The 55,399-nt window shown below is 62.9% G+C and carries 56 protein-coding genes, 1 tRNA gene and 3 pseudogenes (1 of these 60 cut by a window edge); 35 read left to right on the top strand and 25 right to left on the bottom strand.

Going from position 1 to position 55,399, the window contains the following annotated elements; translation table 11 throughout:
* Positions 1-1,317 carry the end of a patatin-like phospholipase family protein gene (locus tag X743_RS1000000169915; protein WP_084555571.1) on the top strand. The gene continues 1,524 nt to the left of window position 1, outside the view, so 1,317 of the gene's 2,841 nt are visible here — the last part of the coding sequence; its start codon lies off the left edge, out of view; the stop codon is at positions 1,315-1,317.
* A 55-nt stretch (positions 1,318-1,372) separates the two neighbouring features.
* Here the strand turns inward: X743_RS1000000169915 and X743_RS148850 are convergent, their stop codons facing one another.
* Positions 1,373-2,323, bottom strand: a complete 951-nt coding sequence (locus X743_RS148850; protein ID WP_023767088.1) for a trypsin-like peptidase domain-containing protein — start codon at positions 2,321-2,323, stop codon at positions 1,373-1,375.
* Positions 2,324-2,549: 226 nt separating this feature from the next.
* Here X743_RS148850 and X743_RS148855 point away from each other — a divergent pair, with 226 nt between their 5' ends.
* Together X743_RS148855 and X743_RS148860 are read left to right on the top strand one after the other, a co-directional pair.
* Entirely contained in the window at positions 2,550-3,422 is an 873-nt protein-coding gene (locus tag X743_RS148855) for a S1C family serine protease (RefSeq protein ID WP_023767087.1), read from the top strand.
* Between the two features lie 8 nt (positions 3,423-3,430).
* Positions 3,431-4,063 (top strand): helix-turn-helix transcriptional regulator, encoded by a 633-nt coding sequence (locus X743_RS148860; RefSeq protein ID WP_023767086.1) that lies wholly within the window; start codon positions 3,431-3,433, stop codon positions 4,061-4,063.
* 118 nt (positions 4,064-4,181) lie between these two features.
* On the opposite strand, the gene X743_RS1000000173500 is transcribed toward X743_RS148860, so the two are convergent.
* The gene (locus X743_RS1000000173500; protein ID WP_245264267.1) at positions 4,182-4,634 is read right to left on the bottom strand and encodes a type II toxin-antitoxin system VapB family antitoxin; all 453 of its coding nucleotides are present in this window, start codon (positions 4,632-4,634) and stop codon (positions 4,182-4,184) included.
* Here X743_RS1000000173500 and X743_RS148870 point away from each other — a divergent pair.
* Positions 4,624-5,490, top strand: coding sequence for an NAD(P)-dependent oxidoreductase (locus X743_RS148870; RefSeq protein WP_023767084.1), 867 nt, complete (start codon positions 4,624-4,626; stop codon positions 5,488-5,490). The genes X743_RS1000000173500 and X743_RS148870 overlap by 11 nt on opposite strands.
* On the opposite strand, the gene X743_RS148875 is transcribed toward X743_RS148870, so the two are convergent.
* The 3 genes from X743_RS148875 to X743_RS0136515 form a co-directional block, all read right to left on the bottom strand.
* Positions 5,487-5,780, bottom strand: coding sequence for a type II toxin-antitoxin system RelE/ParE family toxin (locus X743_RS148875; RefSeq protein WP_023767083.1), 294 nt, complete (start codon positions 5,778-5,780; stop codon positions 5,487-5,489). The genes X743_RS148870 and X743_RS148875 overlap by 4 nt on opposite strands.
* The gene (locus X743_RS148880) at positions 5,777-6,013 is read right to left on the bottom strand and encodes a type II toxin-antitoxin system ParD family antitoxin (RefSeq protein WP_023767082.1); all 237 of its coding nucleotides are present in this window, start codon (positions 6,011-6,013) and stop codon (positions 5,777-5,779) included. The genes X743_RS148875 and X743_RS148880 overlap by 4 nt, the downstream gene beginning before the upstream one ends.
* 460 nt (positions 6,014-6,473) lie before the next feature.
* Positions 6,474-8,786 (bottom strand): OmpA family protein, encoded by a 2,313-nt coding sequence (locus tag X743_RS0136515; protein WP_031257959.1) that lies wholly within the window; start codon positions 8,784-8,786, stop codon positions 6,474-6,476.
* Positions 8,787-8,983: 197 nt separating this feature from the next.
* On the opposite strand from X743_RS0136515, the pseudogene X743_RS01000000169235 reads away from it, so the two are divergent.
* Together X743_RS01000000169235 and X743_RS01000000169230 are read left to right on the top strand one after the other, a co-directional pair.
* Positions 8,984-9,438: pseudogene (locus X743_RS01000000169235) on the top strand (YcgN family cysteine cluster protein).
* Positions 9,439-9,646: 208 nt separating this feature from the next.
* The gene (locus tag X743_RS01000000169230; protein ID WP_023767079.1) at positions 9,647-10,018 is read left to right on the top strand and encodes a hypothetical protein; all 372 of its coding nucleotides are present in this window, start codon (positions 9,647-9,649) and stop codon (positions 10,016-10,018) included.
* Positions 10,019-10,203: 185 nt separating this feature from the next.
* On the opposite strand, the gene X743_RS148885 is transcribed toward X743_RS01000000169230, so the two are convergent.
* Positions 10,204-10,917 (bottom strand): SIMPL domain-containing protein, encoded by a 714-nt coding sequence (locus X743_RS148885; RefSeq protein ID WP_023767078.1) that lies wholly within the window; start codon positions 10,915-10,917, stop codon positions 10,204-10,206.
* Between the two features lie 134 nt (positions 10,918-11,051).
* Between X743_RS148885 and X743_RS148890 the strand changes: the two genes are divergently transcribed.
* Positions 11,052-11,127: transfer RNA gene (locus tag X743_RS148890), tRNA-Ile, on the top strand.
* A 191-nt stretch (positions 11,128-11,318) separates the two neighbouring features.
* Here the strand turns inward: X743_RS148890 and X743_RS1000000173495 are convergent.
* Together X743_RS1000000173495 and X743_RS148895 are read right to left on the bottom strand one after the other, a co-directional pair.
* A pseudogene (locus X743_RS1000000173495) lies at positions 11,319-11,759 on the bottom strand (tyrosine-type recombinase/integrase); the annotation flags it as partial.
* A 564-nt stretch (positions 11,760-12,323) separates the two neighbouring features.
* Positions 12,324-12,572: a hypothetical protein gene (locus tag X743_RS148895; protein WP_023767076.1), complete on the bottom strand. Its 249-nt coding sequence runs from the start codon at positions 12,570-12,572 to the stop codon at positions 12,324-12,326.
* 365 nt (positions 12,573-12,937) lie between these two features.
* Between X743_RS148895 and X743_RS148900 the strand changes: the two genes are divergently transcribed.
* From X743_RS148900 to X743_RS148910, 3 genes are all read left to right on the top strand, one after another.
* Entirely contained in the window at positions 12,938-13,276 is a 339-nt protein-coding gene (locus X743_RS148900; protein ID WP_245264266.1) for a hypothetical protein, read from the top strand.
* A 128-nt stretch (positions 13,277-13,404) separates the two neighbouring features.
* Positions 13,405-13,599 carry a DUF6499 domain-containing protein gene (locus X743_RS148905; protein WP_023767074.1) on the top strand — a complete coding sequence of 65 codons (195 nt, stop codon included), beginning with the start codon at positions 13,405-13,407 and terminating at the stop codon, positions 13,597-13,599.
* A gap of 55 nt (positions 13,600-13,654) precedes the next feature.
* Positions 13,655-14,155, top strand: a complete 501-nt coding sequence (locus X743_RS148910) for a DUF2285 domain-containing protein (protein WP_023767073.1) — start codon at positions 13,655-13,657, stop codon at positions 14,153-14,155.
* A 324-nt stretch (positions 14,156-14,479) separates the two neighbouring features.
* On the opposite strand, the gene X743_RS148915 is transcribed toward X743_RS148910, so the two are convergent.
* The 6 genes from X743_RS148915 to X743_RS148940 form a co-directional block, all read right to left on the bottom strand.
* Positions 14,480-15,331 (bottom strand): sugar phosphate isomerase/epimerase family protein, encoded by an 852-nt coding sequence (locus X743_RS148915; protein WP_023767072.1) that lies wholly within the window; start codon positions 15,329-15,331, stop codon positions 14,480-14,482.
* On the bottom strand, positions 15,328-16,353 hold the full coding sequence (locus X743_RS148920; protein ID WP_023767071.1) for an ABC transporter permease: 1,026 nt from the start codon (positions 16,351-16,353) through the stop codon (positions 15,328-15,330). Before X743_RS148920 ends, X743_RS148915 begins: the two co-directional genes overlap by 4 nt.
* Positions 16,350-17,348: an ABC transporter permease gene (locus tag X743_RS148925; protein ID WP_023767070.1), complete on the bottom strand. Its 999-nt coding sequence runs from the start codon at positions 17,346-17,348 to the stop codon at positions 16,350-16,352. The genes X743_RS148920 and X743_RS148925 overlap by 4 nt, the downstream gene beginning before the upstream one ends.
* Before the next feature lie 7 nt (positions 17,349-17,355).
* Positions 17,356-18,870: a sugar ABC transporter ATP-binding protein gene (locus X743_RS148930; RefSeq protein ID WP_023767069.1), complete on the bottom strand. Its 1,515-nt coding sequence runs from the start codon at positions 18,868-18,870 to the stop codon at positions 17,356-17,358.
* Positions 18,871-18,941: 71 nt separating this feature from the next.
* Positions 18,942-19,931 (bottom strand): substrate-binding domain-containing protein, encoded by a 990-nt coding sequence (locus X743_RS148935; RefSeq protein ID WP_023767068.1) that lies wholly within the window; start codon positions 19,929-19,931, stop codon positions 18,942-18,944.
* A gap of 521 nt (positions 19,932-20,452) precedes the next feature.
* Complete coding sequence (locus X743_RS148940; protein WP_023767067.1) at positions 20,453-21,559, bottom strand: substrate-binding domain-containing protein; 1,107 nt, start codon at positions 21,557-21,559, stop codon at positions 20,453-20,455.
* A 766-nt stretch (positions 21,560-22,325) separates the two neighbouring features.
* On the opposite strand from X743_RS148940, the gene X743_RS148945 reads away from it, so the two are divergent.
* The 7 genes from X743_RS148945 to X743_RS148975 all read left to right on the top strand — a co-directional run bounded on the left by X743_RS148945 (position 22,326) and on the right by X743_RS148975 (position 26,462).
* A complete protein-coding gene (locus tag X743_RS148945) occupies positions 22,326-22,655 on the top strand; it encodes a DUF736 domain-containing protein (RefSeq protein ID WP_023767066.1) in 330 nt (109 codons plus the stop codon).
* 285 nt (positions 22,656-22,940) lie between these two features.
* The gene (locus tag X743_RS148950) at positions 22,941-23,222 is read left to right on the top strand and encodes a helix-turn-helix domain-containing protein (RefSeq protein ID WP_023767064.1); all 282 of its coding nucleotides are present in this window, start codon (positions 22,941-22,943) and stop codon (positions 23,220-23,222) included.
* Between the two features lie 17 nt (positions 23,223-23,239).
* Positions 23,240-24,295, top strand: a complete 1,056-nt coding sequence (locus X743_RS148955) for a replication initiator protein A (protein WP_023767063.1) — start codon at positions 23,240-23,242, stop codon at positions 24,293-24,295.
* The gene (locus tag X743_RS148960; RefSeq protein WP_023767062.1) at positions 24,292-24,783 is read left to right on the top strand and encodes a DUF2840 domain-containing protein; all 492 of its coding nucleotides are present in this window, start codon (positions 24,292-24,294) and stop codon (positions 24,781-24,783) included. Before X743_RS148955 ends, X743_RS148960 begins: the two co-directional genes overlap by 4 nt.
* Entirely contained in the window at positions 24,780-25,325 is a 546-nt protein-coding gene (locus X743_RS148965) for a S26 family signal peptidase (protein ID WP_023767061.1), read from the top strand. The genes X743_RS148960 and X743_RS148965 overlap by 4 nt, the downstream gene beginning before the upstream one ends.
* Positions 25,326-25,359: 34 nt before the next feature.
* On the top strand, positions 25,360-25,689 hold the full coding sequence (locus X743_RS148970; protein ID WP_023767060.1) for a DUF736 family protein: 330 nt from the start codon (positions 25,360-25,362) through the stop codon (positions 25,687-25,689).
* A 95-nt stretch (positions 25,690-25,784) separates the two neighbouring features.
* Complete coding sequence (locus X743_RS148975) at positions 25,785-26,462, top strand: lytic transglycosylase domain-containing protein (protein ID WP_348625904.1); 678 nt, start codon at positions 25,785-25,787, stop codon at positions 26,460-26,462.
* Positions 26,463-26,575: 113 nt separating this feature from the next.
* Here X743_RS148975 and X743_RS148980 read toward each other — a convergent pair whose 3' ends face one another.
* From X743_RS148980 to X743_RS1000000173490, 3 genes are all read right to left on the bottom strand, one after another.
* Positions 26,576-28,105 (bottom strand): IS66 family transposase, encoded by a 1,530-nt coding sequence (locus tag X743_RS148980; RefSeq protein WP_023767058.1) that lies wholly within the window; start codon positions 28,103-28,105, stop codon positions 26,576-26,578.
* Between the two features lie 72 nt (positions 28,106-28,177).
* A complete protein-coding gene (tnpB, locus tag X743_RS148985; protein ID WP_023767057.1) occupies positions 28,178-28,531 on the bottom strand; it encodes an IS66 family insertion sequence element accessory protein TnpB in 354 nt (117 codons plus the stop codon).
* The gene (locus tag X743_RS1000000173490; protein WP_023767056.1) at positions 28,528-29,433 is read right to left on the bottom strand and encodes a transposase; all 906 of its coding nucleotides are present in this window, start codon (positions 29,431-29,433) and stop codon (positions 28,528-28,530) included. The genes tnpB and X743_RS1000000173490 overlap by 4 nt, the downstream gene beginning before the upstream one ends.
* A gap of 256 nt (positions 29,434-29,689) precedes the next feature.
* Between X743_RS1000000173490 and X743_RS148990 the strand changes: the two genes are divergently transcribed.
* Genes X743_RS148990 through X743_RS149000 form a run of 3 tightly spaced genes read left to right on the top strand, consistent with a single transcriptional unit; the run spans position 29,690 to position 33,890 of the window.
* Positions 29,690-31,429, top strand: a complete 1,740-nt coding sequence (locus X743_RS148990) for a VirD2 family relaxase/mobilization nuclease (protein ID WP_023767055.1) — start codon at positions 29,690-29,692, stop codon at positions 31,427-31,429.
* Positions 31,430-31,452: 23 nt separating this feature from the next.
* Positions 31,453-33,441, top strand: coding sequence for a conjugal transfer protein TraG (locus tag X743_RS148995; RefSeq protein WP_023767054.1), 1,989 nt, complete (start codon positions 31,453-31,455; stop codon positions 33,439-33,441).
* Positions 33,442-33,446: 5 nt separating this feature from the next.
* On the top strand, positions 33,447-33,890 hold the full coding sequence (locus X743_RS149000) for a hypothetical protein (protein ID WP_023767053.1): 444 nt from the start codon (positions 33,447-33,449) through the stop codon (positions 33,888-33,890).
* 178 nt (positions 33,891-34,068) lie between these two features.
* Here X743_RS149000 and X743_RS149005 read toward each other — a convergent pair whose 3' ends face one another.
* The gene (locus X743_RS149005) at positions 34,069-35,394 is read right to left on the bottom strand and encodes a type II toxin-antitoxin system HipA family toxin (RefSeq protein WP_023767052.1); all 1,326 of its coding nucleotides are present in this window, start codon (positions 35,392-35,394) and stop codon (positions 34,069-34,071) included.
* A complete protein-coding gene (locus X743_RS149010; protein ID WP_023767051.1) occupies positions 35,394-35,648 on the bottom strand; it encodes a helix-turn-helix domain-containing protein in 255 nt (84 codons plus the stop codon). Before X743_RS149010 ends, X743_RS149005 begins: the two co-directional genes overlap by 1 nt.
* A gap of 359 nt (positions 35,649-36,007) precedes the next feature.
* Between X743_RS149010 and X743_RS1000000173485 the strand changes: the two are divergent.
* Positions 36,008-36,260, top strand: a pseudogene (locus X743_RS1000000173485) (type IV secretory system conjugative DNA transfer family protein); the annotation flags it as partial.
* A gap of 72 nt (positions 36,261-36,332) precedes the next feature.
* Here X743_RS1000000173485 and ehuB read toward each other — a convergent pair.
* On the bottom strand, positions 36,333-37,205 hold the full coding sequence (gene ehuB / locus X743_RS149020; protein WP_023767049.1) for an ectoine/hydroxyectoine ABC transporter substrate-binding protein EhuB: 873 nt from the start codon (positions 37,203-37,205) through the stop codon (positions 36,333-36,335).
* Positions 37,206-37,455: 250 nt separating this feature from the next.
* Entirely contained in the window at positions 37,456-37,923 is a 468-nt protein-coding gene (locus X743_RS149025; protein ID WP_023767048.1) for an Lrp/AsnC family transcriptional regulator, read from the bottom strand.
* Between the two features lie 126 nt (positions 37,924-38,049).
* Between X743_RS149025 and X743_RS149030 the strand changes: the two genes are divergently transcribed.
* From X743_RS149030 to X743_RS149040, 3 genes are all read left to right on the top strand, one after another.
* Entirely contained in the window at positions 38,050-40,431 is a 2,382-nt protein-coding gene (locus X743_RS149030; RefSeq protein WP_023767047.1) for a transketolase, read from the top strand.
* Between the two features lie 123 nt (positions 40,432-40,554).
* The gene (locus X743_RS149035) at positions 40,555-41,499 is read left to right on the top strand and encodes a kinase (RefSeq protein ID WP_031257952.1); all 945 of its coding nucleotides are present in this window, start codon (positions 40,555-40,557) and stop codon (positions 41,497-41,499) included.
* Positions 41,493-42,566 carry a PLP-dependent cysteine synthase family protein gene (locus X743_RS149040; protein ID WP_031257951.1) on the top strand — a complete coding sequence of 358 codons (1,074 nt, stop codon included), beginning with the start codon at positions 41,493-41,495 and terminating at the stop codon, positions 42,564-42,566. The genes X743_RS149035 and X743_RS149040 overlap by 7 nt, the downstream gene beginning before the upstream one ends.
* Here X743_RS149040 and X743_RS149045 read toward each other — a convergent pair.
* Positions 42,561-43,823 (bottom strand): threonine synthase, encoded by a 1,263-nt coding sequence (locus X743_RS149045; protein WP_023767044.1) that lies wholly within the window; start codon positions 43,821-43,823, stop codon positions 42,561-42,563. The two genes, X743_RS149040 and X743_RS149045, sit on opposite strands and share 6 nt — an antisense overlap.
* A gap of 201 nt (positions 43,824-44,024) precedes the next feature.
* Between X743_RS149045 and X743_RS149050 the strand changes: the two genes are divergently transcribed.
* From X743_RS149050 to X743_RS149065, 4 genes are all read left to right on the top strand, one after another.
* Positions 44,025-44,291 carry a helix-turn-helix transcriptional regulator gene (locus X743_RS149050; RefSeq protein ID WP_023767043.1) on the top strand — a complete coding sequence of 89 codons (267 nt, stop codon included), beginning with the start codon at positions 44,025-44,027 and terminating at the stop codon, positions 44,289-44,291.
* A 166-nt stretch (positions 44,292-44,457) separates the two neighbouring features.
* A complete protein-coding gene (locus X743_RS149055) occupies positions 44,458-45,186 on the top strand; it encodes a LuxR family transcriptional regulator (RefSeq protein ID WP_023767042.1) in 729 nt (242 codons plus the stop codon).
* Positions 45,187-45,252: 66 nt separating this feature from the next.
* Entirely contained in the window at positions 45,253-45,867 is a 615-nt protein-coding gene (locus X743_RS149060) for an acyl-homoserine-lactone synthase (protein ID WP_023767041.1), read from the top strand.
* 320 nt (positions 45,868-46,187) lie between these two features.
* On the top strand, positions 46,188-46,685 hold the full coding sequence (locus X743_RS149065; protein WP_245264265.1) for a response regulator transcription factor: 498 nt from the start codon (positions 46,188-46,190) through the stop codon (positions 46,683-46,685).
* A 63-nt stretch (positions 46,686-46,748) separates the two neighbouring features.
* Here the strand turns inward: X743_RS149065 and X743_RS149070 are convergent, their stop codons facing one another.
* Genes X743_RS149070 through X743_RS149080 form a run of 3 tightly spaced genes read right to left on the bottom strand, consistent with a single transcriptional unit; the run spans position 46,749 to position 48,827 of the window.
* Entirely contained in the window at positions 46,749-47,525 is a 777-nt protein-coding gene (locus X743_RS149070; protein ID WP_023767039.1) for an amino acid ABC transporter ATP-binding protein, read from the bottom strand.
* On the bottom strand, positions 47,525-48,184 hold the full coding sequence (locus tag X743_RS149075; RefSeq protein WP_023767038.1) for an ABC transporter permease subunit: 660 nt from the start codon (positions 48,182-48,184) through the stop codon (positions 47,525-47,527). The genes X743_RS149070 and X743_RS149075 overlap by 1 nt, the downstream gene beginning before the upstream one ends.
* Entirely contained in the window at positions 48,174-48,827 is a 654-nt protein-coding gene (locus tag X743_RS149080; RefSeq protein WP_031257949.1) for an amino acid ABC transporter permease, read from the bottom strand. The genes X743_RS149075 and X743_RS149080 overlap by 11 nt, the downstream gene beginning before the upstream one ends.
* 503 nt (positions 48,828-49,330) lie before the next feature.
* Between X743_RS149080 and trbB the strand changes: the two genes are divergently transcribed.
* From trbB to trbL, 7 genes are all read left to right on the top strand, one after another.
* Entirely contained in the window at positions 49,331-50,314 is a 984-nt protein-coding gene (trbB, locus tag X743_RS149085) for a P-type conjugative transfer ATPase TrbB (RefSeq protein WP_023767036.1), read from the top strand.
* Complete coding sequence (locus tag X743_RS149090) at positions 50,311-50,643, top strand: TrbC/VirB2 family protein (protein ID WP_023767035.1); 333 nt, start codon at positions 50,311-50,313, stop codon at positions 50,641-50,643. The genes trbB and X743_RS149090 overlap by 4 nt, the downstream gene beginning before the upstream one ends.
* Positions 50,643-50,924, top strand: a complete 282-nt coding sequence (locus tag X743_RS149095) for a VirB3 family type IV secretion system protein (protein WP_023767034.1) — start codon at positions 50,643-50,645, stop codon at positions 50,922-50,924. The genes X743_RS149090 and X743_RS149095 overlap by 1 nt, the downstream gene beginning before the upstream one ends.
* A gap of 10 nt (positions 50,925-50,934) precedes the next feature.
* Positions 50,935-53,385: a conjugal transfer protein TrbE gene (trbE, locus tag X743_RS149100; protein ID WP_023767033.1), complete on the top strand. Its 2,451-nt coding sequence runs from the start codon at positions 50,935-50,937 to the stop codon at positions 53,383-53,385.
* The gene (gene trbJ, locus X743_RS149105; protein ID WP_023767032.1) at positions 53,382-54,140 is read left to right on the top strand and encodes a P-type conjugative transfer protein TrbJ; all 759 of its coding nucleotides are present in this window, start codon (positions 53,382-53,384) and stop codon (positions 54,138-54,140) included. Before trbE ends, trbJ begins: the two co-directional genes overlap by 4 nt.
* 11 nt (positions 54,141-54,151) lie before the next feature.
* Positions 54,152-54,469, top strand: a complete 318-nt coding sequence (gene trbK-alt / locus X743_RS149110; protein ID WP_023767031.1) for a putative entry exclusion protein TrbK-alt — start codon at positions 54,152-54,154, stop codon at positions 54,467-54,469.
* A gap of 2 nt (positions 54,470-54,471) precedes the next feature.
* On the top strand, positions 54,472-55,399 hold a 928-nt coding region (gene trbL, locus X743_RS149115), incomplete at its 3' end, for a P-type conjugative transfer protein TrbL (protein ID WP_023767030.1).

The following is a 55,399-nucleotide window of genomic DNA, read 5'->3' as shown; positions in this document are numbered from 1 at the left end:
GCCTTCAATTTCACCGAGAACGCCAACGGCCTGCACCGCCTCTACCGCGACCGGCTCCGCTGGGCGTTCCGCCTTGGCGGCAGTGAAGATCAGGCTGACATCGCGTTGAAGGACCTCGGTGTGAAGGCGCCCTATCTGCTGATAAATGGCACATTGAACGTCCGCCGCGCCAGGCAGGCCGCCGATCCGCCGAGAAAGTCTTTTGTCGCCGGCGCGACCCGCTGGGTGGGAAGAAAGATCGCTGCTGCCATAAGGCTGCGAGCTTGGTGGGGCGGCCCGGACATCGTCCTAGCAGGCCGCCGTCCTCCAGCGCCGGCCACTGTCAGCCCGACAGCAGTCGACCCGAGCAAGCGAGGACGCAATGCCGAGTTCTTTCTGTTCTCAAAACATTTCGTCGGCAGTGAATCGACCGGCTATGCGACCTCCGCCGCGATGGCCAGGGAAGAGGGGCAGCTGGATCTCGCGGCGGCGGCAGCGATTTCGGGCGCCGCCATCTCCTCGAGCATGGGTCGCATCAGTCTCGGCCTGCTCGGACCAACCCTGGCCCTGCTCAACCTGCGGCTGGGGTTCTGGCTTCCTAATCCGAGTGGAACCGCGTTTGAGGACGAGCGCGAAAGACCGGTCTGGCGTGCGACCGAGGAGGATACTTCCCGGCGAAGCTGGGAGGACATATTGCGGCTGTATCTTCTCGCCGAGGCGACGGGGCAGCTGAGGTCGGACAGTTCGCGCGTCTACATCACCGATGGCGGCCATATCGACAATATCGGCCTCTACCAACTGCTCAAGCGCAAGTGCAAGCTGATCATCGTGGTCGATGCCGAAGCCGATGCCGGCATGAATTTTGGTGCGTTCACCGATGTCCAACGCTTCGCCAGGATCGATCTCGGCGTGCGCATCTCGCTCGACTGGCGGCCAGTCAGGGATGCGGCGCTGATGCGCGACGCCAACCGCAACACGATCATCCCGCCGGAATCGGAGCTGCATCTCAGGCATTTCGCGGTCGGCAAGATCCTCTACGAGAATGATCCTGTCGAAGGGATCCTTCTCTATGTCAAGGCGTCGGTGACCGGCGACGAACCCGACTATGTTCTCGACTACGAGCGCCGTTATCCGCTTTTCCCAAATGAGCCGACGAGCGATCAGTTCTTTTCGGAAGAGCAGATGGAAGCTTACCGCGCGCTTGGATTCCACGCCATGCGCGTGGCCCTTCGCGAACGGCCGCAAACCGCTTTCATCAAGAGCCTCGACAGCATGCAGGCAGGTCTGGTCACCCTGCTGAAGGCCCGTCTGGGCAATCAGGGGGAGGAAATCAAATAGCGACCGGTGGGCAGTTTCGGGGTCGTTTCCGTTAATGCTCCAGCGGCCCGCGTCGCTAGCCAGCCCGCGCCACCGGCGTCACCGTCACCTGGCTGACGCCGGTGCGGCGCACCACGGTGCATAGCGTCTCGCGGCCGATGCGCTCGGCGTCGAGCATGCGCACGAGATCATCGACACCGGTGACCGGGCGGCCGTCGATGGCGGCGATGATGTCGCCTTCCTTGAGGCCTGCCTTGGCCGCCGGGCCGTCCTTCTCGATGCTGCGCAGGCGCACCGCCGTCTTGCTCGACACTTGCGACAGCAGCGCCGCGCGGCGCGGCAGGTTGACGGTGTCGGCCGAGATGCCGATGAAGGCGCGGCGCACGCGGCCGAAGCGGATGATCTCCGAAATGACGAACCTGGCGGTGTTGGAGGCGACCGCGAAGGCGATGCCTTGCGCACCGTGGATCATGGCGGTGTTGACGCCGATGACCTCACCGGCCGACGACACCAGCGGCCCGCCGGAATTGCCGGGATTGAGTGCCGCGTCGGTCTGGATGACATCGTCGATCAGCCGGCCGGTCGAGGCCCGCATCGAGCGGCCGAGCGCGGAGACGACGCCCGAGGTGACGGTCCATTCGAAGCCCAGGGGGTTGCCGATGGCAACGGCGATCTGGCCGCGCCGCAGCCGCTTGGAATCGCCAAGCGGCGCGACATCGACGAAGCTGCCGTCGGCACGCACCAGCGCGATGTCGGTGTCGGGGTCGCGGCCAAGCACGCGGCCTTCGCTGGAGGCGCCGTCGGGCATCGAGACGCGCACCGTTCTGGCGTCGCCGACAACGTGGAAGTTGGTGACGACCAGCCCATCCGGCGCAATGACGAAGCCGGAGCCATGGCCGCCCTGGCCGCCCACCCGCTCGATGCGGCAGACGGCAGGACCGATGCGGTCGACGGCGTCCGCCACTGTCGTCGAATAGGCGTCGAGCAATGTATCGTCGGGTTCGAATTTGGCGGCGGCGAGGGCCATGGAAGGGCTCCGTGTTTTCAGGCGTGGCGATGCCTTTTTCCTGTAGGTGCCGTTCTCCCGAAACCGCTGAGCACTTTTGGGCGACACGCACTATATGTGCGGAGCGGCTGGAAGCGCCGCGACCTGACCAGATGGCCAGTCAAACCGGCAACTAGCCGTCAGGCGAGTACCTTCCAGCGTGCTGCCGCGCGATATCTGGGACATGCAAGAAACCCAGGAGACCCCTATGAGCGATTTCAATCTGAGTGCGTTTTCCCAAGCCATTGCCGATCTCGCCGCCAAGGCGGCGCCGGCAATGGCGAGCTTCGCCACGCATCATCACCGCACGGCAAGCGCCTTCCATTGGGGCGACGGCTATTTCGTCACCGCCGAGGAGGCCGTCGAGGCGGGCGAGGAGATCGAGCTGACGCTGGCCTCAGGCGGGACGGTGAAGGCCGAGCTGGTTGGCCGCGATCCTTCGACGGGCGTTGCGCTGCTGAAGCCCGCGGATACCGCCACGACGCCTTTACTTGCCAAGGCCGATGCCGTTCGGCCTGGGAACATCGCCATAGCCATCGGCCGTAGCCAGGGCTCGGCGCTCGCCGTATCGGGCTCGGTCGGCGAAGTCGGTCCGGCCTGGCGCTCGATGCGCGGCGGCACCATCGACCGGCGCATCAATCTGGCCGTCGGCGCCGGCGGCCGCTTCGAGGGTGGCCCGGTGCTGGACGCCAAGGGCGCGCTGATCGGCATGCTGTTGTTCGGGCCGCGCGGCCGCGCGCTGGTCATGCCTTACGAGACGATCGAGCGAGCCGTTGCCACCTTGCGCGAAAAGGGGCATGTCGCGCGCGGCTATCTCGGCGCCGGCCTGCATCCGGTGCGTGACCGCGACGCCAAGGGCGCGATGGTCATGAGCCTCGACGACAGTGGCCCGGCCAAGGTCGCAGGCCTGTCCCTGGGCGACATCATCGTGGCGTGGAACGGCGAGGCCGTGCACGGCCCGCGCGACCTGATCCGCAGGCTCGGGCCCGACAGCGCCGGGGTTTCTGTAACCCTTGGCGTGGTGCGTGGCGGCGAACAGCGCGATGTGACATTGACCATCGGCGAAAAACCGCTGAGCTGAGAGGATTGATGGAAACGTTCGCCGGCGACCGGATCATGGCTGACGGCGCCGCCTCGCGGCGGCTGGTGGTGCTGGTCGCGCTTGCCGATGCCGCGCGTGCCGAGCATCTGGCCGCCTCGCTTGCCGCCTCCGATGACCTGTTGCCGGCGGTGGCTGGCGGCGACACGGCCGGTGTCGCCATCGTCGACGAGAACAGCGGAGATGCCGTGCCGGCCTCCATGCCGCGCGTGCTGCTGTCGGGGCGCGCCGGCGGCGAACGGCCCGCCGGCGAGGTGTTTGCCGTCATGCCAATGGACGCGGACGATTTGCTGATCGCCGCGGCGGCACGGCTGGCGGCGGCCGGTTATCGCGTCTCGGGCGATGGCAGGGCCGGACGCCATGAGGATTTCCATGCCGGCGACGGCGAGCCGTTCGAGGATGAAGCGGACGAGCACGCCGCCCGGCCGGCACTGTCGCCCCGCGAGGCGGAAGTGCTGGCGCTGCTTGCCGAAGGCGCGCCCAACAAGGTGATCGCACGCCGGCTCAACATTTCCGTGCACACGGCGAAGTTCCATGTCGCCGCGATCCTGATCAAACTCGGTGCGGCCAACCGCACTGACGCCATCGCGATTGCGATGCGGCAGGGGCTGGTGCTGGTCTAGGAGCGATGTATCCGGCGGATTTGGCGATCATCGGAAGCGTCAGTACTGCCCCTTGCACTATACGGGGACAAAGTGCCTGCAGGTCAGGGGCAGCGCGACGCCGCGAACGAGGTGTTCATCATCTGGTCGGAATTCCGAGTTCGTCGTAACCGAGTATCTCATCTTCCGTCATTGGGTGGTCGCGCTTTGGTATCCGACTTGCTTGTTCTGAAATTTCCAAAAGCCTCATCAACTCAGACTCCTTTGGCCGGAACATCGGGCTTTCACGAGTAATTTCGTTTTCGAGGCTCTGCCGGATCGCCTCCGTCACGGACACGCCGCGGCTGCTGGCAAGCTCTCGCGCCAGTTGCTCCACTTCGCTATTCTCGATCAACAAAGCCATTTGATGATCTGCCATTCGGTGGGAAATAATATGCCAAATTTGTTGTAGCGCCACCCGTTTGCAGCCAACAGGGCATGGGACCCTCCGCAGCGTCATCATCGCCTTCCGTGGCAAGCACTTGTATCCCGCCGCGCCACAGGCAAGGATCGCGCAAAGAACCAGTTCAGGCGGAGGAAAAATGTCGCTCAAGGGAAAGACGCTGTTCATCTCCGGCGGGTCGCGCGGCATCGGCCTGGCGATCGCGCTGCGCGCCGCGCGCGACGGCGCCAATGTGACGATCGCCGCCAAGACCGCCGAGCCGCATCCGAAGCTGCCGGGCACGATCTACACCGCGGCTGAAGAAATCGAGCAGGCCGGCGGCAAGGCGCTGCCAATGCTGTGCGACATCCGCGAGGAGGCGCAGGTGGCCGAAGCCGTCGCGAAGACCGAGGCGAAATTCGGCGGCATCGATATCTGCGTCAACAATGCCAGCGCCATCCAGCTCACCGGCACGCTGGAGACCGATATGAAGCGCTACGACCTGATGCATCAGATCAACACGCGCGGCACCTTCCTGGTGTCTAAAATGTGCATTCCGCACCTGAAGTTAGCCAGCAATCCTCACATTCTGAATCTGGCGCCGCCGCTCGACATGAAGGCCAAATGGTTCAAGAACCACGTCGCCTACACCATGGCCAAGTTCGGCATGTCGATGTGCACGCTGGGCATGAGCGCCGAATTCGCCAAAGACGGCATCGCGGTCAATTCGCTGTGGCCGATCTCGACCATCGACACGGCGGCGGTGCGCAATCTTCTGGGCGGCGCGACGGTGGCGGCAATGAGCCGTTCGCCAGACATCATGGCCGATGCCGCGCATGCCATCTTCATGCGGTCGTCACGCGAGACGTCAGGCAATTTCTATATCGACGAAGAGGTGCTGCGCGCCGAGGGCGTCAGCGACTTTTCGGTCTACGCGCCCGGCGCGACCGGGCCGCTGGCCGGCGACTTTTTTGTGCCGGACGAGGTGTTTGCGAATTCCAATACGAAGATCAGGACGACCTTCTAAAGATGCCTTGGGTAGTCCATTCGCTGATACAAAATGCGTACAACGTCGATTGATCGATCGGCAATTCGCAAAAAAAGTACGTGAGAGCCAACGGCATACTTCAACAGACCAGGCCGAATATTCTCCGCGTTTTTTGCCATCGCCGGAAATTGGTCTATCAAATTTATGATTGAGCGAATGGTGCGGATATAGGCCTCCGCCCGCTCGGCCCCCCATTCTTTCAGGGAGTGATCCCAAATCTGGTCGAGATCTGCTTTCGCTTTCGGGGAGAACCTGACGGTTCGCTTCATCCACGCTTCTTCGACTCTAGAAAAGCGTCGAAGTCGAATGGCTCTGGACCGCCTGACATATCCCCTTCATCTATGGCGGAGCGGAGTTGCTCCAGCTTTAGCTCTTGCTCTTCCAAAAGACGAAGGCTAGCTCGAACGGTTTCGCTTGCCGACCCAAAACGGCCATTCGCTATCTGCCGCTGGATAAAGGCATCGTACTGGTCGCCTAGGGTAACGGAGGTGTTCTTGGGCATGGTGGGTCTCCAATACCAATAGATGGTATCAATTTACCCGAATGCCAGCAAGCACTCGGATGAGCGAGGCTTCACGCCACGTCCTTCTTGCCGCTTCATGGGCTGGTTGCGGTGATTTCTCTCGTCGATGCTGGACCCGTATTTCAGTCAACTCGCCGCGATTTGCAAGGCAAATCGCGGAAGCAAAAAACCCCGCCGGAGAGGGCCGGCGGGGCTCAGTGCGTCCCGCTGGAGTCGGGACGGGGCAGGGAACGCCCAGCCCTGAATCTGGGGTAGGCCGCCTCACGTTTCAATGAGCCGACCTGATGGCCGGACAATTCTTGTTGAACCCGGGCTGTCGTCCGCATTCCCGCCCATCCCGGTCCTCCGGGATGGGGCCTTGTTGCCGATCTGATTCCAGAAGCCGGCTCAAGCTCCTGGAAATACAGATTTGATGGACCATGATCTTTCCGGATCAGGGTCAGTTGTTGCTGGCCACCGGCGCCACCAGCGGGGTGATGCGGCGGATCGCGACACGCCGGTTCTCGCGGTTGGGCGCCGAGGTGTCGACCTTCAGATACTCCTCGCCATAGCCCTGCGTCGTCAGGTTCTCCGCCGGGATGCCGAAGGCGTTGGTCAGCGCTTCGGCAACCGCCTCGGCGCGGCGGTCCGACAAGGCCAGGTTTGCCTCCGGCGTGCCGACGGCGTCGGTGTGGCCTTCGATCAGGAAGGTTTCGGCCGGGTTCTTCTTCAAAAGCTTCTCCATGGCGTCGGCGACGCCCTGCAGCTTCTGCACCTCGGTATCGGAGATCGAGGACGAGCCGAATTCGAAGTTCAGCGTATCAAGGTCGATACGCCGCGCAATGTCGCGCACGCGCGCCGAACGCTTGACCTCGTTGATCGAATAGAGACGCTGGACCCGCTCCACCGGCGGCTGTTCGAGGAAGGTGTAGTAGTCGTCGTCGCTTTCGACATCCTCGGAATCCAGGATGTAGTCCCGGCGCGGAATGGTCAGCCGCATCGGCGGCAGGTCGTCGCCGGGATCGCGCCAGTCGTTTTCATCCTCATAGTGCCGCTCGTCGACATAGCTCAGCACATATTCGCGTCCATCCGGCGCAATGCGCGAACGCTGGATGACGTCGCCATAACGGTTGCGGATGGTGACGATCCGGACACCGTTGTCACGTTCGACGACTTCCCGGGTGCGATCGCCCGACAGATCCTCATAGTACACGTTCCTGGCGCCGCGGGTCATGCGCGGGGCATCATTGCTTTGGACGAATGTCTGGTTGTTGAACTGCAGGATGACGCGATCGCCGAGTTCCCTGACGACATTGACGCCTTTCGGACGCTGACGGTCGCGGACGTTTTCATCGGGTGCACGCTCTACGCGCTTGCCCTTTTCCTCCGTCACCGGGGCGATTTTTTCAGGCTGGATTGCCTGCTGGGCCGACTTGTCGTCGGTGGGTGGCGGACCCTGGTCGACAGGAGCGACCACGGGCTTGCGGCCCTGATCGGTGCCTTGCTGAGCGTTTTGGCCACCATTCTGCTGCTCGCCGTTCTGCTGCTCGCCATTCTGGTTGGCCGGCTTCCTGCCGCCCTGGCCGTTCTCGCCGCGACCCTTGCGCCGGGCATCCTTCTGGCTGTCGAGAATAGGGGCGGCGTTCTTGTCAGCGGGTGCCTCGCCCTGCACGGGGGTTTCGCCCTGGACAGGCGCGGCCTTGCCGCCGGTGGCAGGCTGCCCACCCGTCGCCGGCTGCTCGCCAGTCTGCTGCTGTTGCCCGTTTGCGGGCTGCTCGCCGTTTGTAGGCTGCTCCGCAGCCGGCTTCCTGCCGTGCTTCTTCGTCTTGTCCTGGGGCTGTTCGCCCTGGGCGGGAGCCTGTTCGCCGGCAGGGGCCTGCTCTGCCTTGGGTGTCGGCTGTTCGGCCGGAGCTTCCTTTGGGGTGGGCACGGGCGCGACCTCTTGCTGGCCCTGCTTGTGCTTCTTGCGCGGGTTCTCGCCTGGCTGGTTGTCGTTGGCGGGGGCTGCCTCGCCCGCGGGCGCCTGCTCGGTCTGCTGTTGTTGCTGATCGCGCTTTTTCCTGCGTGGCTGCTGCTCGTCCGTGGCGGGAGCGGCTTCGCCGGCCGGCGCTTGCTCGGTCTGCTGTTGCTGCTGGTCGCGCTTTTTCCTGCGTGGCTGCTGCTCGTCCGTGGCGGGGGCTGCCTCGCCGGCCGGCGCTTGCTCGGTCTGCTGTTGCTGCTGATCGCGCTTTTTCCTGCGCGGCTGCTGCTCGTCGGTGGCGGGAGCGGCTTCGCCGGCGGGTGCCTGTTCGACCTGTTGCTGCTGGTCGCGCTTTTTCCTGCGCGGCTGCTGCTCGTCCGTGGCGGGAGCGGCTTCGCCGGCGGGTGCCTGTTCGGCCTGCTGCTGCTGGTCGCGCTTTTTCCTGCGCGGCTGCTGCTCATCCGTGGCGGGAGCGGCTTCGCCGGCGGGTGCCTGTTGGGCCTGCTGCTGCTGGTCGCGCTTTTTCCTGCGCGGCTGCTGTTCGTCCGTGGCGGGAGCAGCCTCGCCGGCGGGTGCCTGTTCAGTCTGCTGCTGCTCGCGCTTCTTGCGCTCAGGCTTCTGTTCCCCTTGCTGTGCGCAGGCTTCGGCCGATTCGCCCTCGGCGCAAGCCGCCTGGGCCAGAACCAACGGTACGGTGCCGCGTTGCATGGAGCCGAACGCGGCACTTCCCTGAAGCGGGGATGCGCCCAACGGCGCGGATGCCATCAACAGGCCAAGTGCTGTGCCTGCCAGAATCCGTGGTTGGCGTTTCATCGAAATTTCTCCTTATGGGGTCCCATCCCTGCCCAAACCTTCATCATCCATATTGGTTCCGGTTTGCGGGCATTACCGGCAACGAAGGACGATTGACCGGCGTTTTGAAGGCAACTTCATGTTTTTCCTATGGTGGAGCGGCTTTGGCGACGATTGCAGTGCTTGACCTCGGCCTCCGCCGGGGCCACATCCCCAAAATGGAAACGCCGTTCTGGAAAACAAAGACGCTGGAAGAGATGAGTCCGGCCGAGTGGGAATCGCTCTGCGACGGCTGCGGCAAATGCTGCCTGTCGAAGCTCGAGGACGAGGATACCGGTGAGATTTACTGGACCAGCGTCGGCTGCCGGCTGTTCGACGCGCAGACTTGCCGCTGCGCCGATTATGCCAACCGGCTGGCGCGCGTTCCTGATTGCGTCGGCCTGACGCCGCAGAACGTGCGCACCATCAGCTGGCTGCCCAGCACCTGCGCCTACCGGCTGGTGGCAGAGGGCCGCGACCTCTATTGGTGGCACCGGCTGGTGTCGGGCAATGCCGAGACCGTGCACGAGTCCGGCANTCCGGCATCTCGATGCGCGGCCGCGTCAAGGCGAGCGAGACCGAGCTCGCCGAGCCCGAGGATTATTTTGACTATATGCTCGACGAGGAGCCTTGAGGCTCATAACCGCAAGGCGCGCCGGAAGCATGAACCGGGGCAGGGCGTTTGGGGGGCATATTGGTGGAGAACCGGCCAAGCTTTCCCGTTCCCGCCACATGAACCGCAGATGAACGGCGAGTTCGTAAATAGTTCAGACAGGCTAGTGCATTCTCCCACCATCGGTTTCACGAGGACGGGCGCAAGCCCGCAACAAGGAGAGAGAACCATGTACACCACGATCAAGACGGCGGCCCTTTCGGCCCTGGTCGGCCTCGGCACGCTGGCGGCCATTCCCGCCCATGCCGACAGCCTCTATCTCGGCTTCGGCAACAACAACGACCCGCGCTTTGGCGTCTACGCCGGCGACGACGGCTACCGGCATCGCCGTGACGAGCGCCGCGACGACTGGCGCGGCGACGGCTGGCGCCGTGGCTGTTCGCCGGACCGGGCCCTCGACAAGGCCGAGCGTATGGGACTGCATCGCGCCCGCATCGTCGACGCCAACCGCCGTGTCGTCAAGGTCATGGGACGCCAGTATGGGGACCGCGTCGTCATCGTGTTCGCCAACGAGCGCGGTTGCCCGATCATCAACCGCTGAGCGGAGGTCTGGTCGTAGCGGCATGATCCTCCGTGAGGATCAGCCGGGACTAGCGGAGCCCCTTTCCCAATCGGACGGGTGCGGCTCGAAAAAACCCCGCGGGAGCGATCCCGCGGGGTTTTTCATGCGCCGGCGGATAATCCCACGGCCGGCGTGGGCTCGGCCAATGGAATCACCGGAACCGGCTACTTCAGTTCGAACGTAACGGTGACCTGGACGTTGTAGGCGTTTTCGCCGGCCTGTACCGGAGCCGCGCCGGCCGCGGCATCGAAGGCCTTGGCGTTGATCGGCATTGGCGCCGGCCTGATGTTCTGATCCGTGATCTCGATCACCCGGCCGAGGCTGACGCCGGCCGCCTCGGCGAGCGTCTTGGCCTTGGCCATGGCGTCGGCGACCGCCTTCTTGCGTGCTTCGGTGACGGTGGCCGCCGGATTGTCGTTGGTGAAGGCGATGCCGCCGCCCTGGTTGACGCCGAGCGACACCGCCTTGTCGAGGATCTCGCCGGTCTTGTCGACGTCGCGTACGCGCACCGACAGCGTGTTCGTCACCTGATAGGCGACGAGTTCGGCCTCCTGGCTGCCGTCCGGCTTGTTGGTGTAGTTGTAGCGCGGATTGATCTGGATGCCCGCGGTCTGCAGATCGCGGTCCTTGATGCCGGCCGCCTTCATCGCAGCGATCACCGCGGCCATGGCGTCGTTGTTGGCGTCGAGCGCCGCGCGCGCGGTCTTGGCCTCGCGCATGACGCTTAGCGTCAAAAGGGCCAGGTCGGGAGCAATGGTTGCTTCGCCTTCACCCGACACGATGATACGGGGCGGCGTCGGCAAATCGGTGGCTCCAGCCATCGCCGGAAAAGCGACTGCAGCGGCGAGCGCGAGGGGCAAAAAAAGGTGTCTGGTCATGAAAATCTCCTTGGTCTGCGATCAGGTCGCAAGCGTCGCGTAGAGCGCGATTATGGGTTGATTTGGGCGATCTGCGTAAGCCCGTCGGGAAAGCCTTGTGCCGCGATGCGAAAAACATTAATCCAGCGCGCGTGGGGCCTGTAGCTCAATGGTTAGAGCCGGCGGCTCATAACCGCTTGGTTGGGGGTTCGAGTCCCTCCGGGCCCACCATTATCGTTATTTATCAATGGCTTAATGACCGGTTCGCCGCGAGGTTCGCCAACAGGTTCGCCAAGCATCGGCTTGCGCGTGACGAGCCGCACGACTCGATCCATGCCCTGGACCGCCAACCGTACCTGCGATGCCTCGCGCGAATAGAGCTCCGCATGATCGATATCGTCGTGCCCCAGAACGTCCATGAGTTGCCTGGTCGAGGCCTCGGCCTCCGCCAGATAAACACCGAGCGATTTCCTCAAACCATGCAGGGTAAGGCCCTTCGGAAGACCGGCAAGCTTGCGCCAATGCGCCATCATTCCAGTCAGTGACTTGGCGGAGAAGGGCTGACCATAGGCGTTGACCAGGACGGTCTCGCCGCGCCTGTCAGCCGCATCCAGGATCTCGGACAGCATCGGTGTGATCGGCACGAACAGCCGTTTGCCGCCTGTTCGTCCCTTGTTCTTGCGCTGAACGATATCAAACCCGTCGAAGTGACGCTCGACGCCATCGATGAAGACACGGCGGGTGACCCTCTGGTCCCAGCGCAGGCCCGCAACGTCGCCGCGGCGGTTGCCCAGCCAAAGCGCCAGTCCGTAGCACGTGCGTGCCGCAGTGCCGAGCTGCCAACGGTTTTCAAATCGCGCCATCGCCTCGCGCGACCAGGCCTTCCAGCCGGCATAGGCCGGGCGCCACTCGACTGCCGCAGTGGGGTCGATTTCAATCCAATCTTGCCGCAGTGCGACATAGACCAGTTTGCGTATGCCCACCAGCAGGTGCTTGGCCTTATGGGGTGTGGCGATGAAGCGCCCAAGAAGCTCCTCAATATGGATACGTCTAAGGTTCTTAACCGGTACGTCGCGCCAGATAAGGGGGTGATCTGGGACCACCCGCAGTTCTAGAAATTCTTCAATCAGCCGCATGTTCTTGCGTTTGCTGGCATCGTCAAGCGCCAACCACTTGACCGAAATCTTCAATCGTTGAAAGGCTGCTCCAAATGTGCCGGGCAGGGCGGCTCCAGGCATTTGGACGACAGGGGCCTTGGGGACTTTCCGGCCTTCGACCGCTGCCTGATACGCGTCCTTGAATCCCGGCTGGTTGGGAGCAGGCAGACCAACCACACGCTCCTTCGTCCGATAGCGCCAGCGTAGTTTTCCGTGGCGATCGGTGTAGGAGGACAGGCCGGGATATTTGTCGGTCATGGCGGGATGAATCTATTCCCTTCGGTGATTCCCTTGCAACAGGAAGTCGACGATATTCTCATCATCGTCTCCAGGTAGTTCGGCAAATGCCGCTTCGAGTTTAAGGCGATCCCAAATCACGCGGCCGTCAACTTTCTTCGGCTTCGGCATGCGGCGGTCAGCAACCATCTGGTCAAATTTGGTTATGCCGACGCCAACATATCGAGCCGCTTCTTCGCGTGAGAGACCACGAGGAGGATAGGAAAGGGTGTCGCTTTTCATGATCTCGCTGCCTGCATGCGTCCGTCGTTGTGCGCGGGCTTCCATTCGTTGGATCAATATCTGGATTGTATAAGCCAGTTACGGAAGGGATTCGATCAAACTGTGCGGTGAATTGCGGTCAGGGCGTACAAATAGGATGGTTTGCTGATTGAGCACCGAGTGGGTGTACTGGAAATAGACGTCGGAAGCACAGCGATGACCGGTAAAACGGTGCGCCCTTCTTCGAAAAGTGTCTTATTTTACCGTCGCACCGACACCTATCGTTTTCGATCCGGCGCCCTTGCCTCTTGGAAAGCGGCGCGCCCTTGCATGCCTGCGAAATCATTGGCTGCGGGGAGGGCACTGACGCCGACCGATATGCCTTGTTGGACAAGATTGCGGTGACGCCTGCCCAATCGCTGGCGGGTGTGATCGCCAAGCTTGCAGTCGTCGTTCGAGAAGCGAGTGACAACACGGATCTGTGCGAATTTCCGTTGCCTCACATCCGCTCGGCCCTGGCCGATCTGCGGCGCCTCACGCAGGAAGGGATAAACAGCGAGCCTGCCGGCTGGCCTGCAGGCGACCAGTCGATCGGCGCGCTGTTCGAGCAGTCTGCATCCTCTTTCGCCGCCTGGCGCGCCTTCAGCGCGTGGAGCCAGGGCGATGAGGAGGCCTATTGCGCTTGGACGGACACATTCAAGACACTGGAAGGCGCCAGTCAATAGGCATCGCAAAGTCTCGGCCTGACAGCTCGTCGCCGAGATCTTTCTCGTTCATTCGTCAATGACGGAATCCAAGGATTTCGCTCAACGCTGCGTATCCGTATCAGATCCTTGAAAAGGGAAGGATGCGGATGAAGCCCGATACATCGCAGTGGCGTGACCCACAGGCATATTCGTTCGTTAACGGCGCCGCGGCCGATGAGATTGCCTGGGAGTTCCTGCGACGCAATCCCCAGTATCAGCGGGACTTCGCTGCCTCCCGTTCGGCTAAAGCGATTCGCGAGCTGCGCAAGCGCTGGGGCTTGCAGTTTCGCCGCCAGGCCTGATCAGTCCGCAGTAGAGCAGCCGGTCTATTGGGCGCCTCAGATCGACCCTGGGGTCGTGAACCTGGTCGAGGTTCCGGCGGATATGCTCGCGCGGGAAAGCAGCGCCCTCGATGTTCCGTTGGCCGGGGGAAAGCATGACGAAGTCGGCCTTCACGTGCGATCTTCGCCGGGCGGCGTGCAATTGGCGCTTCTCGGCAGCGCGCGACCAGCCGAGCCGCTGGCTGCCATAATCCCACTCGATGACATGGCGCACGACCGGCTACAGGCGATCGAGAGGTTCATCCGCTCCATCCACAGGCAACACCTTCCCGATGCCCGCTTGACTGCGGCCCAGCGCCGGCGCCTTGGCCATATGCTGCGATGTCTTGACGGCCGTGAGGAGCAGGCATCTCATTTCGAAGTCGCGACGGCCTTGTTTGGTCGGAAGTTCGTCAGAGCCACTGACTGGCAAGACTCGCCTTTCCGCTACCAGACGCATCGCCTCGTGCGCGACGGCCTGAAGATGGTCGAGCGCGGCTACCGCCAATTGCTGCGCGCGCGAAGGCGCCTCTCCTGAAGGGGGGCCGTCCGGCGCCTGGTCCGCTTATTGCGCTATCGGCAGATTCTGGAGTGAACGGCTGCGCTGCGCCCTATACCGGCCGTAAGATGTGCATTTTCGAACGCCTGAAAGCGTACAGGGTGGCAGGTCTATAGGTCGATGTTATGCCATAATCAGACCCAAGAGCCTATGGCACCTGAAGTCGGACGGTAAGCATGCCACGGGCGTCATCCATCGACTTTGCCGCATTCACGTGCAATTGCGCGCACGTCGCCAAGGTGGGACCGCCGTGCTGGAAGGACGAAACAATGACTACAGACAGCGTGCTATCGATGCATATACCTATTTGATCAAACCGTACTGCCGCGCCTTGTTTCGCAGGAAGGGCAAGCCGTTACCCATAACGACTGTTTCGCTGTCGGCGACAGGGCGCCAGACGCTTAGTCCAAATGCCAACAGGGGATCCATATTAATGAAGCTCTCCATCGCCAACCCACCTTTGAAGTCGATGGCGGCGAGCGTCGCAAAAGTCTCGTCCCAGTGGCAGTTGCCCTCGCCGGGCGTGCCGCGATCGGATTCCGAGAGATGGATGTATTTGAGATGGTCGCGGGCAGTGATGATGCCGTTCCCCATGCCCTTTTCTTCGATGTTCATGTGGTAGGTGTCGAGATGGACGAAGACGTTGTCCATGCCGATGCGCTCGACCAGCGCCACGGCCTGCGCCGCCGTGTTGATGAGGTGATTCTCGTAGCGGTTGACCGCCTCAATGCCGATCTCAACGCCACGCGACTTGGCGTATTTGGCGGCCGCCGTCATGGCCCGCGCGACATTGTCGAGTTCGCCCTGGGTTGGCGGCACGCCGGTTCGCTCGCCGATGCCTCCAAAGGTTACTCCCGACAGCGCTTCGGCGCCGATGTCGGCGGTCTTGCCGATGGCGAGGGTGAGGAACTCGATGGCGGCGTCGGGACGCACCGAGGGCCAGGCGCGTTCGGGCAAGCCGAGCGAGCACACGGCCTCCATTTTATTTGCCGCTAGCAATTTACGCGTATGCACCGCGTCGATTGACTGGGGGTCGGCGATCGAGATCTCGATGAAATCGAGATCGTATTTCTTGATCGCCTGCAGGGTGTGTTCCGCGCCCGCCGGAGTCCAGCCGCTGGTCCACATGCTGGTATGAACGCCAAAGCCCATCATGGTCTGATCCTCAGAAAAGTAAGTTGCCCCGCAACCCATCGCAAAATCATGACGCCGACGAGCATGATGCCCCAGATGGCGGTGGCGAGATGCTGGCTAGCGCCGAGCAGATTGAGACCTGACGACAGCAGCTGCAAAATGATAAGCGCCAGGAACACCGACACCACCTTGCCGAAACCGCCAAACGGATTGACGCCGCCAAGGAAGCAGGCGAGCACCGTGATCAGTACGTAGGATTCGCCATGCCCGACCCGCACCGAATTGAAGCGCGACAACATGATGATGCCGGCAATGCCGCTCATGGCGCCAGATAGGACATAAATCAGCGTGATCACCCGTCGCGTCGGGATACCCGAATAGCGCGTGGCTTCGATGTTGGAGCCAACCATGTAGTTGGAAAAGCCGAGCGGGGTGCGCGTCATCAGCAGATGCCAGACGATCACAGCCGCGATCAGGATCAGCAGCGGAATCGGCACGCCGAACACATAGCCGTGCCCGAGCGGCTGGATGAATTCCGGGAATCCAGAGATGTCGGCGCCGCGCGTCAAGAACTCGCCCAGCCCGCGCAGGAAGATCATCATCGAGAGCGAAACGAGAATGGGGTGCGCGCCGGTATAGGCGATCACTGGACCCATGACGAAACCGCTGCCGGCGCCGACGCCCACCGCGAGGACAGAGCCCAACAGGAAAGCGTAAATGCTCGCGTCCGGTCCGCCATTGGCATGCAGCACCCAGGCGAGCGTGAGACCGCAGAGATTGGCCGTGAACGTCACCGCCAGGTTGATGCCGCCAGAGATGATCGGCATCAGCATTGCCAGTGTGAGAAGGCCGAGTTCGGGAAGCTGGAACGCGACGGAGTCGAAGGTTGCCATCGACAGGAAGCGTGGCGACAGCACGCCGAAAAAGACAATGACGGCGACCAGAGCCAGCAGCAAACCGATGTTCTCGGTACCGAGTTTGGTGGCCAGCTGCCTGGGGAGACTCTGCCGGGGCGTGGTAGCCGGGGCGACGCTCTCGCTCATGTTCCGCTCCGTTCCCGCGGGGCCACGAACATCCGGCCGAGCGGTGCATTCGACAGGGTGATGGCGATGAGGATGATCGCGCCGATGATCATCTTGAAGGCGTAGGGCGAAATGCCGAGCAGGTTGAGCCCGTTCTGCGTCACCGAGACCAGCAGGACGCCAAGAATGCAGCCGAGCACCGTACCGCGCCCGCCGCCGAGCCGCGCGCCGCCGAGCACCACGGCCGCCAGCACGTCGAGCTCGCGGCCGATCAGCGCATTGGGAACTACCTCCTGCGCATAGTGGACCTGCACCAACCCGCCGATGCCTGCCATCAAGCCGAGCCAGCCAAAGGCGATGAAGTGCATAGCGGCGATGTTGATGCCGAGCCGCCGCGCCCCCTCGGGATTGTCGCCGAACGCATAGAGCTGCCGGCCGATGCTGGTGTGCCGGATCAATACCCAGGTGGCGATTACGCAAATCGCCATGATGCCGACGGGCAGGGCCAAGCCGTTCCAGTTGCCATTGGCTTGCTGGAACTCGATCAGCATAGTGCGATGCGTCCACCACTCGGGCAGATTGTAGATCGACACGCCGCGCGTGACGAACATCAGGAGCCCGAAAAAGATGTTAAATGTCGCGATGGTGACGACGATGGAGATGATGCGGAAGTAGTAGATCAAGGCAGCGTTGACGGCACCGAGCGCGATGCCGGCGATGGCCGCCAAACAGATGCCGATGAGCCAGTCGCCGCCACCGATCCCGACAAGCGCCACAGCCGCCACATACTGCACCACCGATGCCGCGACGGCGAACGAAATGTCGATGCCGCCGGCGATCAGCACCACCAATAGCCCCACCGCGAAGATCAGGTTCGTCGAGCTGGTGTTGAGCAGGTTGAAAAGGTTGGCGATGGTGAAGAACTTGTCGCTGCTTAGCGACAGACTGACGCTGATGATCAACAGAACGATGATCAGCCAGGTCTCAGTCGGATTGGCTCGGAGCAGCTTGGGGATATTGAGGCTAGGCATAGACCGCGGCCTCCAGATCGCTGAGCGAGACGGCACGCGGATCATATTCGGTGACGATGCGGCCGGCCACCATGTGCAACACGCGATCGGCGTTGAAATAGACCTCCGGCACCTCGTCCGAGATGAGGAGGATCGCGAGCCCTGCCTCCGCCAGCCGCGCCACGATCTCGAAGATGCCAGCGCGGGCACCGACATCTACACCCACGGTCGGCGCATCAAGAATGATGAGCTTCAACCCAACGGCGAGCCACTTCGCGATAGCAACGCGTTGCTGGTTGCCACCCGAAAGCGTTGAGATGGGATCAGTCGGCCGGTCGATCTTAATGGCCAGCTCGTCGATCCATCGGGTCACCAATTTTTCCTTCTTGGTGAACGAGATGAAGCCACGGTCGAGCACCTTGTCGAGCACTGAAATGACGAGATTGTCGGCGATTGATTGCTGCTGGATCAATCCGAGCGCCAGACGGTCCTCCGAGAGGTAGCCGATACCGGCACGGATGGCGTCGCGGTTGGACCTGAGGCTAAGCACTTTGCCGTTCAATAAAACGCGCCCTCGATCTGGAGGCAACATGCCGAAGATCGAGAGCGCCAGTTCGGTCCGTCCGGCACCCAACAAGCCCGTCAGGCCAACCGTTTCGCCACGCCGTATGGTCAGTGAAACATCAGCGTAGTCGCCGGCTCGCGTCAACCCTTCGACAGCGAGCACAACCGGCGAAGCAGAATGGTCTTTCATCCGGACGCCCTGGTCAAACGTCTTGCCGGTCATCAGCTCGGTGAGACGCGACTGCGTCATGCCCTCAGTCGGATAGACACCGACCAGTTTGCCGTCACGGAGCACGGTGACCCGGCGCGAGATTTCGAGCACCTCCGCGAGCCGATGGCTGACGAAGACGATGGACACGCCGTCGGCGGCGAGCGTACGCACGGTATCGAGCAGGCGATCGGTCTCGGACTGCGTAAGCGAAGACGTCGGCTCGTCCATGAAGATGACTTTGGCGTCGCCGGCGAGGGCCCGTGCAATCGCCACGATCTGGCGCTGCGCGATGGCGAAGGTGCGCAGCGGCGCATCGACATCGAGATCGGCGCCGAGCCGGCCCAGCAGGCGTCGTGCAGTGTCGCGCATGGCCCCATGATTGACGATGCGCGGCAAGGCGCCGAGTACAGAGCGGATGCCGATATTTTCGGCGACGGTCATTTCGGGAAAAAGCGCTAGGTCCTGCCAGATCACCTCGACGCCGGCGGCGCGCGCGGCGGCGGGCGACATGACGTCGACGGCCTTGCCGGCAAAGGCGATCTGCGCGCCCGCGAGCGGCTGGTAGACGCCTGTAACGACCTTGATGAGCGTGCTCTTGCCGCTGCCGTTCTCGCCGGCAATGCACTGCACTTCGCCAGGCAGCACTTCGAAGCTGACATCCTGTAGTGCCCTGACACCACCGAACGTCACGCTAATATTGCGGAGCGAGAGAACGACTGCCCGGCTCTCCTCCGTCGACACGGCAAAACTCATCGACTGGACCTGGTTGGTAGGGAAGGAGGCGCCGGGATCGAGGACGATACCCCGGCGCCTTGGTCCGCCGCTTACAGCCCGAGGGCCGCTAGACCATCAACCGTGTCGACCGTGATTGGCTGGTTCGCGTCAACGATGATCGTGCCGGTCTTGAAGTCGGGATGCACCACACCAAGACCCTCGATCGTCATGCCATCGGTGACTTTGCCGCCACCCACCAGATAATCGGCCAGCGTCACGAACACCTTGCCGGCCTCGAGCGGATTCCACATGAAGCCGCCGTCGATTGTGCCGGACTTAAGCATCGCGCTGCCCTGGCTGGGCGAGAACGAACCGACGAGAACCACCTTGTCGCCGAGCTTCTGCTCGTCGAGGGCACGGCCGACGCCGATCGGGCCCTGACTACCGAAAGTCAGGAAGCCACCGAGATCCGGATTGGCCGCGAGCACGTCCAGCGCGGTCTTGCGGCTGTCGTCGGCGCTTTCGGCAACGCCGTACCGATCGCCGACCATCTGCATGTCCGGATAGTTCTTCTTAATATAGGCGATGGCCGCATCAGCCCAGGCGTTGTGCGCCGGCACCGTGAGCGAGCCCACATAGACGACATACTTGCCCTTGCCGCCCATCTTGTCGGCGAACAGCTTCGCATGCGCCTCGCCGAAGCCGACTGCGGACACCATCTCGAAATCCCAATCGGCGTTCACCTGATCGGGCGATTCATGGGTGATGACTTTGATGCCGGCATCACGGGCCTTCTTCAGCACCGGCTCGAGCACATTGGCATCGTTCGGCACGACACCGATGGCATTGACGCCCTGAGCGATGAGATCTTCGATCGCGCGCACCTGAAGCGCCGGATCGGCACTGGTCGGCCCCACCATGAAGCCGTCATCGCCGAGTTCTTTGGATTTTTCCTTGATCCCCGTTTCCATTGCGTTGAACCAGGGAATGCCGCCGATCTTCACGACAACTCCAACCTTGACGTCTTTCGCCTGTGCATCGATTGCGGTGACACAGAGTACTGCACCCAGCGCAGCAACAAGTATCGCTTTTCCTAACATTGCTTCCTCCCTTGCATTTTCTCACGCGCGTTTTGGAGCTGTAATCTTCGGTTTTCCTGTGCGCTCGCACGGAGAAGCAACAGCACCTCCGCCGGCGCTCTGGAACTGATCGAGCCCAGAGCGCCCCTCCTCCTGCAACATAAGAAGGCCTGGATTCTTTTTGGTCAAGGGCGCTAAATAGATTTAGCAAGGCATTTTTCGTTGAGCCCCGACCGGGCGGTCAGCTTCGCAAGTGCAGCAAAAGACCCCGGCCAAAAGAGCTGCGCCTGAGCCCGCCGGGAGGAGACGCCAAGCGCAAGGAAGTCTGTGTCCGTCCGGTGACGACGCAATCCGCTATCCAGCGAGACGGGGAGTTCTGGACATTGCTCTCGCAGTTACGAGCGATGCATCACCATCCGGTTATCGGCCGCTCGAAAGCTCCCGGTCAGCTTGATCTGCACCCAGGCAATTGGTGCACCTTTTCGGAGCCGGCTACGCGCGAGCGCTGAGGGACGCCGACATGGCGCACGTCGCCGTAGTGACTACCGGGCCATTCCGCTGGCGTTCTGTCTGGACCCGGCTGCGCCATCGGGCGTGGAATCCCAGTCTTCCTGAGCGCCTTCATGCTCCCCGGTTCTGCCGAAACTGGTTGGCACCGTCACGAGCGGAAAATGGTCCACGGAATGGTTCTCGAGAAGCTTGAAGCCTTCCGCAATCATGACTTCGACATTCTGACGTACCATTGTTACGTCGAAGGGTAGATACGCGGCGAATGGATCCCAGTCGAAGCTCCCGGCAACAATCCGTTTCAATTCACTTGGAGCCAAGGTCGATAGGAACCGCAAGGCCCCCTCGAGCGCTGTCACCCCGTTGATGAACATGCCAGATGGCAAATGTCCCAGTTCAGCGTATCGTGCGGCAAGCGACCGAGCAGCATTGGTGGGCGCGTACCCGCAGCAATCAACAGTTCTGGTTCCAGGAGCAATCCCGTGCGCTGCCAGAACATCATTGAAGCCAAGCAGTCGGCTGCGCGTAGCGTCATCGTCATGCACTCCCCCGAAGAAAAATAGATCGTTGGTGGCGCTGCGCCGTTTCTTTAGCTTGCTGATCACGACTTCGGTCAGAGCTCTTGCGCCGCCGTAATTATCGGAAACGACAGAGGGCGCTCGGGAGCCTGGCAAGTCGACATTGATGCACCGCACGGCGGCGGCGCGGCACAAATCATTAAGTGGATCTGGGCAACGAACTCCCGCGATGAAGAGGAATTCGACCTGCTGCGCCAGGAGCGTTTCCGTCACATTGAGTTCGTTGTCCGGATTCCTATGCGTACTGACCACAATTGGGCACATCCCCCGGAGGCGCGCTTCCGCTTCAAAGGCTTCCGCGAGGCCGGCAAAAAAACGATTTCGGTAATGCGGCAGAATCATTCCGGCCAATCCCGACCGAGATAGCCGCAACCCCCGAGCCTTGAGATTGACCGCGTAGCCAAGCCGTTCAGCCCAGTCGAGAATCGTTGCCGCCGTCTGCGCCTTGATGCGGTGCTGCTGCCAACAATCGTTGAGAACCAAGCTGACCGCCGTCGGCGATGACTTGGCGGCCAAGGCGATATCGTAAATCGTAGTTTTTCGCCGCAAAGACTTCTTCGCCATTTGGGATGCCCCGCTTCAATAACGCGGCGGAAGCTGCGCGCCTTGGATGCATCACCGCCTAGTTAGACCAGACGTGAGCAGACGTCCACGTGTAACGAACACTATGGGTTTAACAAGGTGACTGCGTGCCGGATACGGGAGCCTCTTCCCGATGCGATCGTCGGGGTGCGTCCGCAGCTTGGATTTTCCAACGGTTGATGGTGCTCCGACAAGCGGGCGATCTTTCAAGCAGCGGCGAAAGCACAGCGCGCGATTGTGCGCCTCGGCGCGCAACGGACGGATCTTCTTCGGAATGCGAATGACCGTTGCCGCCGTGAACACGCCTCAAGCAGACAGTCGGATAGCGGACCCAAACCGGACAGTCGTAGTGTGCCGTCGTCTGCGCTTGGCACAAGGGGGGCGAGGCTTTGATGCGGGTCCAAGCCATTGTAGGCTGACCTCCTGGCGAACCAATCTGCTTTGTCGCCGAGCCACAGATGGGGCAATTTGCCTCGCTTCGTCATTTCGCCGGGCGCACCAACGACCTCTCGAACGGGCTGATCTGGCCGGAGGACGGCTGAAGCCTCAACCGCCTAAGCCGCAACGGCGCGTCGCGCGTTTCTTCCCCTGGGCGGGGCCCATTCCTCGCGGAAACAAGAAACGCGCGCCTGCGCCATCCTCCGCTTTGCTGCGGTCGCAAGCGATGCGGCGGCGGTCGCCTTCGGCCTCACGATCGCCATCGAGGTCGCATGGTGCGGGCTCGGAAACGAAGAAACGGAGACTGAAAATGGCTACCATCGGCACTTTCAAGAAGACCAATGCGAACGAGTTCACCGGCGAGATCGTCACCCTCAGCGTCCAGGCCAAGGGCGTGCGCATCGTCCCCGACAGCCGGGCCAGCGGCGAGAACGCTCCAAGCCACCGCGTGGTGGTCGGCAAGGCCGAAATCGGCGCCGCCTGGTCCAAGCGCTCCAACGAGGGCCGCGACTATCTCGGGCTTAAGCTCGACGATCCGAGCTTCACCGCTCCGATCTACGCCAACCTCTTCGCCGACGACGAGGAAGGCGAGGGCCACAGCCTCATCTGGTCCCGCCCCAACCGCCGCAACGGCGAGTGAACTGGCAGACGCCTCGCCCGGCNGGCGTCTTCTGTCGGTGGCCGCGGAAGCTTTCCGCGCCGCCGGGTGCCATCACCGGCTTCCTTTCACGAGGTGCGCTGCTGATGCGCGATGGCGTGAAGATGGTCGAGCGGGCTGTTCTCAATTGCTGGGCGGCGCACTCCTGAAGGCCTCTTGGCGGTGCGAAATAGCGCCCCTCAATTGCGCACCTGATCACCGTCCCCGTGCTCCTCCATCCTTGCAATCGATCGCCGTTCAATCGCGACGGCCGCAAGGAGACACCTCATGAATACCGACGCCGCGCCATTGCCGCCGCGCTACCTGCGAACTTCGGAAGCAGCGCATTTCCTCAGCCTTTCCGCGCGTACGCTGGAAAAACACCGCACCTACGGCACCGGGCCGGCCTATCGAAAACTCGGCGGCCGCGTCGTCTACGCCGTCGACGACCTTCAGGCCTGGGTCCAGCGCGGCGCCATGATGTCGACATCCGACCCGCATGGCTCGGTGCTGCCCGCCAAGCCTCAAGCCGCCCGCCTGATCGCCTATGCTGGGCGCGAGAAGCGCTGAGCTCGCTGATCTCCCCTATGTCGGCACGACCACGCCAACCGTCGGAACGCGGGCAGCTAGATCTGTTCCACGCGCTGCCCGGTGTCGCCGCGCCACGCGATGCGCAGGATCTCATGGCCTATCCCTTCTTCTCGCTTGCCAAATCCAGGCGCATCGCGCCGATCGACTTTCGCGCCGGCGATGTCGCAATCCGTGTCGAGGCGATGCCCGACCACGGCATGGCGACGATCTGGGATGCCGATATCCTGATCTGGGCCGCGAGCCAGATCGTCAACGCGCGGGATGCCGGATTGCGCACGTCGCGCCTGATGGCCGCGACGCCATACGAAATGCTCACCTTCGTCGGCCGCGGTGTCTCGAAGCGAGACTACCTGCGCCTCAAGGCGGCGCTCGATCGCCTGCAGTCGACAAGCGTCGTCACCTCCATTCGCCAGCCCGCCGAAGGCCGGCGCCATCGCTTCTCATGGATCAACGAATGGCAGGAGCGCTTCGATCGAAACGGCCGCCCGCTTGGCGTCGAATTGATCCTGCCCGATTGGTTCTATCGCGCCGTCATGGATGACGCGCTGATCCTGACAATCGACCGGGCCTATTTCGGCCTGACCGGCGGCCTGGATCGCTGGCTCTATCGGCTGGTACGCAAGCATGGCGGACGCCAGCGCGCGGGCTGGCGTTTCGACATCCGGCATCTGCATCAGAAGTCCGGCAGCCTCTCGCCGCTCAAGCGCTTCGCCTTCGAGCTGCGTGACATCGTGCGCCGCCAACCTTTGCCGGGATATCTGCTGTTCACGGAAGTCGAAGCCAGCGGCCGTGTGCTGCTGGCGTTCGAACCGGCGCCCGCGCCGGTTGACAGGATCGTGCCACCGGGAACCCGAACTATCGTGCCATCGGGAACCGCATCCTCGTGCTTTCGGGAACCGCAATCGGCCTTAAGGTACGGGCCCGCAACGAAAAATCGCGCTCTTAACTTAGAGTCTAACTCTCAATCTAACAGTCTTGCGCGCCAGCCGCGGACTGACGGTTGGGACGAGAAGCGGCGGTGCGTTGGCCGGCGCGAGGGAGACGACACATGACGTCGTCTACCCCATCGACGCCGCGCGGCAACTTCACGACGGTCGAGCTGATCTGGATCGAGAAGCGGATTGAGCATCGCATCCGCTTCGGACGTGCTGCCCACGAGACGATCATCGACAAGCGGCGCCGCGTCGTCGGATTTGCGCCAAGCAGTGTTTTTGCGTTCGTGCGCTGGGCGGCGAATGACTTTGGCACTGTCGTTTCGCGCATCGACATCGTGCGCGCGGTGTTGCCCGCTGAACCTTATCAGACGCTGCCTTACGTCAGGCCAGGCGGCGAGATCCTGCTCAAGATCGCAGGCTGGGACAAGGTTGAGCGGGTTCTTCAACGGATCGATGCGATCGAGGCGATCGGTCTAGATCCGGCCGAAGCCGCACCGGATTATTGGCGTCAGACCCACAACCGTCTGATTGCCGGCGCAACGCCGCGTGCCTATTCGCTCGAGCAGCACCGGGCCTTTCTGTTGCGCAAGCGCGTGACCTCATGAGCCGTGCCGCTTGCATAGCCGCGGCGCTCGCGGCCGTGGTCGCCACGGTCGCTCCGGCTGTCGTCGTGATGCCGCCGCTGCTGCTGTGGAACGCATCGGCCAGCGCGCCGCTTGGGCTCTATGCGATCAGGAAAATGGCTGTGCCGACGGCTGGCGCGCTAGCTGTCATCCGACCGCCAGACAAGGTCGCCCGGTTCGCCGCCAAGCGTGGCTACCTTCCGCTCGGCGTGCCGATGCTGAAGCACATCGAGGGACTTCCTGGGAGCCAAGTCTGCCGTCTCGGTCGCGTCATCACGGTGAATGGGCTTTCGGTGGGTGCCGCACTGGAGCGCGACCGCAAGGGGCGCGCGCTGCCTGAATGGCAGGGCTGCCGCATCATCGCCGCCGCCGAAATCTTCGTCATGAACTGGAAGGTCGCGGACAGTCTCGACGGCCGCTATTTCGGCGCGTTCCCGGCGAGCTCGATCGTCGGAGCCGCGCTGCCGCTTTGGACCGACGAGAGGGGCGATGGCCACTACACCTGGCACGCTCCGGCGAACTGAAATTCAGCCCAGCAACAAGAGAAGGATGTAGTCCATGGCCGAGATCGGCGTCTTCCACGAAACAGAATCGGGTTACTCCGGGCGCGTTCGAACACTGCTTCTGGATGCCGAGCTGGTGCTCGTGCCGACCAGGACGTCCGATGGCAAGACGCCGGATTTTCGCATCCACATCGGCGACGGCAGCGGCCCCGAGGTGGGAGCAGCCTGGAAGGAAACTGGACCGACGGCTGGCGACTATCTGTCGTGCCGGTTGGAAGATCCGCTGTTTGGCCGGCGCTTCCGCGCCGGTCTCTTCAGATCCGACAACGGCTCCTGGTCGCTGCGCTGGATCCGGCCGAAATCGCGGCCGGAGCATGCTCGATGAGCGGGCCATCGGCGCCGGAATGTGTGGACGAGAGCCGCCCCGTCAGTCAGCTGCCTGGTCGGCGTGAAGCACTTTGCCTTATCGGTGGATTGCTGATGGTCTGTCACGCAATGACCGGGGCCTTCGCGCAATCCGCGCCGGCCTCACGCAAATCCGCGGACAATCCCTATGCCGCGCCTATTGCCGAGGCGTCGCATCGCTTCCGCGTTCCCGAGCGCTGGATACGGGCAATCATGCAACTCGAAAGCGCCCGCGACCCGCGCGCCGTATCACGAAAGGGGGCCTTGGGCTTGATGCAGATCATGCCTGCAACCTTTGCCGAGCTGCGCCATCGTCACCAGCTCGGCCGCGACCCCTATGAACCGCGCGACAACATTCTTGCCGGCGCCGCCTATCTTCGCGAGCTCTATGATCGATACGGTTCACCCGGCTTTCTCGCCGCCTACAATGCGGGGCCAGGACGTTACGAAGCCTCCTTGAAGGGCCGTCCGCTGCCGGCTGAGACGCGAGCCTATGTTGCGACGCTCCGCCCTTTCTGGGGCGGCGGTGATGCGGCCGGCGCGCTCACCGCCGGCCATGCCAACGCCGTTAGCTGGAAGGCCGCGCCGCTGTTCATAGTGCCGTCCGGGTCCGTGGCGGCTCCCGGTCTTCCTTCCCGTGAAGACCTGTCCGTCGCTGTCTCGTCGTCACCGTCAGCGCACGAGCTTTTCGCAACCGGCTCGCTGACGCGCGAACTGTTCGCCATGCCCGAAGCCGGAACCCCCGCACAATGACGGCGAATTGTCCAAATCGTGCCCGGGCGTTGTCCTGGACGTCAGGGCGTACGGAAAGGCGAGAGCAGGAGGCAACAAAGGCAACAAGTAAGCGTCCGGTCGTTGCACATCGCTCAGTTCTTGACAGGATTTCCGACTTTCCACACCCAAGGCAAGAGTTCATCGAGCCGGTTTACTGGGTGACCGTCGACCATGCGGATGAGGACATCCCGCAGCCAGGCATACGGTTCGACGTCGTTGAGCTTGCAGGTTTCGATGAGCGAACACAGCACCGCCCAGCGATGACCACCGCCGTCGCTGCCGGCGAAGAGATGGTTCTTGCGGCCGAGCGCGACAGGTCTGATTGCGCGTTCGACCGGGTTGGTGTCGAGCTCGATGCGGCCGTCGTGCAGGAAGCGGGTCAGCCCGTCCCAGCGCGAGAGCGCGTAGCGGGCGGCTTCGGCGAGCGTACTGCGACCTGGCAACAGCGGCAGCTGTGCTTCGAGCCAGACCCGCATGGCGTCGACGATTGGTTTGGAGCGACTGCGCCTGGCTGCAAGCCGATGACCCGGCGATTGGCCGCGAACGTCGGCTTCAACGGCATAGAGTTCGCCGATCCGTCGCAAGGCTTCCACCGCGATCGGAGCGCTGGTCGCCTGCGCCACGTCGTAGAACTTGCGCCGCGTATGGCTCCAGCACGCGGCCAGAACGATATCTCCCTTGCCGGTAAGGCGCTCGAACCCAGCATAGCCATCGACATGCAGAACGCCCTTGAAGTGCTCGAGATGAGAGACGGGACGCTCGGCTTTGCGATCCGGCGCAAACAGGTAGACCGCGGCCGGTGGCTCCGGTCCGCCCCATGGCCTCTGCTCGCGGGCGTAGACCCAAAGCCTTCCAGTCTTGGTGCGGCCGCGGCCTGGATCGAGCACCGGGACCGGTGTGTCATCGGCAAAAAGATGGTTCGAGGCAAAGACGCTCTTCGCCAGCCGTTCATGCAGGGCTTCCAGCCACCAGCAGGCGCCGCCGACCCAGCCGGCAAGGGTGGAACGCGGAAGTTCGACGCCATTGCGGGCGAAGATCTGCGACTGCCGATAGAGCGGCGTGTGATCGCAATATTTGCTGACCAGCACCTGCGACAGCAACGCCGGAGTTGCCAGACCGCCAGCGATCGGCCGCTCCGGCGCCGGCGCCTGCACCACCGTCTCGCAGACCCGGCAGGCATATTTTGGCCGCGTCGTCCTGATCACGCGAAGCTGCGCTGGAACCCAGTCCAGCATCTCGCTCACGCTTTCGCCGATGGCATGCAGCGCGCCGCCGCAGCACGCGCAGATCATGCTGTCGACATCGACCAGAACATCCTCGCGCGGCAGATGATCGGGCAGCGGCTTGCGATGCGACGGCCGGTCGCCCGACGGCTTGCCGACGATCGGACGGCTCTCCTGGATGCGGGCGATGTCAGCGTCGAGTTCTTCCAACGCGAGCGCGAGCTGATCGGGATCGAGGCGCTCCGAGCTGCGGCCGAACTGTGCCCGCTGGAGCTTTTTGATGATCGACTGAAGCCGCTCGATCTCGCCGTCGCGGCTCTCGACCGCAGCCGCCATGTCGCGCACGAGACGTTGAAGAAGTGCTGGATCGGATGGCAGGTTTTGGAGATCGACCAACATGATCGATTCTATCACAAACAGCACAAGAACCCAAGGATTCCGGGCTTCTTCGCGACAATGGAAGTGCCGATTTCAGCCGGCCAGCATCGGTCGCCAGAAGCGTTCCGGCGCGCGCCAGTCGATGCCCTCGATGAGCATCGCGAGCTGTGCCGGCGACAGTGCCACCGAGCCGCCAGGCTCGGCCAGGCGCGGCCACATGAACTGTCCGTGGTCCATGCGCTTGGTGAACAGACACAGTCCCGTTCCGTCCCAAAACAAGATCTTCAGGAGCGAGGCATTCTTGCCGCGGAAGACGAACAGATGGCCCGAGAAGGGATCCTTCTTCAGATGCTCCTGGATCAGCGTGGCGAGCCCATCGAGACCTTTGCGCATGTCGGTGTGACCCAACGCCAGATGCACTTTCACGCCCGCCGGAACGACGATCATGATGCCTTCTCCTTGCCGGCCAACTGCCGCTTGACCGCAGCTGCAGATGCGCCGGCCGGTGCGAACACGCGCCGCCCATCATCCAGTTCGATCGCCACCATGCCGTCCGGCGGTCGCACGAGATCGCGCAACGCTGCTAGCGTAGGCAGCTCATTGTCTGCGCCGTCGGCAAGCACCACCGTTGCTAGTCGCGGCGCCTTGCGGGCGGTCAGGCCGAACTCCTCGCGCCAGCGGAACACCATGCTGGTGGCAATCCCATGGCGGCGGCAAACCTGCGCCACGGCGACGCCGGGCTTCTCCGTCTCCTTCACGATCGCCTGCTTCTGTTCGTCGCTGAAGCGGCGCCGGTTCGAGCGCCCATCCATCGCTTCGGGTGTCAAGCGGTATTGGCGCCGCGCGCAATTAGCAGCGCTGCTTAATAGGGCTCGGGCACTCGGATGAAGAAGCGATCGCCAGTCCATTTCGTCGCCGGATTCTTCCAGGCGATCGCGCCAGATCCGCAGTGCATGTCGCGAAAGTCCGAGCGCGGCGGCGTACTCGGCATGCCCCATGCCGCTCCAGTTCATCGCCTCGACATGCATGCTCCAGAACGCCCGAAGCGCGATCGGACCGCTGTCTGTGCGCTTGCCGTAGCAATAGCGCGGCCGCCTTTGGGGACGCTTCGGGTGCGGCGTCTTGCGCTGGCGTCCGGTCTTCTTCCGACGCAAATTCTGCAGCTTTTCCGCACGCTTGCGCAGGTCTTCGGCGCTCACCAGATGGCGCGTCCACAGCTCGAATGTCCTGACCGAAAGATCACGCTGGCGGCAGAATTCCTGCGCACTGAGATCGCTGCTGAGCCAGCTCGCGACCTGCGACGACCAGTAGGGACTGTTGGCCTTGGCCCAGGAGCGGCGAGGCGCCATCCGAATATCCTCCACAAACCGAAGGAACCCGACATGACGCGAGATTGCACTACTTCAAATATGTGCAGGGACCGGACGGTTACGGCAACAACCGAGGGATGGCAGGATAAAAGAGCGCACGTTGCGCGGCGGTCGGGTGGTTGTTCTTGCTTGGTTTTCTGGCGCGTCCCGCACATTGCCGGCCATCCGCACAATGTGTATGGAGCAGCCCAAATATTGTATTTGTTTTTCTTTTTCCACATTGTGGTGCCGCGCCATGGCTGATGAGCGCGCGTTTCGCATTCGACCCGGGCGCATCCGCTCCACGCGCGCCCAGCAGGCCCGGCCCTTCATCGCGCAGGTGTTGGCCGCGGCGAAAAAGGCCGGCGGCGGTATCTCGCGTTCGGGCCGGATTGTACAGGCAGGCCGCTCCCGCTTTGGTCACGGTCAGCGCGCCAGCATCCAGGCCAACCGCCTCATCACCTCGCGGTCGCGCGGCGCCGTCGTCAAGGCTCGGGTCGTCCGTCACTCCGTGCGCGCCGCTCCCCTTGGCACCCACCTCAACTATCTGCGCCGCGAGGGTGTGAGCCGGGACGGGGAGAAGGGGCAGCTGTTCGGGCCGGGGACGGAGAATGCCGATGGCGCGGCCTTCGCCACGCGCGCCAAGGACGATCGTCACCATTTCCGCTTCATCGTCTCGCCGGACGATGCTCTCGAAATGGCGGACCTCAACGCCTTCACCCGCGATCTGGTGGGGCAGATGGAGAAGGACCTCGACACGCGGCTCGACTGGGTGGCGGTCGATCACTGGAACACCGAGCATCCCCATATTCATCTGATCGTGCGTGGCGTGCGGGACGATGGCCAGGATCTGGTTATCGCGCGTGACTACATCAAGGAAGGCATGCGCGACCGGGCTCGCGATCTGGTTACCCAGGAACTGGGTCCGCGCACAGATCTCGATATCCGCCAATCACTCGAAACCCAGATCCAGTCCGAGCGGTGGACGCAACTCGATCGGCAGTTGCTTCGCGACAGCCGTGACAGCGGGGTCATCGATCTCGCGCCATCTCCTCAAAGGCAACCGGACGAGTATCACGCTCTGAAAATCGGTCGCCTGCGCAAGCTCGAGACCCTTGGTCTTGCCCAACAGGCCGGGCCTGGCCAATGGACAATCGACGAACGGATCGAAGCAACACTGCGCGCGCTTGGCGAGCGCAGCGACATCATCAAGCGCATCCACCGCGCGATCAGTGCGGCCGGCATCGAGCGTGGCTCAGCCAATTATGTCTTGGCGGGGGAGAGCCTGGAGACGCCGGTTATCGGCCGGCTGGTCGATCGTGGGCTCGATGACGAACTGATCGGCACGGCCTATGCCGTGGTCGACGGCGTCGACGGACGCACCCATCACATCAAGCTCTCCGATCTGGAGGCGGCCGGCGACAGCGCGCCGGGATCGATCGTCGAGCTGCGAAAATTCGATGACGCGCGCGGTCAACGCCGGGCCGCGCTCGCCGTGCGCTCCGACCTTGCTGTGGATCAACAAATCACGGCATCGGGGGCGACCTGGCTCGACCGTCAGGCGATCGCGCGAGAGCCTGCCGCCCTGGCCGAAGGTGGCTTCGGCGCCGAGGTCCGCGACGCCCTCGACCGGCGGGCTGAACATCTTGTCAATCAGGGGCTCGCGGAGCGGCAAGGCAGACGCATCACCTTCGCCCGCAACCTGCTCGACACGCTTCGGCGTGCGGAACTGGAGAAGCTTGGCGACTGGCTCGCCGCCGATAACGGAAAACCCTTCAAGCAGGCCGCGAGCGGAGACTATGTCGCTGGTGCTTACAGCCAGCGCCTGGCGCTCGCCTCCGGCCGTTTCGCCATGATCGACGACGGGCTCGGCTTCCAGCTCGTCCCCTGGACGCCCTCGCTCGAGAAGCATCTCGGCCAGCACGTCTCCGGTGTCGCGCGCGGCGATGGCGGCATCGACTGGAGTTTTGGCCGCAAGAAGGGGCTCGGCCTCTGAAAACCAGATGAAAGGCATACGCCATGTCCGCCACGAAAATCCTGTGGGGTCAGATCCTCACCGTCTTCCTGATCGTCCTGGCGACGACCTGGGCGGCGACGCAATGGACCGCATGGAAACTCGGTTTCCAGACCGGGCTCGGTCCGCCCTGGTTCGAGATAGCTGGGTTGCCGATCTACTATCCGCCAGCTCTATTCTGGTGGTGGTATTTCTACGACGCCTACGCCCCGTCTGTCTTCATGAGAGGTGGGCTGATCGCCGTGTCCGGTGGTTTCCTCTCGATCATCGTTGCCATCGGCATGTCGGTGTGGCGGGCGCGCGAAGCCAAGAATGTCCACACCTACGGGTCGGCGCGCTGGGCCGAAAAGCGAGAGGTGGAGGCAGCGGGCCTGATCGATAACGATGGTGTGGTGCTCGGGCGCTATGACCGTCATTATCTGCGCCACGATGGGCCAGAGCATGTGTTGTGCTTTGCCCCGACCCGGTCCGGCAAAGGCGTCGGTCTGGTGGTGCCTTCCCTTCTGACTTGGCCGGGCTCGGCGATCGTCCACGACATCAAGGGCGAGAACTGGCAGCTCACCGCAGGCTTTCGCGCTCTGCACGGTCGCGTGCTGCTTTTCGACCCGACCAACTCCAGATCGTCAGCCTACAATCCGCTTCTGGAAGTCCGCCGTGGCGAATGGGAGGTCCGCGACGTCCAGAACATCGCCGACATTCTCGTCGACCCGGAAGGGAGCCTGGAAAAGCGCAACCATTGGGAAAAGACCAGTCACGCGCTGCTGGTCGGCGCGATCCTCCACGTTCTCTACGCCGAGCAGGACAAGACGCTCGCCGGCGTCGCCGCCTTTCTTTCCGATCCGAAGCGCCCGATAGAATCGACGCTTGCCGCGATGATGAAGACCGCGCACCTGGGTGAAGCCGGCCCGCATCCGGTTATCGCCAGTGCTGCGCGCGAGTTGCTCAACAAATCCGACAACGAACGCTCGGGCGTGCTGTCCACTGCGATGTCCTTCCTCGGTCTCTACCGCGATCCGGTGGTGGCCGGCGTGACACGGCGCTGCGACTGGCGAATTTCCGACATCGTCGGCGGCAAGCAACCGGCAACGCTCTATCTCGTGGTGCCGCCTTCGGACATCAACCGGACCAAACCGCTCATCCGCCTCATCCTCAATCAGATCGGCCGTCGTCTCACCGAGGACCTGAATACCAAGACAAACCGCCACCGGCTGCTTTTGATGCTGGACGAGTTCCCGGCGCTGGGCCGTCTCGACTTCTTCGAGAGCGCGTTGGCTTTCATGGCGGGCTATGGCCTGAAAAGCTTTCTTATCGCGCAGTCGCTGAACCAGATCGAGAAGGCCTACGGTCCCAACAACTCGGTCCTCGACAATTGTCATGTCCGCGTCAGCTTTGCCACAAACGACGAGAGGACTGCCAAGCGGGTCTCGGACGCACTCGGCACGGCAACCGAAATGCGAGCGATGAAGAACTATGCCGGTCACCGGCTCTCGCCATGGCTCGGGCATCTCATGGTGTCGAGGCAAGAGACTGCGCGCCAGTTGCTCACTCCTGGCGAGATCATGCAGCTTCCGCCGAGCGACGAGATCGTCATGGTGGCAGGCGCGCCGCCGATCAGGGCCAAGAAAGCCCGCTACTACGAGGACGCCAGTCTCAAGGAGCGCGTGTTGCCGCCACCAGAACTGGTGCGATCCGCAGAGGCCGAGCCTGACGACTGGAGCCAGTTGCCGATCCTGGCTCACTCTGAGGGGACGCAAGCTTCCGGAACGCTGCAGCGGGGCGACGGCGATCCAACGGGATCGGAGCGCCGCTTGCAGGCAGAGCTCAATCGGGCGCAGGCCGTCGAGAAAGCGGCGCCGATCGAAAACGAATTCGATATGGGACCGGACGACGATGCCGACGACGATGATGCCGTCCGCAATCGGCGCCTGGCGCGCCTTATGCAAGGCGTGGCGCGGCAGGTTTCCCTCGACCCCGATGACGGCATGGAGCTGTAGGCGCCGTGATGGCTCGCAAAAAGAAGGCGCAGATATCCGTTTATCTCGATCAGGCCATCATGACGATGCTTGGCGACTATGCGGCACGGCGCGGTCAATCCCAATCCATGATTGCAGAAGCAGCATTGGCTTCCTTCCTGTCGCCGGACGGCGATGAACGTCGCGAGGCCGCTATCGCCAAACGCCTCGATCAGGTCGATCGACGCCTGGCCAGGCAGGAGCGCGATATCGCCATCGCGGTCGAGACACTGGCGGTCTTCGTCCGCTTTTGGCTGGCGACAACGCCGGCGTTGCCCGAGCCCGCCGCCCAGGCCGCGCGCGCCAAGGCGGCCGAACGCTACGACGCCTTCGTCACCGCCCTGGGCAAGCGCCTGGCGAAGGGACCGAAACTGCGACAGGAGATTTCCGAGGATATCAATCCGATGGACAACAGCGAAAACCCACCCTGACGGATTGCAGGCCAACGGCTGCTCGGAGCGTGATGGCCATGTTCATCATCATGATGGCGATATGCGACGCCTCTGCGGTACGCGATGACATTGTCTGTTGGACCGATGACGACGATGATGATCAGCACGGCAACAGGATGGGCGAGCAAGTCCCGGCAGCGGGTTCGTGGCATCTTGATCAATCGACGGCATCAGCCTTGCTGTCGGCTAGGAGAGCCGCCCTCTTGCCGATAGCTGACTTGACTGCGTCGACCAGCTGCTCGGGAAAGCCGCGGGGCAGCGACATGATCACCTCGTCGGCCTGCTTCTCCACGTTTTCAGCAATGTCATCGAAAATTCTGCGCATGACAGGGCTACCCACACCGGCAATGTCAGCGGTCTGCAGGAAATGGCCTGGCATGATGTCAGGTATCGAATAGTGCCTGTTCTTGCCCACCGACATTGCCAACTTGAATTTTTTGCGCGGAATCTGTCTGGTATCAAGGCTGGGCTGCGCGGTCAGCACGTCGTAAAGGGGCGTCATGCGGAATCGTCCGCCAGGGCTGAGAAAAATGCTGAAATTCTTGGCGTGGCCTTCGGTCGCGCCAATCAGCCAGAACAGGATGCAGGTGCGCAAGAAGGTGGCGATGTCTTCATCAGGCGTATCGCTGCCCTTCAAGAGGTCGATAATCTCTCGCATGCCGGGACCGCCATCCGACTGGTATTTGCGCGTCGGCGGCACCGACAGCGCTTGACAGATATCCTCCTGCGGCAGGCGCAGAAGGCGGCCATCGCGGGCCCACAGCCGGTCGAAGCGTTCTACGATCAGCGTGCGGCGCTCGCCGAAATCAGCGATCTGCGCCTGGGCGGCGGGAACGCCAAACGCTTGTAGCAGCTTAAGGCACAGATACTCATTCTCGACGCTGTTGGAGAGATCGATGCCGTTCGGCAGCCGACCGATCTGCGGCTTCAGGATATGGGTGGTCGCTGCCGTGCCGATCGGTTTGAACCAGCCTCCGTCCTTGCGCAGCAGTGCGGTCTTTTCCTGCGCGCCGGCAATAGAGATGCGAAAGTCCTCATCCTCGCCGAGGCCTAGCGGAGCGGCGGCAAGGTTCGCGATTATTCCGGCGACGTCCTCGTTGCTGACCGGCTTGCCTTCGACACTGCCGGGAGGGCCTGGATCCATGCCATCGGGCAGGAATTGCAACGCGCCGACGCAATCATGGCCGAGCACAGCCAGCATGCTGTAGGCGTCGGTGCCGTCGGCGCCGACGCGTTCGGCAACACGCCTGCGCATGGCGTCATTGTCCGGAAGCAGGTTGTCGAAGACGTTGGTCACCGGCGTGCCGATATGGCGGTCTTCCCGTAGAGGAAGCGAGAGTGAGATCGGGAAGGAGCCGCGCCAGTCCAGCCATTCGCGGGCGTATTGGAAGTCGATGGCGCCCGTCGATTCCCTGCGCAGGACGCCCACCAGGCGCGCGTTCAGGAAGACGTTCAGGGGGATGTGAGCCGGACGCCGTGCCATCAGAACAGATCCTCAATATCAGCAGAGCTGCCTTTGCTGCGCGCGCGCACGACGAGTTCCAGGTCGAGGGCGGAGAGGGCGCTCATCAAGGTGCGGAGTTGCATCGCGGGCTCGCCGGCCTCAAGGCGGGAGACCGTACCCTGGCGCAGGTGGATCTGGTTGCCGAGCGAGCCTTGCGTGAGCCCGGCGTTCTTGCGGGCGCGGCGCAGAATAGCTCCGAGTTGTTTCTCGTTGCGAGCGATCTGGTCTGTCATGTTGGGTCTCCACGCCCGTAATATACGCGGTCGCGTATTAATTTTCAATATACGGAGTCGCGTATAAAATGGAGATATACGCGATCACGTTTATAGCGATCGCGTATGATCCCGACGCATCAGCTGGCAGCGGTCTTGGCGCCCCAGCTGAAACGAGCGGAGACATTTCTGATAGTTTGTTGAAGCACATCTCGCCGCTCAGTTGGCAACCTAACTGGCATCTACACCTGGGATGCGGAACCTTAGATGCCGGACGGCTACGACGAGACGCGTCCTGAAAACAATGTATCCTTGTTCATTCGCGATTCATTGCCCCTCGGCGAGGATCAAGGTTCTTAAGCGATACGAGCGTCTGCTTTCTCGATGTTCGGCGTGGGGAATGGGAGGTTCGCGACGTAAAAAACATCGCCGACATCCTGTTCGATCCCGAAGGCCCGCTTGACAGGCGCAACCATTGGGAAAACACGAGCCACGCGCTGCTGGTCGGTGCGATCCTGCATGTGCTCTACGCCGGACCGGACAAGACCTTGGCGGCGTCGCGGCATTCCTGTCCGATCCGAAGCGCCCGATTCGGCCATGATGACGACGCCGCATCTGGGGGAGGGCGGTCCGCGCCGCGGGCCGCGCGCTAGCGCGGCGCCGCCCGCGCTGGCGATGCCAGCTGGGTTCTGTTGCTGATGGCGTTCAGTTGGCGGCTCCGCACAATTGCGACGTCGTCAATCCCGGCGGCACGTTCTCCGTGGGGCCAAATCCGTACTTCGCCATGATGGTGGCGATCGTGCCATTCGACATGATTTTCGCCAGACCTTGATTGTAGAGGTCGCGCAGATCGCCATCGTCCTTCCTGAACGCGATCGCGATGTAGCTGATCGACTTATCGTCCGTCGTGAACGGGCTGGCGCGCTCCAGATCGGGGCTTTTCTTGCCGGCAAGCAGCCCGATCACCGTCGGGGAAGAGAACAGAGCCGCGTCGGTGCGGCCGGCGCGCAGGGCGGCGATGTTGGTTTCGATGTCGGGGAACTGCAGGATGCGGTCCTCCGGGACACCTTCGGTGATAGCATTCTTGATGACGTTGCTGCCGCGGCCGCCGCCCATGATGGCGTCGGATTTCTTGGCAAGATCCGCGTAGCTGTGGATCGCCTTGGGGTTGCCGGCGAGCACGATCGCTGCGTCGTCCGTCCTCAGGTCGGGAGCACCGAAGGCGACTTGCTGACATCGCTCCGGCGTGATCGACAGGCCCGATGCAACGGCATCGAAACGGCCGGCCATCAGGCCCGGGATCAAGGCGCCGAATTCGGTGACCTCGAAGTCGACCTGCTTGATGCCGAGATCGGCAAAGGCAGCCCTGAGAAGATCCGGATGCCAGCCGAGCAGCTCGCCGGTCCCCTCCTTCTTGTAGCCCCATGGCGAGCGGTTGTGGATGCCGATGACGATCCGCCCTTCCTTCAAGACGCGGTCTTTCGTGGTCTGTGCCGTTGCCGGCAGCACAGATCCAACAAGCGCGGCATAGGCGATGCAGGCCAGGCCAATCACGGCCGATCGGGTTCGAAATTTCATCGGGGGTTCCTCCCATGAGTTTGAGTTGCGCGAAGGCGTCCCGCCTCAGCCGCTCAACGCTACGGTTGGATGCGAGCTTTCGTCAATGTATATATACAAAATATAGACGAAATATTGCGGATGAAGTGGTGAGTGGATCAGGCCTGCCCGTCGAGGAGATACATGCTCTACGTGATTGCGATCGGGTTACGCGGTCCCCCAAGCTCGCTTCCGCCGCTGACGCTTGAACCGATGTCGAACAAGCGGGCGCCTACACAGGCAAGACTTCCGAGCGCTTGACCTGGCCGAGCGCGAAGCTGCTTTCAATCGAAGCGATGTTGTCCAGCCGCGTCAGCTTGTCCTTGATGAACCGCTCGTAAGCCTCCAGGTCGCGCACCACGATGCGCATCAGGTAATCGCGCTGACCTGTCATCAGATAGCAGTCGACAACCTCCGGCCAGCGCAGCACCGCCTGGGAGAAGCGGTCGAGATCGTCCTCGCGTTGCCGTTCAAGCTTGATCGACGCGAAAGCGCTGATCGGCAGGCCGAGCTTCTTCTGGTCGAGGACCACGGTGTAACCTTTGATGACGCCGGCGCTCTCCAGGAGCCTCACACGCCGGGCGCAAGGTGAAGGCGAAAGACCGACGGCTTCAGCGAGGTCGTTCGTCGTCGCCTTTGCGTTCTTCTGCAGCGCGGCGATGATTTTGAGGTCAATTGCATCGAGCGTCGGATTTGGCACGTTTCCCTCGTCTGGGCGTCATTGTTGGCTGAATCAGCCAATATCATTGATAAACTTGCGCAAGAATAGCCACTTTTGAGAGACCTTGGCCGTTATCGTTGAACCGCGATTTCACGGGAGCCGACGATGACGATCCTTTCCGAGCTCGAACGCAAGGTTCTGTGGCTGGCTGTCTGGATGATCCATCATGCCAATCACCTTCGTGGGTCCGAGGACGGCCTCAAGGTCGGCGGCCATCAGGCGTCGTCGGCGTCCGCCTCGACCTTGATGACGGCGCTCTACTTCCAGATCCTCAGGCCTGATGACCGCGTTGCCGTCAAGCCGCATGCCAGCCCGGTCTTCCATGCCATCCAGTATCTGTTCGGCAGGCAGACGCTTAAGCAGCTGCAAAATTTTCGCGGCTATCGCGGCGCGCAGTCCTACCCGTCACGAACCAAGGATGTCGACGATGTCGATTTCTCGACCGGGTCGGTCGGACTGGGCGTGGCGCAGACCCTGTTCTCCTCGCTGGTCCAGGACTATGTCAGGGCAAAAGGCTGGAATGCGGACCAGCCGGAAGGCCGGATGATCGCCCTTCTCGGCGACGCGGAGATGGATGAAGGCAATATCTTCGAGGCTCTTCTCGAAGGCTGGAAGCACGGCCTGCGCAACACCTGGTGGGTCGTCGACTACAACAGGCAGAGCCTGGATGCGGTGGTGCGCGAAGGCCTGTGGCAGCGCTTCGAAGCCATCTTTCGCAACTTCGGCTGGGATGTGGTGATCCTGAAACATGGGACATTGCAACAGGCGGCCTTCGAGGAAGAGGGCGGAGAAAAGCTGCGGTCCTGGATTGATGCATGCCCCAATCAGCTCTATTCCGCGCTCACCTTCCAGGGCGGCGCCGCATGGCGCCGGCGTCTTCTGGACGACCTTGGTGATCAGGGACCGGTCAGCCGCCTGATCGAGAAGCGCAGCGACGAAGACCTTGCCGCCTTGATGGCAAATCTCGGCGGCCATGATCTGGCGAGCATCATCGATGCCTTTGAGGAAGCGCGCGGGCATGATCGTCCGACCTGCTTCATCGCCTATACGATCAAGGGCTTCGGCCTGCCGCTGGCTGGCCATAAAGACAATCACGCCGGATTGATGACGCCGGCGCAAGTCGACGCACTGCGGCAAGGCATGGGTGTCCGCGCCGGGCGTGAATGGGAGAGGTTCGAGGGCCTTGCATATGATGAGGCCGCGATCCGGTCCTATCTGGCGTCGTCGCCTTTCGCGCAGGCAGCCACCCGTCGCCATAAAGCCCCAGCCATACCCGTGCCGGCGCAGATCGCCTGGAGCGCACAGGCCTCGATGTCATCACAGCAGGGCTTCGGCCTTTTGATGCACGAGATCGCCAAGTCAGACAGCGATTTTGCAAAGCGTGTCGTCACCACGTCTCCGGACGTGACCGTCTCGACCAATCTCGGCGCCTGGGTAAACAGGCGGGGTCTGTTCGCGCGCGGCGACCAGGCGGACATTTTTCGTGAAGAACGCATTCCCTCTACCTTCAACTGGACGTTCTCGCCGTCGGGTCAGCATTTCGAACTTGGCATCTCGGAGATGAACCTCTTCACAATGCTGTCGGCGCTGGGTCTGTCGCATTCGCTTCACGGCGAGCGCCTGCTTCCGGTCGGAACGCTCTACGATCCTTTCATCGAGCGTGGCCTCGATGCGCTCAACTATGCCTGCTATCAGGATGCGCGCTTCATCCTGGCGGCGACGCCTTCCGGCGTGACGCTGGCGCCCGAAGGCGGAGCGCATCAGTCGATCGCCACGCCGCTGATCGGCATGGCGCAGGACGGCCTGGCGGCATTCGAGCCGGCCTATGTCGACGAGCTGGCAGTCATCCTGCATTGGGCGTTCGACTACATGCAGCGCTGCGGCGAGGGGGAGCCCGACGACCAGACATGGCTCCGCGATCGCACTGGAGGTTCGGTCTACCTCAGGCTCTCAACGCGATTGGTCGAACAACCGTCTCGCCAGATGGAGGATCCGCTGGCGCGCGACATCGTCGACGGCGCCTACTGGTTGCGCAAGCCCGGGCCGAATGCCGCTGTGGTGATCGCCTATTCGGGAGCTGTCGCGCCGGAGGCGGTGCAGGCATTGGGGCTGATGGCGGGTGACCGGCGCGATGTCGGGCTTCTGGCCGTGACCTCGGCCGATCGGCTGAACGCCGGCTGGTCTGCGGCGGCGCGGGCGCGCCAGTATGGCCATCCGCACGCCACCAGCCATGTCGAGCGCCTGCTGGCTGGCCTCCCGGCCTCATGCGCCATCGTCACGGTGCTGGACGGGCACCCCGCGACGCTCGCCTGGCTGGGATCGGTCCATGGCCACCGCACGCGCGCCCTCGGCGTCGAGCATTTCGGCCAGACCGGCACGATCGCGGATCTCTACCGGCATTACGGGATCGATGCGCAAGGCATCATGGCAGCAGTGCAGTCGGTCTCGGCCGGCCGGCCGCTGCGACACCTCGGCTCCGCCGCCTGACGACCCGCCAGCACCGCCTCGGGGCCGGCGCGTTCGTCATCGGCCGTCAATACCGGAATTCCTTGAGGGCGGCTGCCGATCGTCGGCGCCATCTTGCCGCATGGCGAGAAAGCCCTGGGGAAGATGAAAATGACTGAGGCCGGCGATCTCATGAGCGGTGAAACGCTGCGGTCGCCGGTGGGGACAGCGAGGGCGATGGCGCATCACGGCGAGCTCATCCAGGGCGTCTTCAAGGATCATGACGGGCGCCTTCATCGCGGACTCGTGACGCTGCCGATTGCCGGCTTGAGATCGCAGGCGAGCTTTGCCAGGAGCGACGGCGATGCGGTCGTTGTCCGCCCCGATCACAAGGTCAAGGCGGCGACAGCCGCGCGCCTCACCCTCGATTTCCTGAGCGTCGCTGGCGGCGGCGAGCTGACACTTCAAAGCTCAATCCCTGTCGGGCACGGCTACGGCTCATCGACGGCTGACGTCGTCGCTTCCATTCGCGCTGTCGCCGCAGCCGTCAACGTCCAGCTGCGACCGTCGAGCATCGGGCGTCTGGCCGTTGCCGCCGAGCGCGCCAGCGACGCGATCGCCTTCGATGAGCACGCAGTGCTCTTCGCCCAACGCGAAGGCAAGGTGATCGAGAATTTCGGAGGCTCCCTGCCGCCGCTGCTCCTGGTCGGGTTCAAGGCAAATGGCGGCGCTCCAGTCGACACATTGCTGCTGCCGCCCGCGCGCTACGACAGTGCCGAAATCCAGGAATTCGGCGTGCTTCGGGCGCTGGTGGCGCGGGCGGTGCGCCTTCAGGATCCCTATCTTCTCGGACGTGCCGCCTCGGCCAGCGCGGTGATCAGTCAGCGGCACTTGCCAAAACAGGGCTTCGACGAGATCGCCGACATTGCCAGGCGAGCCGGGGCGTGTGGAGTGCAAGTCGCCCATAGCGGTTCCCTGTTCGGCCTGATTTTCGATCTTTTCACCCCGAACCTCAAGCGCCGGGCAGCTCTGGTGGCTCAGCAGATACGGCGTGCCGGCTTCAGGGATGTCGAGGTCCATCTGGTCAATGCGGAGGGCTGGCCATGGTGACCTTCGACGTCGATTATTTCAGGGATCTCGAGACGCCGCGCCTTGCTCTGCTGGCGCCCAATCTCGTGGCCGCTGCTTTCCCGCTGATGAAGCTGATGCCGGCCCGCTACATCCTGGATCGGGCAGCGTCGAATGGCGAACTGAAGGCGGGCTCCCACATCGTCGAGACGACTTCCGGCACATTTGGAATGGCGGTGGCGCTGCTGGCGGCGGCGCGTGGCTATCGCCTGACGCTGGTCACCGCTTCAACGCTGATCGATGCCAAATACAAAGCCCGCCTGGAGCGCATCGGCGCGACGGTCATCGCCCTTGACGATCCTCGCGGCGATGGCAACCAGCCGGGCCGGCTGGAGCGCCTCCAGGAAATCCTGGCCAACGAGCCGGATGGCTTCTGGACCCGCCAATACGACAGTCCGGGCAATTGGCTTGCCTATGCGCGGCTGGCGGAGCTCTTCATCCGCGCCATGGGCAAGGTGGACTGCCTGGTCGGCTGCGTCGGCACGGGCGGCTCGCTATGCGGCACCGCGACCTTTTTGCGAACGGTCTTTCCGCATCTGACGGTGTTTGCCGTCGATACCCATCGCAGCATTTTGTTCGGGCAGCCCGTCGGCAAACGCATGCTGCGGGGATTGGGCAACAGCGTACTGCCGAAAAACGTCAGGCATGAGCTTGTAGACGAGATCCATTGGGTTGGCGCCTACCCTGCGTATAAGAGCGCGCACCGTTTGCTGCGCCAGCACGGCCTCTTCATGGGACCGACCAGCGGCGCCGCCGCGTTGGTGGCGCAATGGATTGCAGCGACCCTTCCGGATGCGCAAGTGGCGGTCATCATGCCTGACGAAGGCCATCGCCATGCCGAGACTGTCTACAGTGACGACTGGCTTGCGGCTCTGCCTGGCTGGCCCTGCAAGGAACTGTCCGAGCCAAGGACGCTGACGACCATCGCACCGGCCGCGGAGACACAATGGACGCGCTTTCTTTGGCTGCGTCGCAGTCTTGACGATGTGCTGAAAACGCGCGAAGCAAGCGATGTGCCACCGGCCGTTGGCGCGGCGGAGAATCTATGAAGCGAGATCCAGTCCGCCTTTGTCGAGCCAGCGCCAGGCATCGTCCGTCGTCTGGAAGACCTGGTCGTGTTCGTTCGATCCGGCGGACCGATCGAGGTCCTTGAGACCGCTGGCTGTCACGACGGCCACGACACGGTCTGAGGCCGCGATGACACCTTGTTCCTTCAATGTCGATATCGCCATCAGCGGCGTGACCGACGCTAGTTCGGCAAAGATCCCTTCGTCCCGCGCAAGACGCTCCTGCATCGCGATCAGGCCGTGATTGCTGACGGGGACGGCGTGCCCGCCGGATTCGCGCAGCGCCTTTAGAGCCTGAAAGGTGCTGCGTGGCGTGCCGATCGATACGGCCAGGCTGTCGAAGAGCATCTTGCGTTCACTCAAGGCATCGGCGCCACTGGCAAGAGCCTGCGCCAACGACCCATGCACCTCCGCTGCGACGAGCCGAGGCAAGCGTGTGATCGATCCTGCCGCGAACAGCTCGCAAAAGCCGGCCCACACGCCGGACAAGGCATCGCCATAGCAGACCGGCAGGACGCACCAGTCTGGCGCCGTGCCGTTCGATTGCTCGACGATCTCATAGGCGATCGTCTTATAGCCCTCAATGCCGAGTGGATGGCTGCCGACGACCGGACCGTGATAGGGCGAGGCGATGAACCAGTCGTAACGAGCAGCCGCCTGTTCAAGCAGCGACCAACGGTCCATTTTGCTGACCAGCGGCAGGACCGTCGCGCCATATTTTCGGATCTGCGCCAGCATCGCGCCGGCCGACCCCGCGAAAGTGGTGACGACGCATTTGAGACCCGCTCGAGCGGCGTAGGCCGCTAGCGAAGCGCCGGCGTTTCCCGATGAGGCGGTCGCGACGATCTTCGCGCCATGTGCGCGCGCCACGCTGACCGCGATCGTCGAGAAGCGGTCCTTGTGCGACCAGGTCGGGTTTCGGCCTTCGTCCTTGATTGCAAGGTCCGGCACGCCCAGAAACGCGCCGATGCGCGGCGCGGCAAGCAAAGGTGTCAGACCCTCGCCAAGGCTCACCGCCTCGGCTTCCGTGCAAGGCAGCATATGCGCAAAACGCCACAGCGAGCGCGAACTGGCGGCGCCCTCAAACGGATGGAGGTGCGGGGCCGCATAGACGGGCGCAAGATTTGCCGGCGCGGTGTCTTGGCAGCGCACGCATCCCCGGGAGTCGATGGTGGTGTCGGCAGGGGAGGAAGCGCCGCATCGGATGCAGACGAACCCCAGGACGCGACCTGCGTCCATGCCAGCTTGCTTTTGCTCGCCCGCGAGACGCGCTGACACGTTGGGTGCAAGGTCGCGAAACGGCCGGCTCGCCATGGCTATTCCCTATTCAGGAAACGATGAATTCGGTTGTTGTTTCAACAGCCCGCAGCACGGCTGTCAATGCGGAATGTGCACTATAGTGTGTCGCACCATAGTGCGCGTCGTAGCATCCGTTGTTGGATGAAACTTCGCGGCGTTTTTGGCCTGAACGTGCAGCGGCTTCGCAGAGAGCGAAAACTCTCTCAGGAGCAGTTGTCTTTCGTTTCGGGCCGCACTCGCGCCTATATCAGCAGCGTCGAAGCCGGGCGGCGCAACGCCACGCTGGATACAGTCGAAATTCTGGCCAAGGCGTTGAATGTCGAACCGCAAGAGCTGGTTTCAGCAAACCCGGCAAGTAAGCGAGCTATTCGGGTGACGAAACAGGTCGCTCCAAAGTCGACCGATTGAAGCCAGACTTCCACAATCCCGTGCTGACCTGATTTTCACTTATCTCGTCTTTGTGATACGTGATTGACTCCTTTAGTGTACATTCGAGGCATGCCCCATTGAAGGTGTCGTTTACAGCCATAGGTTGTTCTTCGGGGTAGGACCTGACTGTGGTCGAGGTCTTCCAATGGAGAACGAAACTGTTACCGACCTTTTTGCGGCGATCACCAAGATCGATACTGCGCGGTCGGCTGATGCAATCCTCCAAGAGTTTTGCGCGGCGATGGCGCGCTATGGACTGCGCAATTTTCTGATCACGGGACTGCCCGTACCGCACGATGCGGACTGGCGACGCGAGATCCTTGCTGATGGCTGGTCTCCTGAATGGCATCGTCGCTATGTCAGCGAGGAGTATTTTTTGCACGATCCTTGCGTCGCCCAGTGCCGGCACTCGCCAGAGCCTTTCCGATGGGCCGAGCTGCCGGCCGCAAGGCTGGTTGCACGCGCGAAGCTGGTGATGGACGAGGCGGCCGAGTTCGGGATGAAAGAAGGTATCTGCGTCCCAATTCATGTCCCATTGGCCGGGCCGGGCGTCGTCACGATGGCGAGTGAGCGAATGGAAGTGCCGCCAGGCGCCATGCCCTTTGTCGAGACGCTTTGCGTTCATACCTTTCGCAGCCTCTCAGGGCTGGGAACACCCGGCGATGGCGAAGCGCCCACGCCCTTGACGGCGCGCGAGCGCGAACTCCTGGAGTGGAGCGCGCAAGGCAAATCCACCGATGACATCGCTTGTATCCTCGGTGTCACCAGGAACACGGTTGAAAGTCATCAGCGCAACATTCGAGCAAAGCTCGATGCGATCAATGTCGCGCATGCCATCGCCAAGGCGCTGCGACGGCAGGAAATCCAGATTTAGCAATACCTGAATACCGTCATACGTACGGCAAGTCCGTTTTCCTACGACCCTCCGCCTGGAGGCGTCATGGTTCGTATACATCTGGTCACTTGGGACAACAGGAAGCACTACAGGAAAGTTCTGGAGCGCTACTTTCGGATACGCTACGAGATTTACGTCAAGCAGAGGAAATGGCGCGCCGTCGCACGGCCCATCAACATCGAGATCGACGCCTTCGACAACGAGCATGCGCTTTATGTTCTGGCGCTCGATATCAACGGCAAGATCGTAGGCGGCTCCCGTCTCGTGCCGACGCTGCAGCCGCACCTCATGAGCGAAGTGTTCCCGGTTCTGGCCGGCGGCAGGCCTCCCAGAGCGGCTGAAATTTTCGAATGGACGCGTTTCTTCGTCGTTCCATCGCTTCGCACGCACGGCAGCCCGTCGCCGGTCGCCGGCCTGGTTCTTTGCGGTCTGCTCGAGGTCGCCCAACGTCTGGGGATTCGACAGATCAGTGTGGTGTGCGAGACATTCTGGCCAAAACGGCTGCGCGCGCTCGGCTGGACGCTGACCGAACTCGGTGACGTTCTCGAACATCCCGACGGCGATATCATCGCGTTGCTGATCGACCTCACGCCCGAGGCTGTCGAGCAGACGCGCAGCGCTTACGGCATCAGCGGCGTCATACTTGCCGACAACATCTAGGCTCATCATCACGCACTTGCGGGAAGCCCGCGAGGGGTGGATCGTCAGGGTGTATTGTCATCGCGGCCATTTGCGCGGTAGTCAGCCCTATGATGGTGTCGAAATCGGTTGATGGGCTCATGAAGCCGCTGGTCCTGATCGCCTCGAAGGACCCGGATTTTTTCCTGGTCTTCGGCCACATACTTTCGGTAGCCGGCTTCGAAACCCAGCTGATCACGGGAGACCGGGAAATCGCACGTGCCATCGCGGCGACAGCCCCGCTTGCCATAATCATGGACTGCCGTCCGGGGGACAGTGCAATCGTCAAGCAGTGCAGCTGGTTGAAGTCCAACGCCGCAACCAAAGCGACGCCGGTCGCGAGCCTGGTTGCCCCGCGCTCCGGCAGGCTGCATCTGGACTTGATCAAGGCTGGCGTCGACGAAATATTTTCCCGGCCGTTCGCGCCCGAGCAGCTGCTGACATGGCTGCACGGCAAGGCGGGTGTCGCGAAGCTTTCACGCGAAACGGACTCGGGCAAGCTGGTGCAGGGCGATTTCCGGCTGGAGCGGCAGACCCACCGGACATTCTTCAAGCAAAAAGAGATCGTGATGCCACCGATCGAGTTCAAGCTTTTGCGCTGCCTGTTGGCGCAGCCTGGGAAGGTCTTGAGCCGCGAGGAGCTTGTCGCGACGGCATGGCCTGAACATGCCGCCGCAACCGATGTGCGGGGCGTCGACGTCCATATAGCCAGGTTACGCAAAAGGCTTCGGGCGTCCGTGGGAAGCGATGTGATCCGAACGGTCCGCTCGGCAGGGTATGCCTTCGCGCCGGACTGGTGATCTGCCATCCGTGCAGCGTCCCGAAGCGGTGTTGCCGGCACGCTGGTCGACACGCGTCTCCTCTCAATGGCTCAGGATGGTGTCCAGGAACAGCCGCGCGCGTGGGTGAGCGGCGGCTGAGAAAAACGTTTCGGAAGAGGCGCGCTCGATGATGCGGCCGTCGTCCATGAAAACGATCTCATCGGCGATTTCGCGTGCAAAACCCATCTCATGCGTCACGCAGACCATGGTCATGCCGGTTTTCGCGAGCGCAATCATGACGTCGAGGACTTCCTTGATCATTTCCGGGTCGAGCGCCGAAGTGGGTTCGTCGAACAGCATGATACGGGGATTGAGGCAAAGCGCACGCGCGATCGCCACCCTTTGTTGTTGACCGCCCGAGAGCTGGGCCGGGTAGGCTTGCGCTTTTTCGGGGATGCGCACCGCCGTCAGATGCTGCATGGCGATCTCTTCGGCCTCCCTTGCTGGTTTCAGGAGAACCCGTCGCAGCGCCAACGTGCAGTTGGCAAGCACGGTGAGATGCGGAAAGAGGTTGAAACTCTGGAACACCATGCCCGTCAGCCGGCACGCCATCGCCGTGTCCCGGGTATTTCTTCCCATTGCTATCCCGTCGAGTTGGATCGTGCCCTTTTGAAAAGGCTCGAGGCCGTTGATGCAGCGGATCAGCGTCGATTTGCCCGAGCCGGAAGGCCCGCAGACGACGATGCGTGCGCCCGCGCGGATCGTCAGATCAATGTCTTTCAAGACGTGCAGGGCACCAAACCATTTGTTGAGGCCATCGACCCGCACATGCGCCGTGGTTGGAACGGCAAAGACTGGAAGCGGGGCTTGAGCGAGCATCAGCGACGCCCGGATGCAAGCAGGCGCTGCTCGATGCGTTTTACGCCATAAGCAATGATCAGCGCCAAGGCGAGAAACAGAATGCCGGCGACGCTTAGCGGCTCCGCGTATCGATAGGTTTCAGACGCGATATCGAAGGCGCGGCCGAGCATTTCGGGTACCGCCAGGATCGCGAGATAGGGCGTGGCCTTGAGGATCGAAACGAGATAGTTGCCCAACGGTGCGGCGATGTTGCGCAGCATTTGCGGCGCGATAATGAAAACGACCGTATCGCGGCGGCCGAGCGACAAGGCTCTGGCTGCTTCCTGCTGGCCCTTCGGGATCGCGTCGATGCCCGCTTTGAACACCTCCGCCAGATAGCCGCTGTAATACAGGCTCAGCCCCAATATGCCGACCGTCATGGCGCCAAGCCGGATGCCGTAGAAGGGCAGGACGAAATACAGGAAATAGAGCCAGGCCAGAATCGGCGTCGAGCGGATGAAGTCGATCAGGAAGCGGACGGCGAGACCAGGCGCGCCGCCGCCGCGTCGGATCATCTCGAAAGTGAAACCGAGCGCCGAAGCGCCGAGGCAACTCAACACCGTTGCCAGCAGGGTCGCCCCGATCGCTCCGATAATGGTCGGGATGGTCGAGAGGGCGAAATCGAGGTCAAATCCCACGCGGCGTTCCTCTTTCAGGATTGACCCGCGCCTCGAGCCAGCGGCCCGCGAGTGCGATCGGATAGCAGACGGCGAAGAAGGCCAGCAGCAGTGCCGAATAGATCGCGACTGGGTTGTACTCGGTCTGCGCGATTTCCTTGGCCCGGAAGGTCATGTCCGTCAGCGTCACCATCGAGACGAGGGACGTCGCCTTGACGAGCTGGATAAGATTGTTGACGAAGGTCGGGCTCATGGCGACCAGCGCCTGTGGCAGTTCGATCAGAAACAGGATCGCAGGGCGCGAGAGGCCGAGCGCCATGGCCGCCTCGCGTTGGCCGGCGGGAACAGATTGCAGTCCGGCGCGCACCGCCTGACTGGCGTAGCCCCCGGTGTTGAGGCCGAGAACCAATGCACTGACGGTGAGCGCCGATAGGGTGACCCCCATCACCGGCAGCACGTAGTAAAAGACGAAGAGCAGGATGACCACCGCGGAGCTGCGCCAGAATTCAATCACGGCGGTGACCAGGAAGCGGGTCATGCCGGTGGTCAGGAACTGCGCGACGCCGAAGACGAGCGCGAACGGTATCGCAAAGACCAGGCCATAGGCCGTGACCTCCAGGGTGATGCCCAGCCCCTGCAGAATGCCCAGCCAGATCTCGAACATGTTCACGAGGTGCCACCGATCTTTGCTGAAAGGGACGTCGACNCCTGCAGAATGCCCAGCCAGATCTCGAACATGTTCACGAGGTGCCACCGATCTTTGCTGAAAGGGACGTCGACGATGTCAGTATCGTTTCGGCGTGCCTCAGGCAGGCGGCTTTGCGCCGAGAAATCGCACCCTCCGGACCGGACCTCATCGCATTCTCCGCGCGGTGGACAGAACGATCGCCTGTACGCAGAGGCCATCGATGGCCTCTCATAAACCCCGCGAGAGTTGTCTGTCAATAAACATGGACACAGTATTGCGAAAGTTCATAATTGATGCATACGGCGAAGGCGGCAACAGGTCGGCCTGGAGCGCGACGACCGTCGGCGCCGCCGCAGGCCGGTAATTTTACGCTACGTTACGATGGCCGCTGAAACCCGTTGAACCGGACTGCTCCAAGGCTCTTTTGATCGTCCCATACCGGGGGTGGTTCGACACGTTCCCGGCACAACGGGGACAGAATGGCTATCTCGCAGAACGATACCGAAGGACGCACGCGCAGCTCGCGCATGCTGCGCACCGCGCTTGGGTCCGCCATCGCCCGGTTTCTCGATGATCCCGCGATCGTCGAGGTCATGCTCAATCCGGACGGCCGCATCTGGGTCGATCGGCTTTCGGACGGTCTGGCCGATACCGGGGAAGTGCTGGCGCCGGCCGCCGCCGAGCGCATTGTGCGCCTGGTCGCCCATCATGTCGGCGCCGAGGTCCATTCCCGTGCCCCCCGCGTCTCGGCCGAGTTGCCGCAGACCGGCGAGCGTTTCGAGGGCTTGTTGCCGCCCGTAGTGGCCGCGCCGGCCTTCGCGATCCGCAAGCCCGCCGTCGCCGTGTTCACGCTCGACGACTATATCGGGGCGGGCACAATGTCGGCCGGCCAGGCCGCGATATTGCGCGCCGCGGTTGCCGTCCGCGCCAACATCCTCGTCGCCGGCGGCACATCGACGGGCAAGACGACGCTCACCAACGCGCTGCTTGCCGAAGTGGCGAAGGGGACGGACCGGATCGTCCTCATCGAGGACACCCGTGAACTGCAATGCGCCGCGCCCAACCTTGTCGCAATGCGCACCAAGGACGGCGTCGCCACGCTTTCCGACCTGGTTCGTTCGTCTTTGCGCCTGCGGCCCGACCGCATCCCCATCGGCGAGGTGCGCGGCGCCGAAGCCCTGGAACTTTTGAAGGCATGGGGCACCGGCCACCCTGGCGGCATAGGCACCCTTCATGCCGGCTCCGGTATCGGCGCCCTGCGCCGTCTTGAGCAGCTTATCCAGGAAGCCGTCGTCACTGTCCCGCGTGCGTTGATCGCCGACACGATCGGCCTTGTCGCTGTGCTTGCCGGACGCGGCAACGCGCGGCGGCTTGTCGAACTGGTCAGGGTCGAGGGTCTCGGCGCCGACGGCGATTACCGCATTGCCGAAGCCACCCCGATCAACACAGGAGAAACTTCATGATCCGCCTGCTTTCGCGCTGCCGCGCCGGCCTGGCCGCGGCCGTCGTCGCCATTGCCTTTAATCTCGTGGCCGTTCCGGTCGCCCACGCGTCGGGCTCCTCGATGCCGTGGGAACAGCCGCTCGAAAAGATCCTGCAGTCGGTCGAGGGACCAGTCTCCAAGATCATTGCCGTGATCATCATCATCGTCACCGGCCTGACGCTGGCCTTCGGCGACAGTTCCGGCGGCTTCAGGCGTCTGATCCAGATCGTTTTTGGTCTTTCGATCGCCTTTGCGGCGTCGAGTTTCTTTCTGTCGTTCTTCTCGTTCGGCGGCGGGGCCTTGATCTGATGGCGGCCGCTTTCGAACAACTCGACGCGGTGCCGGGGTGGACAGTGCCTGTCCACCGTGCGCTGACCGAGCAGATCCTGCTCGGCGGCGCGCCGCGCGGAATCGCGATCCTGAATGGCACGCTGGCGGGCGCGGTCGGTCTCGGGCTGCGGCTGTGGCTTGCCGGTCTCCTCATCTGGGCAATCGGACATGCCGCGGCGGTATGGGCCGCCAGGCGCGACCCGCTGTTTTTCGAGGTTGGACGCAGGCACCTGCGGCTGCCCGGGCACCTGTCGGTTTGAGGGCGCGGCCATGATGAACCTTGCCGAATACCGCCGGACCGCTGCTCGCCTTGCCGACTACCTGCCTTGGGCCGCACTTGTGGCGCCGGGCGTCGTGCTCAACAAGGATGGAAGTTTTCAGCGCACCGCGAGGTTTCGCGGGCCCGATCTCGACTCCGCCGTCGCGGCAGAGCTTGTCGCGGTGGCGTCGCGCATCAACAATGCCTTTCGTCGCCTCGGCTCGGGCTGGAGCGTTTTCGTCGAAGCGCAGCGGCACGAAGCCGCCTCCTATCCCGAGAGCCAGTTTCCCAATGCTGCCTCCCATCTCATCGATGCCGAGCGCAAAGCCGATTTCGACGAGGAGGGGGTTCATTTCGTATCGAGCTACTTTCTCACATTCCTGTTTCTGCCGCCGCCCGAAGAGGCCAAGCGCGCCGAGGGGTGGCTTTATGAGGGTCGCGAAAAGTCGGGCGCGGATCAGGGCGAGATCGTGCGCGCTTTTGTCGATCGCACTGAACGCGTGCTGTCGCTGCTCGACGGGTTCATGCCGGAATGCCACTGGCTCGACGATGAAGACACGCTGACCTACCTGCACTCCACGGTCTCGACCAAACGCCATAAGGTGCGCGTCCCGGAGACGCCGATCTATCTCGATGCGCTGCTCGCCGACGAGCCGCTCGCCGGCGGCCTCGCGCCGCGACTTGGCGACAAGCATCTTCGCGTGCTCTCGATTGTCGGCTTCCCGACCGCCACGACACCGGGCCTGCTCGATGACCTCAACAGGCTGGCTTTCCCCTACCGCTGGTCGACCCGCGCGATCCTGCTCGACAAGATCGACGCTGTCCGCCTGTTGACCAGGATAAGGCGGCAGTGGTTTGCCAAGCGCAAGAGCATCGCCTCGATCCTCAAGGAGGTGATGACCAACGAAGCGTCGGCCCTCCTCGACACCGACGCCGCCAACAAGGCTGCCGACGCCGACACGGCATTGCAGGAGCTCGGCGCCGATATGGCAGGCATGGCTTACGTCACCGCGACCGTCGCCGTATGGGATTCAGACCCCCATGTGGCCGATGAGAAATTGCGGCTCGTCGAAAAGGTCATCCAGGGCCGCGACTTCACGGCGATTGCAGAGACCGTCAATGCCATCGATGCCTGGCTCGGTTCCTTGCCTGGGCACGCCTACGCCAATGTCCGTCAGCCTCCCATCTCAACGCTCAATCTCGCCCACATGATGCCGCTGTCTGCGGTGTGGGCGGGGCCAGAACGGGACGAACATCTGGTCGGTCCTGCCTTGCTCTATGGCAAGACGGAAGGCTCGACCCCGTTCCGGCTGGTCCTGCATGTCGGCGATGTCGGTCACACGCTGGTCGTCGGCCCCACCGGGGCCGGCAAGTCGGTGCTGCTGGCCTTGATGGCGCTGCAGTTTTGCCGCTACCACAATCCTCAGATCTTCGCCTTCGACTTCGGCGGCTCGATCCGCGCCGCGGCGCTCGCCATGCGCGGCGACTGGCACGACCTCGGGGGACATCTCACCGAAGGCCTGGAGGCCTCCGTTTCGCTGCAGCCGCTCGCGCGGGTTCATGACACGTATGAGCGCGCCTGGGCGGCTGACTGGATCGTCGCGCTCCTGACGCGCGAGGGCATCCAGATCACCCCGGACGCAAAGGAGCATATCTGGGCCGCGCTGACGTCGCTTGCCTCGGCGCCCGTCGAGGAGCGCACGCTCACCGGGCTCAGCGTGCTCTTGCAAGCCAATGAGCTGAAACAGGCATTGCGCCCATACTGTGTCGGTGGCGCTCATGGCCGATTGCTCGACGCCGAGGCCGAACATCTCGGCCAGGCATCCGTGCAGGCGTTCGAGATCGAAGGACTGGTAGGCACGCAGGCCGCGCCGGCCGTCCTGTCCTATCTGTTCCATCGCATCGGCGACCGGCTCGACGGTCGTCCGACACTGCTCATCATCGACGAGGGCTGGCTTGCCCTCGACGACGAGGGGTTTGCCGGGCAGTTGCGCGAGTGGCTGAAGACGCTGCGCAAGAAGAACGCCAGCGTCGTCTTCGCCACCCAGTCGCTGGCCGATATCGACAATTCGACTATTGCGCCCGCCATTATCGAAAGCTGTCCAACCCGGCTTCTGCTGCCCAATGAGCGCGCGATCGAGCCGCAGATCACCGCCATCTATCGACGCTTCGGCCTGAACGACCGCCAAATCGAAATCTTGGCACGAGCGACGCCCAAGTGCGATTACTACTGCCAGTCCCGTCGCGGCAACCGTCTCTTCGAGCTCGGCCTGTCCGATATTGGGCTGGCACTTTGCGCCGCGTCCTCCAAGAGCGATCAGGCCCTGATCAGCAGCATCGTCGCCGAGCATGGCCGCGATGGCTTCCTGGCGGCCTGGCTGCGCGCCCGCAATGTCGGCTGGGCCGCCGATCTCATTGCAAATCTCACCGCCTCTGAACCTGGAAAGGAACCCAAATCATGACTGCTCGTCAAAGCCGTCCGCGCGCCCTTCTTCTGGTGGCAGCAGTACTTGCCGCGCCAGTCGCCCTCTCGCCGATGATGATTACGCCAGCGCATGCCCTCATCGTATTTGATCCATCGAACTACTCCCAGAATGTTCTGACGGCCGCGCGTTCGCTGCAGCAGATCACGAACCAGGTCACCTCGCTTCAGAACCAGGCGCAGATGCTGATCAACCAGGCGCGCAACCTGGCCAGCCTGCCCTTGTCCTCGCTGCAGCAGTTGCAGCAGTCGGTGCAACGCACGCAGCAGCTTCTCGGGCAAGCACAAAACATCGCCTTCGACGTCCAGCAGATCGACAAGGCGTTTCAGCAGCAATATGGCAGCATCTCGCTCTCTGCATCCGACCAGCAACTCGTCACGGACGCGCGCTCGCGCTGGCAAAACACGGTGGACGGTCTTCAGGATGCCATGCGCGTCCAGGCCGGCGTGGTTGGAAATATCGAGACCGGCCGCGCGCAGATGTCGGAGCTGGTCGGCGCCAGCCAATCGGCGACCGGTGCGCTGCAGGCGGCCCAAGCTGGCAATCAGCTGCTTGCGCTCCAGGGGCAACAGCTCGCTGACCTGACCGCTGTGGTCGCCGCCAACGGCCGCGCCCAGGCTCTGACCGCGGCCGAGCGTGCCGCCGCGGTCGATCAGGGCCGCGAGCAACGCCGCCGCTTCCTCACTCCCGGCTCGGGCTACGAGGCCGGCTCGGTCCAGATGTTCAACCGCTGAGCTCGATGGCCATGGACGGCAAAACGCTCGCTCGCACGGTGGCTGTCATCCTTGTCGCGGCCGCTTTAACGGCAGCCGCGCTCGGTACGAGCCGAAAAGAGGACGATCCGGCGGGCGAGGGCGCGCGTACAATCGCAGGCTTGATGCCGAACCCGCTTCGCGAAGGTCTGCGCCGTTGCCAGCTCCTTGGCGAGGCTGCCCTGCGTGACGATGGATGCGCGCGGCTATGGGCCGAACAGCGCGATCGCTTCCTCGGTCTCCAAGAGCCATCGGGGCGTTCGACAGACGAGCCGACCGCGCCAGATGCTGCCCTGCACGAGGTGCGATAGCTATGGGCAATACCGGTGTCATCGACCAATTCCTGGCCACTTTCACCCGCTACATCGACAGTGGTTTCGGCCTGCTCGGCGGTGAGGTCGCCTTCGTCGCCACCACGCTGATCGTCATCGACGTGACGCTCGCCGCGCTCTTCTGGAGCTGGGGCGCCGATGACGACATCCTCGCCCGGCTCGTCAAGAAGACGCTTTTCGTCGGTGTCTTCGCCTATCTGATTTCCAACTGGAACGGTCTCGCCCAGATCGTCTTCGAGAGTTTTTCCGGTCTCGGCCTGAAGGCGAGTGGAACCGGTTTCTCGGCGCAGGATCTGCTGCACCCCGGCAAGGTGGCGCAAACCGGCCTCGACGCGGGACGGCCATTGCTCGAGGCGATCTCCGGTTTGATGGGCTATGTCTCCTTCTTTGAAAACTTCATCCAGATCGCTTGCCTGCTCTTTGCCTGGGCGCTCGTCCTGCTCGCCTTCTTCATCCTGGCGGTGCAGCTCTTTGTGACGCTGATCGAGTTCAAGCTGGCGACGCTGGCCGGCTTCGTGCTGATCCCCTTCGGCCTCTTCGGCAAGACTGCCTTCATGGCCGAGCGCGTGCTCGGCAACGTCATCTCGTCCGGCATCAAGGTTCTGGTGCTTGCCGTCGTCATCGGCATCGGGTCGACGCTCTTCGGCGAATTCACCCAAGGCTTCGGCGCGGAGAGCCCCACGATCGACCAGGCCATGGCAATTGTGCTGGCGGCGCTGTCGCTGCTGGGCCTCGGCATCTTCGGTCCCGGCATTGCCAACGGCCTTGTAGCGGGTGGACCGCAGCTTGGCGCCGGTGCAGCCGTCGGCACCGGCCTTGCCGCAGGCGGCATGGCGGTGGCGGGCTATGGCGCAGCCGGCCTTGCGACGCGCGGTGGGACAGCCGCATTGTCGGGCGCGCTGTCAGCCG

Origin of the sequence: Mesorhizobium sp. LNHC232B00 (assembly GCF_000502435.1) — a bacterium.
In the GTDB taxonomy this organism is placed as follows: domain Bacteria; phylum Pseudomonadota; class Alphaproteobacteria; order Rhizobiales; family Rhizobiaceae; genus Mesorhizobium; species Mesorhizobium opportunistum.
The sequence above is the reverse complement of the archived record's forward strand: the minus strand, read 5'-3'. Positions and strand labels throughout refer to the sequence as shown.

What these genes read in the sequence shown, in the direction of transcription:
- X743_RS148850 (WP_023767088.1), bottom strand. Translation starts at nt 2,323, where the DNA reads ATGGCCCTCGCCGCCGCCAAATTCGAACCCGACGATACATTGCTCGAC.
- X743_RS148855 (WP_023767087.1), top strand. Translation starts at nt 2,550, where the DNA reads ATGAGCGATTTCAATCTGAGTGCGTTTTCCCAAGCCATTGCCGATCTC.
- X743_RS148860 (WP_023767086.1), top strand. Translation starts at nt 3,431, where the DNA reads ATGGAAACGTTCGCCGGCGACCGGATCATGGCTGACGGCGCCGCCTCG.
- X743_RS148870 (WP_023767084.1), top strand. Translation starts at nt 4,624, where the DNA reads ATGTCGCTCAAGGGAAAGACGCTGTTCATCTCCGGCGGGTCGCGCGGC.
- X743_RS148875 (WP_023767083.1), bottom strand. Translation starts at nt 5,780, where the DNA reads ATGAAGCGAACCGTCAGGTTCTCCCCGAAAGCGAAAGCAGATCTCGAC.
- X743_RS148880 (WP_023767082.1), bottom strand. Translation starts at nt 6,013, where the DNA reads ATGCCCAAGAACACCTCCGTTACCCTAGGCGACCAGTACGATGCCTTT.
- X743_RS0136515 (WP_031257959.1), bottom strand. Translation starts at nt 8,786, where the DNA reads ATGAAACGCCAACCACGGATTCTGGCAGGCACAGCACTTGGCCTGTTG.
- X743_RS01000000169230 (WP_023767079.1), top strand. Translation starts at nt 9,647, where the DNA reads ATGTACACCACGATCAAGACGGCGGCCCTTTCGGCCCTGGTCGGCCTC.
- X743_RS148885 (WP_023767078.1), bottom strand. Translation starts at nt 10,917, where the DNA reads ATGACCAGACACCTTTTTTTGCCCCTCGCGCTCGCCGCTGCAGTCGCT.
- X743_RS148895 (WP_023767076.1), bottom strand. Translation starts at nt 12,572, where the DNA reads ATGAAAAGCGACACCCTTTCCTATCCTCCTCGTGGTCTCTCACGCGAA.
- X743_RS148905 (WP_023767074.1), top strand. Translation starts at nt 13,405, where the DNA reads ATGAAGCCCGATACATCGCAGTGGCGTGACCCACAGGCATATTCGTTC.
- X743_RS148915 (WP_023767072.1), bottom strand. Translation starts at nt 15,331, where the DNA reads ATGATGGGCTTTGGCGTTCATACCAGCATGTGGACCAGCGGCTGGACT.
- X743_RS148920 (WP_023767071.1), bottom strand. Translation starts at nt 16,353, where the DNA reads ATGAGCGAGAGCGTCGCCCCGGCTACCACGCCCCGGCAGAGTCTCCCC.
- X743_RS148930 (WP_023767069.1), bottom strand. Translation starts at nt 18,870, where the DNA reads ATGAGTTTTGCCGTGTCGACGGAGGAGAGCCGGGCAGTCGTTCTCTCG.
- X743_RS148935 (WP_023767068.1), bottom strand. Translation starts at nt 19,931, where the DNA reads ATGTTAGGAAAAGCGATACTTGTTGCTGCGCTGGGTGCAGTACTCTGT.
- X743_RS148940 (WP_023767067.1), bottom strand. Translation starts at nt 21,559, where the DNA reads ATGGCGAAGAAGTCTTTGCGGCGAAAAACTACGATTTACGATATCGCC.
- X743_RS148945 (WP_023767066.1), top strand. Translation starts at nt 22,326, where the DNA reads ATGGCTACCATCGGCACTTTCAAGAAGACCAATGCGAACGAGTTCACC.
- X743_RS148950 (WP_023767064.1), top strand. Translation starts at nt 22,941, where the DNA reads ATGAATACCGACGCCGCGCCATTGCCGCCGCGCTACCTGCGAACTTCG.
- X743_RS148955 (WP_023767063.1), top strand. Translation starts at nt 23,240, where the DNA reads ATGTCGGCACGACCACGCCAACCGTCGGAACGCGGGCAGCTAGATCTG.
- X743_RS148960 (WP_023767062.1), top strand. Translation starts at nt 24,292, where the DNA reads ATGACGTCGTCTACCCCATCGACGCCGCGCGGCAACTTCACGACGGTC.
- X743_RS148965 (WP_023767061.1), top strand. Translation starts at nt 24,780, where the DNA reads ATGAGCCGTGCCGCTTGCATAGCCGCGGCGCTCGCGGCCGTGGTCGCC.
- X743_RS148970 (WP_023767060.1), top strand. Translation starts at nt 25,360, where the DNA reads ATGGCCGAGATCGGCGTCTTCCACGAAACAGAATCGGGTTACTCCGGG.
- X743_RS148975 (WP_348625904.1), top strand. Translation starts at nt 25,785, where the DNA reads ATGGTCTGTCACGCAATGACCGGGGCCTTCGCGCAATCCGCGCCGGCC.
- X743_RS148980 (WP_023767058.1), bottom strand. Translation starts at nt 28,105, where the DNA reads ATGTTGGTCGATCTCCAAAACCTGCCATCCGATCCAGCACTTCTTCAA.
- tnpB (WP_023767057.1), bottom strand. Translation starts at nt 28,531, where the DNA reads ATGATCGTCGTTCCGGCGGGCGTGAAAGTGCATCTGGCGTTGGGTCAC.
- X743_RS1000000173490 (WP_023767056.1), bottom strand. Translation starts at nt 29,433, where the DNA reads ATGGCGCCTCGCCGCTCCTGGGCCAAGGCCAACAGTCCCTACTGGTCG.
- X743_RS148990 (WP_023767055.1), top strand. Translation starts at nt 29,690, where the DNA reads ATGGCTGATGAGCGCGCGTTTCGCATTCGACCCGGGCGCATCCGCTCC.
- X743_RS148995 (WP_023767054.1), top strand. Translation starts at nt 31,453, where the DNA reads ATGTCCGCCACGAAAATCCTGTGGGGTCAGATCCTCACCGTCTTCCTG.
- X743_RS149005 (WP_023767052.1), bottom strand. Translation starts at nt 35,394, where the DNA reads ATGGCACGGCGTCCGGCTCACATCCCCCTGAACGTCTTCCTGAACGCG.
- X743_RS149010 (WP_023767051.1), bottom strand. Translation starts at nt 35,648, where the DNA reads ATGACAGACCAGATCGCTCGCAACGAGAAACAACTCGGAGCTATTCTG.
- ehuB (WP_023767049.1), bottom strand. Translation starts at nt 37,205, where the DNA reads ATGAAATTTCGAACCCGATCGGCCGTGATTGGCCTGGCCTGCATCGCC.
- X743_RS149030 (WP_023767047.1), top strand. Translation starts at nt 38,050, where the DNA reads ATGACGATCCTTTCCGAGCTCGAACGCAAGGTTCTGTGGCTGGCTGTC.
- X743_RS149035 (WP_031257952.1), top strand. Translation starts at nt 40,555, where the DNA reads ATGAAAATGACTGAGGCCGGCGATCTCATGAGCGGTGAAACGCTGCGG.
- X743_RS149040 (WP_031257951.1), top strand. Translation starts at nt 41,493, where the DNA reads ATGGTGACCTTCGACGTCGATTATTTCAGGGATCTCGAGACGCCGCGC.
- X743_RS149045 (WP_023767044.1), bottom strand. Translation starts at nt 43,823, where the DNA reads ATGGACGCAGGTCGCGTCCTGGGGTTCGTCTGCATCCGATGCGGCGCT.
- X743_RS149050 (WP_023767043.1), top strand. Translation starts at nt 44,025, where the DNA reads ATGAAACTTCGCGGCGTTTTTGGCCTGAACGTGCAGCGGCTTCGCAGA.
- X743_RS149055 (WP_023767042.1), top strand. Translation starts at nt 44,458, where the DNA reads ATGGAGAACGAAACTGTTACCGACCTTTTTGCGGCGATCACCAAGATC.
- X743_RS149060 (WP_023767041.1), top strand. Translation starts at nt 45,253, where the DNA reads ATGGTTCGTATACATCTGGTCACTTGGGACAACAGGAAGCACTACAGG.
- X743_RS149070 (WP_023767039.1), bottom strand. Translation starts at nt 47,525, where the DNA reads ATGCTCGCTCAAGCCCCGCTTCCAGTCTTTGCCGTTCCAACCACGGCG.
- X743_RS149080 (WP_031257949.1), bottom strand. Translation starts at nt 48,827, where the DNA reads ATGTTCGAGATCTGGCTGGGCATTCTGCAGGGGCTGGGCATCACCCTG.
- trbB (WP_023767036.1), top strand. Translation starts at nt 49,331, where the DNA reads ATGGCTATCTCGCAGAACGATACCGAAGGACGCACGCGCAGCTCGCGC.
- X743_RS149090 (WP_023767035.1), top strand. Translation starts at nt 50,311, where the DNA reads ATGATCCGCCTGCTTTCGCGCTGCCGCGCCGGCCTGGCCGCGGCCGTC.
- X743_RS149095 (WP_023767034.1), top strand. Translation starts at nt 50,643, where the DNA reads ATGGCGGCCGCTTTCGAACAACTCGACGCGGTGCCGGGGTGGACAGTG.
- trbE (WP_023767033.1), top strand. Translation starts at nt 50,935, where the DNA reads ATGATGAACCTTGCCGAATACCGCCGGACCGCTGCTCGCCTTGCCGAC.
- trbJ (WP_023767032.1), top strand. Translation starts at nt 53,382, where the DNA reads ATGACTGCTCGTCAAAGCCGTCCGCGCGCCCTTCTTCTGGTGGCAGCA.
- trbK-alt (WP_023767031.1), top strand. Translation starts at nt 54,152, where the DNA reads ATGGACGGCAAAACGCTCGCTCGCACGGTGGCTGTCATCCTTGTCGCG.